This window comes from Acetobacter sp. AN02, assembly GCF_029759835.1.
Lineage (GTDB): Bacteria > Pseudomonadota > Alphaproteobacteria > Acetobacterales > Acetobacteraceae > Acetobacter.
In genome coordinates this window covers 1-46411 of sequence record NZ_JAJJND010000007.1, presented here as the reverse complement: position 1 = coordinate 46411, position 46411 = coordinate 1, and the positions used below count along the sequence as shown (strand labels likewise).

Sequence of the window (46411 nt, the reverse complement as noted above, 5' to 3'; positions counted from 1 at the left end):
AAACAGTCAGCACAGGGCGACAGAAAGTACAACCCTCACGGCACATGCTCAGTGCTTAACTGACGACACGCCGTAAGAACGAAAAGGAAAATTTTTAACTCCTTCACAGGATCAGCACTGTTCCTGCTATCCCTCCTGTACATCGCCCTGGTCGTTTCTTTATATCTCTTCTGATCTGCCGCCGGAACAAACCGGACCGGACCGGCAGAACGCCGGACCAGCCCCTCTCTCTCAGATCATCTCAAGCGGAACGCGCCGGGACGGCGGCGGAAACGCCTTATCCAGAACAGCAAGATCATCATCCGAAAGACGGATCTCCACAGCCGCCGCATTCTGGCGCAGATGCGCCCCGGAAGACGCCTTGGGAATGGCAATCACACCAGGCCGACGCAGAACCCAGGCCAGCGCGATCTGAGCCGGCGTCGCATCCCCCGAAGACGTTTTATGACGCTTCGCCACAGTCGCCAGGGCCTCATGCCGCAGCAGATCACCCCCCTGCCCGATCGGCGAATACGCCATCGTCACAACCTGATTCTCCCGGTCCCGGTCCAGCAGGTCGAACTCGACCCCGCGATGCTCAAGACTGTAGAGAATCTGATTGGCAACACACTGATCCCCGCCCGCAGCACGCTCCAGTTCCGTCATGTCGCTGACATCGAAATTCGACACGCCCCACCGGCCGATCAGCCCTTCATCACGCAGCGTCTCAAACGCCTCAACCGTCTCGGAAAGCGGAACCGAACCGCGCCAGTGCAGCAGATACAGATCAATATGATCCGTCCCCAGACGACGCAGGGAGTCACGACACGCCCGCGCCACACCCTTGCGCGACGCATTGGACGGCAGAACCTTCGTCACAAGGAAAATCCGGTCCCGAAGCCCCGCAATCGCCTCCCCGACCAGACTCTCAGACCGGCCATTGCCATACATCTCAGCCGTATCAATCACACGCAGACCAAGCTCAATACCCGCCCTGAGGCTCGCAACCTCCTCAGCACGCCGGGCAGCACTGTCGCCCATATTCCACGTACCCATGCCCAGCGCAGGCACCTTGTCACCGTTTCTGAACGTCACATCTGCAGACATGATGAATCCTCCTGACATAAACAGCGCAACGACAGGAAAAACGTTCCATCACGGAAATCGTCCCGAAACCTCCGCCCCGACCGCATCCGCCCCGGAACACTCCCGGAAAGCCCCCCGCAGACCATCCGCATTTCCTTGAAAATAAACACTATTTCATGCCAGAAAAAAAACCGGAACACATAAAACGGCCCGCCCGCACACAGGGCAACGCCAATCCGGGAACAGATATGGACTACCGCATACAGGAAGCAGATTTCAGCCTCCCCGAAGGCAGCCTGGACCAGAGCCTGAACGTCCTGACCCTCATGCCGGAAAACGCCTCCCCCTTCAGCCTCACTATCTCAAGAAAACCGGCAACCCCGGGTCAGAATCTGGCAGAACACGTCGTCGCGAATATCATGACCGCAGAAGACCAGGACGACGGCTTCGATCTGCTGTGGAAACGTACGGTCGAACTGGACAGCCACCCGGCCATCATCCTCGCCACACGTATCGGCAACCACAGCCAACCCGTCAGCCTGCGCCGGATCTGCGTCCTGCACGGCCCCGTATTCCTGACCATCACCGCAAGCGTTCAGGGCGATTTCGCATCCCCGCAACTCGACGCGCTGAACAGCTTCAGACGCAGCTTCCGCTTCACAAAACGCCCCGCACCCGCCCCTCAACCCGAATCCAACCCGCAGACAGGCCAGTAAGCGGCAACCCGCAAACAAACCCGAACAACCGCCGCCATCCGCGCTATGATCCCCCCATGACAGCCCGAAGCACACCCCCCCTCATAGGCCTGACCCTCGATCATGAACCCGGGGGCGAAGGCCGGTACTCCCGCTTCCCCTGGCTGGCCATAAGAGAGAACTACCTCTCCGCCATCGAACGCGCCGGAGGCCTCGCCGCCGCCATCTCGCCTGCCCCGGACCTGGCACCCGCCCTGCTCTCAAGACTGGACGGGCTGATCGTCACGGGCGGCGCCTTCGACGTGGACCCCGCCCTCTACGGAGACCAGGACCGGCACGCCTCCGTCAGCCTCAAACCCGGCCGCACCGCCAGCGAACTCGCCCTGCTGCAGGGCGCGCTCGCATGCGGGATGCCGGTCCTCGGTATCTGCGGCGGCATGCAGCTCTTGGCCGTCGCTCTGGGCGGACGCCTGATCCAGCACATCCCCGACGAAATTCCCGACGTGCTTGCCCATGAACAGCCAGGCCCGCGCGATCAGCCCGGACACACCATCCGGCTCCTCCCCGGAACCCGCCTCGCTGCCCTCACCGGCAGCACGGTCATGCAGGTCAACTCATCCCACCACCAGGCCGTAAAATCCCCCGGATCCGCCCGCATCTCCGCCATCGCCCCCGACGGCGTGATTGAAGCGATCGAAACGGACGAAAAAACATCAGAAAATAACGATTTTTACCCGGGTAAATTCTGCATGGGCGTGCAATGGCATCCGGAATTCGCTATCGATCCGGGCGACGAGAAACTCTTCCAGGCATTCGTGGCAGCCGCGTCGGACTACGCCGCACAGAAGGAGATACCCCGGTGAACAAGCCCGCGCATGAACCGGACGCCACGGACCGGGGCGAACGCATCGCCAAATGGCTGGCCCGCGCAGGGGTCGCCAGCCGCCGCGACGCCGAACAGATGATCGAGGCCGGACGCATCGCCCTCAACGGCCGCAAGGTCACCCACCCGGCCACGTTCGTCACGGAAACGGATGTCGTCGCCGTGGACGGAAAACCGGCAGACAGCCCCGAACGCTCCCGCCTGTGGTGCTATCACAAACCGGTCGGCCGCGTGACAACCCACAAGGACCCGCAGAACCGCCCGACCGTTTTTGAGGCCATGCCCGAGGAGATGCCCCGCGTGATCAGCATCGGGCGGCTCGATATCAACAGTGAGGGACTCCTGCTGCTCACCAATGACGGCGGACTGGCACGTCGTCTGGAGCTGCCCTCCAACGGCTGGCTCCGCCGCTACCGCGTCCGCGTCTTCGGCGTGGTGGACGAATCCCGGCTGAGAGCGCTGGCAAAAGGCAGCGAGTTCGACGGCGTAAGATACGGACCGATCGAGGCCGGGCTGGACTCGGTCAAGGGCGACAACTCCTGGCTGACCGTCTCCCTGCGTGAGGGCAAGAACCGGGAAATCCGTAAGGTGATGATGGGGCTGAACCTTCATGTCAGCCGCCTGATCCGCCTGTCCTACGGCCCGTTCTCCCTGGGCGAGCTGCCCGCCGGCGCGCTGGAGGAAGTGCCCGCGAAGATGATGCGTGCCGTCCTCCCCCGCGATACGGAAGCCGCCTCCCCGAAGCGGAAGCCTGCACCGCGCTCATGAGAATCATCGGCGGTGAACGGCGCGGACGGCTCCTGACCGCGCCGCCGGGACAGACCACACGCCCCACAGCCGACCGCGTGCGCCAGGCCCTGTTCGATATGCTGCTGCACGCCCCCTGGGGCGGAAGGGATCTGCTGGACGGCGTACAGGTGCTCGACGCCTTCGCCGGAACCGGCGCGCTGGGTCTCGAATCCCTGTCCAGAGGTGCGGCTTTCTGCCGGTTTTTTGAAACTGATCGCAGCGCCCTGCACGCCCTGCGCAGCAATATTGCGGATTGCCGGATGGAAGAACGCAGCCGCGTCACCTCCGCCGATGTCACGAAAGCAGCGCGGACCGACACCCCAGCATCACTGATCTTTCTGGATCCGCCCTACAGACGCAACCTCCCGGCCCTCGCACTGACTGCGCTGCACCGGGGCGGATGGATCGCACCGGATGCGCTGATCGTGGCGGAAACAGCCGCCGATGAACCCTGCCCCGTCGATGAGCAGCGCCTGCTGGCCGGACGCCGCCACGGTGCCGCACATCTGTGGATCTGGCGGGAAAACTGACAATGGCGGAAACCCTCACCGCACGGGCAGAGCATGAGGTCGAGATCAGAAAAAGCCGCTTCCTCGCCCGTGCCGCTCCGGTCGGAGACGAGGACGCAGCCAGTGCGTTCATCCGGGAAGTCAGCGATCCGGATGCACGACACAATTGCTGGGCATGGAAAATCGGAGCCCGCTACCGCAGCGATGACGACGGAGAGCCTAGCGGAACCGCAGGCCGCCCGATCCTGCAGATGATCGAAGCCCGTGGGCTCGATCGCGTGGTCGTGGTCGTGACGCGCTGGTTCGGCGGCATCAAGCTCGGCGCGGGCGGACTGGTCCGGGCCTATGGCGGAACGGCAGCCGAATGCCTCCGGCTCGCCCCGCGCATGGAACTGATCCCGCAGACGATCCTGGCATTTCACTGCCCGTTTTCAGATCACGCAATGATGCATGCCCGGCTCGGAGACATGCAGACAGAGATCGTGTCCGAAGATTTCGACGCGACCGGCGCACGGATGAATATACGTGTCCCCGAAGCGGATGCACAGACCATCACTCTGCGGATCACGGATCTGACACGGGGCCACGCACAGCCACGCCAGCCGGAAACCCAGCAGGAAAGCAACATACGGCCATGATATCTGCGGCAATACGTGCGGGCGAATACCATACGAAAGGGGATGCCATGCAAAAGGAAAGACTTCTTTCCACCCGCGGCTCATGGCAAAGTCGCGCCGTCCATGGACCGGAGAGAAAGACCAGGCTGATGAACGGAACCGATCGCAGACGCACGCTCTTCCTGTGCGCAGCCGTGCTGTCCCTCTCCGGGCTTGCAGCCTGCGCGCCGGAAATGGGACGACGCATTACCGACACGGACATCTCATGTCTTCGCGCGCAGACAGGCAGCTCCGTCGGGCTGAGCTTCCCCCTCGCCGCAAATATGTGCCAGCGCACCACCGCCCATAACTACATGTTCGGCGAGCAGAACGCGAAGCCCATCCCGCTGGACCTCAAAGGCGCACCGGACCTGCAGAAACAGGCCGATGAATACGGCTACAGCTACACCCGCTGAGCCGACTCAGGTCTCAAGCTCGGTGTCCCAGTACAGATAGTCACGCCAGCTTTCATGCAGGTGATTGGGCGGAAAGGCCCGGCCGTTCTCCTGCAGCAGACGGCTGGACGGCTGCGAGGGTTTTCGCCGCGGAAACATGCGGATCTCGTGAGGCAGACGCGATCCCTTGAGCAGGTTGCATGAACTGCACGCCGTGACGATATTTTCCCAGGTCGTCCGCCCGCCCCGGCTGCGCGGAACCACATGATCAAACGTCAGATCCTGCGCCGGAAGCCGGTCATCGCAGTACTGACAGGAAAAATTATCACGAAGGAACAGATTGAACCGCGTGAAGGCCGGTTTCCGCGCGGCAGGAACATATTCCTTCAGGGCAATCACGCTCGGAAGCCTGATGGAACAGCTCGGTGAGCGGACCTCGTGGTCATACTCACTCAGCACGGACACCCGGTCGAGACAGACAGCACGGACGCTGTCCTGCCAGGACCACAGAGAGAGCGGAAAATAGGACAGAGGCCGGAAATCGGCATTCAGGACGAGAGCCGGATAATGCGGAACAGCCTGATGAGTGCAGACAGCGGTCAAGGCGCTTTCCTTCCCTGAAGGACGCGACGACCGGACCTGGCGTCATCTTAACTCTTTGAACCTGAACGCCGTGCGGATCGTGCGCCTGTCGAGAGTGGTTTTGCGAACTATAAGCCCTGTTCACGCCAGGTGACAAGAAGACCTGGCCGGAGCCGCACGGTCTCCGGCCTCATCGCCATCTGAAATTTTTATGAAAAGACCGTCAGTGTCCACTCCGCTTCCCCCTGAACCGGCGGAACCGCCGTCAGCGGTACGGCATTGGGCAGACGGACATTGGGCACAAGCCCCATAGCAGACCGTATGGCACGAAACAGCGCCCCGTGCGCCACGATCAGAACGGTCCCCTCCCCCTGCGTGGCCCGGTTGACAGCAGCCACGGCCCGGGCACGAAGCTCCGCGAAATTCTCAGCTCCCGGCGGCGTGAATGTCCCGGCAACCCAGTCATCATACCAGTCCCCCATCGGCTGGCCTTCCTGCTCACCGAAACAGACCTCCTCCAGATCTTTATCCGTCGTAATGACAGGAGCCCTGCCATCCGTCTGCAGGTAAGACGCTGCGATTTCAGCCGTCCGCAGGGCCCTGCTCAGCGGAGAGGACACGATCCGCGCCACAGGCAGCACACCCGGAGACTCTTTGTGCAGAACGCTTCCGGCTGCATGGGCCTGGGCAATACCGGTTTCATTCAGCGGAATATCCGTGCGCCCCTGGGACAGCCCCTGCCTGTTCCAGGCCGTTTCTCCGTGACGAAGATACCAGAAACTCTTTCTGTCCAGCAAAACGCCGCTCCTTCCCCTTCATTACAGCGGGGCAGATACCCCTTCAGCAGGACGCAGCATAAACCTGGTCAGGGCTGATGTGCCACACCCCCCTCAGGTAAGGCATGATCCGACCCGACACGGCCATGACGTTTCGCGGCTCTCTCACCCGTACCGGCCCCGATCCCCAGGATCGTATCATGCAGCCGGTCCAGCACATCATGCATGCTGTCATGAAGCAGATGACCGTCCCGACCGACCACTGTCACGGTTGCCGTCATACCCGCCGAAAGCTGTACACCCGGCGGAATGTCATCAATCTGCACGCGCACGGGAATACGCTGGGCCAGCCTCACCCAAGTGTAGACCGGATCGACATCCGGCAGACCCTGCACGCTGTTCTGCGCATTAGCCGTGGCAATACCGCGCGTGATGCTCAGCACATGCCCGCTGATCGGCGTCCTGTATCCCATCAGGTCAAGACGCACCCGGTCCCCCACGCGGATCGACGCAACCTTCGTCTCCTCGAAATACCCGTCCACCCACCAGGACGTGCTGTCCAGCACCGTGATGTTGGTCTGCCCGGCTGTCGCGAAATCACCGATCCGCATCGTCAGATTATTGACGTAACCCGTCACGGAACTGCGGACATGCGTCCGTTCCAGGTTGATCTTCGCCTGAGCCAGCCGTGCCACGGCCTCCGCATAAAGCGCCTGCGCCACCTCTGCCGAAGCCGCAAAGACCTGCTTTTCCTCCTGAGAGGCCGCAGCCTCGCTCAGCTGCGCGCGCCTGGTATTCTGCGAAAGCTTGATATCAAGCTCCGCCTTTCGCTGCCCGACCAGAGCCTGCGCCGTCGCGATCGCAAGCTGAAAATCATAGGGATCGATATCGTACAGAACATCACCCGCACGGACGAACTGATTATCCCTCACATGAATCCCGACAATCGGGCCCGAGATACGCGGAGCGATATTCGCCACCTGCACGCGCACCTGCCCGTTCCGCGTCCACGGCGCGGCAGTGTAGTAATCCCACAGGACAAACACGACGATCGCCGCAATCCCGAGGATCACCAGCGTAATCGTGATCTGAATCGTGCGACGCAGTTTCTCAAACACGAAAGGAACCCTTTTTCCGCAGACGGCGCATATCAGAGAACGGCAAGAAACACTCCTGTCAGGATCAAGAAAATACCGAATTCAGCAAGCGGCATATTCCATACGAATCTGGACAGCCCGATCCTGGCAAACAGAGGACGGAGTATCAGCAGCACCGTAAAGGCCAGAAGAACATGAACGGCAAAACCGGAAACCAGCAGTCCCCCGACATCGTAGACCAGCTTCATCTCACCCACCATCGCGTCGCCCGGAACCAGTCCGTCTCCTCCGGAATGATCCGGTAGTGCCGCAGCGCGGACGCATTCGACTCCAGCAGCAGAACTGCCGCGCACATTCCTGAAACGGCCCTCAGAGCCGTCGTCATCTGCCCGCGGGGAAGAGGCCCCGAAGCCCGCAGAAAATCCTCAGCTGTCCTACGCAGACGCGCCGCAGGACAGTGCGGATCGCTGATCAGCAGAGCGGCACGGGCCTCCCGCGCAGCCTCACCCAGTCCCGGAATGGCTGCCGCACGATCCAGATGCCTCCGGGCACGGGCCAGAGCTCCGTTCAGAGCCGCAAATGCAACGAAGCGCTCCAGAACACGAGTCCGGGATTTCGTCTCAGGCAGATAGCTGCTCCAGTTCATGAAATGCCCCGCCCGATCATAGCTTCTGGAAATAAGCCAGGACGCCGCCTGATGTCCGCCCTCGCGCATCTGCGCCTTCAGCTCCAGAGCAATTCCCATCGCAACACGCATCCGGCGTGCTCTGGCCTTCGGCGGAAGCAGCAGGACAAGGGAGATGAAGATCATCACGCCGGAAAAAATATACTGCATGTTCCGGTCCACGAATGAGACCGGATCATAGGTTTCCGTATTGCTGACCCCCATCGTCGCGAAATAGAACACGCCGAAAATAAACCCGGCACTCTTCGTCTTCGCGTTCATCATCAGAATACAGCTGAGGAAAACCGGGAAGATCGTCACCAGAGCAAGCCACTCCACTCCTTCCCCCAGCGGATAGAGATAATACCGGAAAATCCCGCCGATGATGACCGACATCACCGTCCCGATCACATTCCCCGCGCCGAAACCGATCACGTCATAGGTTGTCGCCGCAAGGGTCAGGATCACGCAGAGCTGGGAAAGCGCCATAAAGCTTTCGGGAATACCGGACCAGATACAGAGCCATGCCATCATGCTGTAGCCGATCAGCAGCCGCCCCCCGTTCAGCAGCGCCAGAACAACATCCTCATGCACCGCGACAGGAAAAACCGGCGGCGTCACACCCGCCCCGCGCCCTGAGCGCACTGCGGAAATTCCGTCCGAAGTCCAGCGTTCATGCGCAAGAAGCATCATCGCCTGCTCGATAAACCACGCCGATTCCAGAGTAAGCCCGTCACCGGGCGCATCCCGGGCAATGGCCTCCAGCCTGTCCATCGCCGCACGGGAGTCTGCCTCTTCCGCATATCCGGCAAAGACCTCACGCACGGCCTCCACGACGGGTGTCGCCACCAGCCCGCGCTCCAGCGCCCGCGCAACCGATCTGCTGCTCGTCAGAATCTCCAGCATCGACACCATCGCTGACCGCGCACCCGCCAGCCTTATGCGCGCATCCTGCAGCTCGGTCTGGGCATAGGACAGCTCGGTCGTCAGGGCGATGACCGACCGTGAAATCCCCACCGTTGTCGTGGCGTCCGGAGTGGAGCGCCCTGCAAGCGCATTCGCCGCAACCTTATGCACCCGGTCTGCAAGCGCACTGAGCAGCTCCGTCAGCCGTCCCGCCGCCGTCGGAGAGCTGAAAGCAATGCTGAGCGCCGCGGTAACGGCTATTCCAAGCGCGATCGCCGATACACGGTTGATCGTCACGTCAAAGATCCGCGCCGGAGCGTCAATGCCACCGATGGAAATGATCGCCACGGTATATCCCGCCAGCAGCGCGCCATAAGCCCGGAAATCGCGATTGACAGAGCCGACGACGCTACAGCCCGCCAGCCACAGACCGATGGCCCCGAGCAGAACCGACCGGTCCTGGCTGAAAAGAGATGTCAGGAGGATCGCTACAACCGCGCCGACCAGCGTTCCCAGAAGACGATACAGGGATTTCGAAAGAATCTGCCCCCGCAGCGGCTGCGCCAGGATCATCACGGTCACGGCCGCTGTCCCGGGAGAGGAAAACTGCAGCCAGAAAGCCAGGACCAGAGCCAGAATGACAGACAGCCAGATCCGCAGGCAGAACAGAAACCAGCCCGGCGTAAACCAGCCACGTGGCAGCCGCGGTATCCACATCAGGGACTGAACCACGTCCCCCGGCTGCCGCAGGTACTGCCACCAGCCCCCCTGCCGTGCGGCCCCTTTTCCGGCTGCGGAGTCCGCTGCTGACTGCCCGGCAGTTACGGTCACGTCATCCCCTCCGATCTTCCGGCCACAGGACCGGGTCACCCTCCGTTCAGGCTCTAGCTGCCCGGACGGAAAAGAGGGATAACAAAATATGTTTTCCCATGCATGACGGGGAACCGTGTCATGCGGAGATCATACGCGGGATCAGTTCCCGCCCGTCAGCATTTTCTCATAAACCCGATGACGCTTGGACGGCTCAGGCACGATACGCTCAATCAGACCGCGCATGGGCGTGTTGGTCTCAAGCACCCAGCCCAGCTCGATCCGGCGATAGGGCAGCGTCCGGCCGCGCTTCATCAGCTCGGAAATCATCAGCGCCGGCAGCATCGCCCCCAGCGCCGTGCCCGTCACCTCCCTGCTGACCCCCAGAAGAATGACACGGGCCGAGGTGAATTTATGCCGCAGCAGCCTCCAGCCCAGCTTCAGCCAGCCCGCAGGAGACGGCGCGCCGCCAAGATCTCCCGCCACGTCAAACAGGTTGGGCAGCACCAGCGCAATGGCCACCGGCACGCCTGCCTTCTCCACAAGAACCAGAAGCTCGTCCCGCAGGAACGGTCTGATATCCCGGATCAGCCCGCGGATTTCTTCCTTCGTGATGGGGACAAATCCCCAGGTGTTCTCCCACGACTCGTTATACAGCCGCCGGAGAATCTCCCCGTCTTCCTCAATATTCTTCCGGTTCAGCTGCCGGACGCTCAGATCTCCCAGACGTCCCTCACCCGGGGTCAGACCGCGCGGCAGCCGATGCGCCGCCTCTGCATCCGGACCGGTCTCCATAATGTAGGACAGCAGATCCATGGCCTGACGAAATCCGGCGGCCTCAACTGCTCCGGCCAGCCAGACGGGATGCCAGGGCATGGCCAGCATGGGCGGCACCATCTGCCCTTCCGTCATCAGGCCATACTCACCATTGGTGTTCAGGGCACACGGACCGAGCATCCGCTCCATCCCCTGATCCCGCAGCCACTGTTCGGCCGCATCAAGCAGTGCAGCGACGATCTCCGGCTCAGCCGCATCAAGCGCGCCGAAATATCCGGTTTTCTGACCACCCCGGGCAAGCTGCAGCTCATCAACCTGCGCGGAAATCCGTCCGACCGGACGCTCCCCCTGCCAGGCAAGAAAATACTGCGCGCGACCGTGCAGAAAAAAAGGATTATACTTGGGGCTGAACACGTCGCGCTGCTGCATGTCCAGCGGCGACACCCATCCGGGCAGACCTGCATAGAGACGGCGGGGGAGCGTGATGAAGGTCTTCATCTGCGCCGGACCCGAAACCGGTGCAATCAGGAACCTGTTCGGATCTGTCATCTGTGCTCCCGAGCTCTGCGCTCATCCGGCTTCCGGATGTTCCGTCCGCCCCCTGGCGCACGAAAATCTTTCCGATCTGTCATTAATCCGCAGGGCAATAATACGGAAACGATCCGCTGTCATGTCTTTCGCGACAGAAACGTACAAAACTGCTATCAGAACGGCCCGATGAACGCTCTCCTCTTTCCTGCCGCTGCTCTCGCCGAAATAGCAGGCTGTTTTGCCTTCTGGGCAGTACTGCGCGAAGGGAAGCCCCCGTTGTGGCTGGCCGGAGGAAGCCTGTCCCTGCTGCTGTTCGCCTTTCTTCTGACACTCTCTCCCGCGAATACGGCGGGACGCAGCTATGCCGCATATGGCGGGGTCTATATCCTCACCGCTCTGTTATGGTTATGGGCAGTCGAAGGCGTCCGGCCGGATGCCCGGGACATGACCGGCGTACTTCTCTGTCTTGCCGGAGCAGCCCTGATCCTGTTCGGCCCGCATAAAAACTGAAGCCCCCTCTTCTCAAGGTCCGGTCTCAATGAAACACTCCGCGAAACCCGCACCACGTCCGTTCAGAACCATCCTCATCACCGGAGCCTCCGGCGGGATCGGTTCCGAACTGGCAAAATACTACGCCGCACCGGGGAAAACCCTGATCCTCTGGGGACGCAACAGCGAGCGCCTCGAAGAAGCAGCCGCTCCCTGCCGCGCTGCCGGAGCCGAAGTGATCGTCCGTTCACTCGATCTGGCCGATCCCCGTGCCGCCATCGCCGCACTGCGCGAGGATGATGAGGCCCATCCGATCGATCTCATGATCTGCAATGCCGGGCGTTCCGATATCCGCCGCAGCGGCGATATCGTGGAGCCGGCGGAAAGCGTGATGGCTCTGGGTCTTATCAACTATACGACCCCGGCCTCCATGACGATGGCGGCAGCAGAGCGGATGCAGAAGCGCGGAGGCGGCTCCATTGTCCTCATCGGCTCTGCGGCAGGCTTCCACGACCTGCCCTTCGCCGCGGGATATTGCGGTTCCAAGGGAGGGCTGTTCCGTTTCTCGCAGGCCGCACGTCTCGGGCTTGAGCCCGTCAACGTCCGTCTGACCTATGTGGCCCCCGGCTTCGTGGATACCGACATGTGCCGCCGCCTGACAGGCCCCTACCCCTGGCTGGTATCGGTGCAGGAAGCCGTAAGAAATATCACCCAGGCCGCACGGAACGGGGAGGCCGAGTGCATTTTCCCCAAACAGTTCCGCTTCCTGCGCCTGCTCCCCGGACTTCTGCCCCGCAGGCTGCAGGACCTCATCATGAAGCGTATTGAATCCGATCAGAAACCTCGCAGCGACGAGATGTGAACGAACGGTCCTGATCTGCGTTCATCCCTCTGCAGCCCGCAAAGGCTGCATCCGGAACTGCGGAGGGATGGCTTGTGGATCAGATTGCCTGCGCCGATATCGGCGGGACGAACGCCCGGTTCACGCTGGCCCGTATCCATGACGGACGTGTCGAGGATCTTGATGCACCGCTGATCCTGCCTGTCCGCGATTTCCCGGATATCAGCAGTGTGTGGAATGCGTTTATTGACCACATAGGCGGCAGGCCGCCGGAGCGGCTCTCTCTGGCCCTGCCCGCTCCTGTGGATCAGGCGGAAATCACCATGGCCAATAATCCATGGACGATCGTCCCGTCACAGCTTGCCGGCATGCTGGGCCTGCGGGAATGCCTTCTCCTCAATGATTTTGAAGCCATCGCCTGGGCGGTCGATGCCTTCGAACCCTGGCATCTCCCCCGGCTTTGCGGTCCTGACAGCGGATTACCTGACGACGGCGTCATCATCGTGATCGGGCCGGGGACAGGTCTCGGCACCGCTGCCATCGTGCGCCGGGACGGCACCAGCCTCATCTGCGGGGCGGAAGGCGGCCATATCGGATTCGCCCCGTCCAGCCCGTTTGAGGACCGCCTCCTCAGTCATCTGAGATCGCGCTACGGCCGTGTCTCGGCCGAACGCGTGATCTCCGGCCCCGGCATCATTCCCATCTGCGAGGTTCTGAGCGCCGACAGAGGTCTCTCCTTTCACGCAGAGGAAGATAAAGATGTCTGGCTCCGTGCATTATCCGGTGAGGATGCGATGGCGGAAGAGGCAATGTCACTGTTTTGTGAAGTTCTGGGAGCGTTTGCCGGTGATATAGTCTTAGCGTGGCGTGCATCCGCTGTCGTCATTGCCGGGGGACTCGGGAAGAGACTGACCTCCGTACTTCCCTCTTCCGGTTTTACAGAGCGCTTTGCAGCCAAAGGGCGCTTCGAATCCATGCTGCGGCAGGTTCCGGTCCGGCTGGTCCGTCATCCGGAACCGGGACTTTACGGCGCAGCAGCAGCCCTGGCGGCCCGTCCCGAGAGGTCCTGAGTCAGCAAACGGGAAGCCCGCGTAACGGTAGTGACAACAATAATCCGCACCGTTTTAATCCTGAAGAATGATTTTTTCTGATCCATTTACCGGGCGTTAATTATTCTCGCCTGAAATGAGGACATCTCAGCAGATGGAGAAAAGAAATGTCCCATATTCACACTATCGATGATCTCATCCGTGAACACGGCGAGGCTGCACCCCACGTTGCCGCAAGCCAGGCAGAATGGGCCATCATGCGTCGTGATGAAGCAAGAACCAGAAAATGGCTTGACCTCTTTTCCGAGGCGACCAGCAGAACACGCAATCTGAAATCTGCCTCTATCTGAAACCCTTTCTGCAATGGCGGCTTTTCCTCCAGTTCAGCGCCGCCATTGCCTCCTCTCTCCCCAAGGACTTTGGTCCTGCGGATGATCAGTCGCTCCGAATAGCCTGAGTTTCCTATCACTTTCCGTGACTACGCGATGACAACACTCTCTGATCTGCAGTTTCACGCAGTATCGGGACTGGTCACAAATATTTCCTGAAGCGCAAGCAGGAACGAACTCAGGGTGCCAGCATCATTCGTCAGGAAAAATATTCAGCACATTCTTCGCACTGATATCTCTGCTGGGTAGAACAACTCTGCAGACCATCCCCTTCTCTTTCCTCTCTGTCTGCGATGATCACAAGCCCAGATCCCTGTATCCGGCAGAGCCACACTATGGCTTGCCGGATACAATCAGAAGCAGATCAGAATCAGGTGGAAGACCCGTCTGCGCCTGTCTCGTCCTTCTCATCCTGAGACGGCTGAATCCCGGTTGCGGAAGCAATCACGCCTTCATCACGCAGAGCCTTCCAGAGCATGAGGCGCGCGGTATTCTGTACGCCACCCACATCTCTCGGAGAATCAGTCTTTCCGCTGGCGGTGAAGGTCACATAATCCTTGCCGACATCGGAAATCGTAACGGACGGCTCAGGCTGGGACAGCAGGCCCGGTATCTCCTTCAGGGTCGCGTTCAGAACCTTGAAGGCAAGGCGCGTATCGATGGTAAACGGCAGGCTGAGGTCAATGGAGGCCGCCCCCATCGGATGCCCCTGCGTCACGTTCTTCACTGCCGAGGTGATGAACTGAGAGTTCGGCACGATCATCGTCGAACCATCCGCCAGACGCAGATCCGTGGACCTCACGCTGATTCGCCGGATATCACCCCGGGCTCCGCCGATCTCTACAAGATCGCCGATCGTCACCGGCCTTTCCGCCAGCATGATGATGCCCGAGACGAAGTTCTGAACGATGGACTGCAGACCGAAGCCGATACCGACGGACAGCGCACTGACCACCCAGGTCATGCTCTGCACAGTGATTCCCAGTGAGGACAACGTCGCAAGCCCGACCAGAATCCATGCGGCATAGGAAATGATCGCCGTAATGGATGTCTGCGCGCCCACATCAAGCTGTGTCGTGGGAAAGAGCCTCCTGTTCATCCATTTCTTGAAGATTCTGATCAGATATCCTCCGATCACCGGAATGGCGATCGTCCTGAGAACCACGCCATAGGACAGGCTCACCTGACCGATCTTCTGACCGAACAGAAGACTGCTGATATTGGCCTGCAGGGTGACAGGATCGAAACTGCCGCTCGATTCCGCTACAGCGACAACCATCAGAACAAGGAAAACTGACAGTATGCCACTGAGGATAACCGCCCCCTGATCGAGAAGGCGCGGGGGAAGACCAAGTCTGACCAGCTGACGTCCCAGCGGGCCGGAGGAAATCAGCAGAACATTACAGATATCCTGAATAACGACCCACAGCAGGGATGCAGTCAGAAGTGTGATACCCATAGAGCTGAGCCAGGACAGCGTAAGATAGCTCGCCGGAATGAAGCCGATCACGGCACCTGCAATACACAGTACGGCAACGAGCGTCGCGATGGTCCGGGCAATCTGACCAAGATTCCCCATGCGCTCCGCAACCGGATAACGCGCAAGCGCACGCGGAACGGAGATCAGAAGAGGTCCGGCCCAGAAAACAAAGAACACATCAGCAAGCTGCACGGTAAACGCGCCGAAATCTCCGGAAATATCAACATAACGCGTCAGACCACGCAGAAGGAGAAGCATGGAGAACCAGAAAGGAAACAGACTCAGGGCCTTCGCCGCCTCGTCCGTAACCGGCACGACCCGCCACTCCTTCATTCCCGGAGAAAGAAGACCGTTACCGAGCGCAAAGGCAAAAACACTGATCGGAATCTGAGAAGACAGCACGTCCAGAAATCTCAGCGCGCTGTTATCCGACATCGCATGCCCGGCATTCAGCCCGCTCAGCAGAACATGCACGGCCGCCGCTGCCAGAAGCGCCGTCAGCAGGGCATGTGTCGCTCTGGCGACGGTCACACGGATACGCCCCTCCGGAACGAAACGGACGGCCAGCAGAACCGCAGCCCGGCGGCTGAACAGGGAGGCCACAAGAAGTATGATAAACAGGGCCGTGGTGCCCAGCGACAGGAAGATATGGTCCGGTGACGTTGCGAACGCCATCAGATCCTTCGCATCCTGCCAGTAGCTTTTTATGGCCGCGACGGTGCCCGGCCATTCCCGGCTAATACCGACCCAGAATGCGGGTGCCGGCAGAGGCGGGAATTTCTGGAACATCACCTCCTGCTGAACGACGTCGCCCTTCCTGCTCAGAAACGCGACCAGCTGTTCAGCCTCGACAGAATACAGACGCGCACGGACCAGACGGTTTTTCAGGTCCGTCTGGGCATTCGTGATTCTCTGCCTCTGAAGGGTGATCTGCTGCGTCTCCCCTTCCGTCGGTTTGCCGATCACATCCAGAAGAGACTGAAAAACCTTTTCATATTCCTCCAGCCGGGCAACGATCTTCTTCGTGTCATTATCAACCTGGGTAGCTTCACGGATGGCCGTCGTCACCTGTCCGGAACTGCCGGGGGAATCAGGGTCGATCTTCATCCGGACGATCTTGCCGAGCGTCTCCTCATAACCGGCCAGCATCGCATCCGGTGCCAGCGTTGAAGGCCCGACAACCAGTTTTGTCCGCTCATCATCCGCAAACCCGGAACGCAGCGGAATGAAGGCAGACAGGCAGAACACAGAAAGACAGAACAGGACACGAAGCAGACGGTGCGACATATTTCTTCCTTACAGACCAGGCACACACCTCACCCGGAGATTTACCCGATGTTCGGGAACCGTGTCCTATACTAAAGTCGTGCAGCCCAGAATGTTCCCGACCCACCTGCACACCGGATGACATATGCCCCGAAGTAAAGAGCTGACGTTCCGCGGACTCGTTCTCGGGGCTCTGATCACGCTGATATTTACTGCCGCAAATATCTACCTTGCCCTGAAAATCGGCCTGACCTTCGCCTCCTCCATTCCGGCTGCCGTCATCTCCATGGCCGTACTGCGTATGCTCGGCGGCAGCAGTATTCTTGAAAACAATATGGTCCAGAGCCAGGCCTCTGCTGCCGGTACGCTCTCCTGCGTTTTCGCCACTTTCCCCGCCCTGATCCTGCTCGGCTACTGGTCATCCTTCCCCTGGCTGCTCGTTGCCGGAATTTCTGCAGCCGGTGGTATTGCGGGAGTGCTGTTCACCATTCCCCTGCGTCATGCCCTCGTTAACGGCTCTTCCCTTGTCTATCCGGAAGGCGTGGCTGCGGCTGAAATCCTCCGTGCCGGAGAAAGTCATGAAGGATCGGAAGGTGCCGCCAGACGCCTTATACTCCTTCTCCGGGGAGCCGCTCTTTCAGGCGGTATGGCTCTCGCGTCCGGCGGCCTGAGGATCATCTCCGACAGCGCAGGATGTGTTCTGACTGCCGGACAGGCTGTATTTCGCTTCTCCACCGGATTTTCCCTTGCCCTGGTCGGCGCGGGGTACCTCGTCGGTCTTGCAGGCGGTCTGGCGATGCTGCTCGGTTTCGTGCTGGCATGGGGCATTGCCGTCCCATGGCTGACTGCCGTAATGGATAATCCCGGACACCTTGCTCCCTCCGCTTTTGCCATGTCCGTCTGGACCGGCAAGGTACGTTTTATCGGAGCCGGCACCATCGCCGTTGCGGCACTGTGGACTCTGGGGGAACTCGCCCTGCCCGTGGCCCGCGGAGTCCGCACGGCTCTCTCCCGCACGCTGTCCGGTCCTGCCGATACGGATCGCGATCTGCCACCCTGGCTGATCGTGACGACCGGGGGGCTGATCTCCGCCGCGCTTTTCGCGCTGTTCTGTCTGTTCCTCGCCCCGGCCACATCCTCAGTCATACTCGCGGCACTGACCGGAACACTGTTCTTCCTCGTGTTCGGCTTTCTTACCGCCGCTGCCTGCGGCTATATGGCAGGGCTGGTCGGCTCCTCCTCCTCTCCCATTTCCGGGATCGGTCTGATCGCCAACGTCCTGATTTCCTCACTGCTGCTGCTTTTCAACAGCACCGGCCTTCTCGCGCCGGTTTTCTCTGCTGATCACTATCATCTCGCCATCGCCTTCACGATCGCAATCCTCTCTGCCATCACGGCAGCCTCCGCTATTTCCAACGATAATCTGCAGGATCTGAAAACAGGGCAGCTCGTCGGTGCTTCCCCGTGGAAACAGGAGGCCGTCCTCATCATCGGCTGCCTGACAGGTGCCGTCATCATTCCTCCGGTACTGAACCTTCTCTATCAGACCTACGGATTCACAGGTGCCCTGCCGCGTCCTGACATGGATCCGACGCGCGCGCTCTCCGCCCCCCAGCCTGCGCTGATGGCCATGATCGCAAACGGTATCTTCAACCGCTCCCTGGACTGGACGATGCTGACGATCGGAGCCGGGCTCGGCGGATGCCTGATTCTGGCCAACACGCTGCTGCGCCGGAAAAAAATGAGCCTCCCACCTCTGGCAGCCGGAATCGGCCTCTATCTTCCGCCTCAGGTCTCGCTCACCCTCGCCATCGGTGCCGGTATCGGGTGGCTGGTGCATCGCAGGCACCGGCAGGGAGAAGCCGGACCGGGGACTATGATTGCCTCAGGACTGATCGTCGGAGAAAGCCTGACCGGCGTCCTGCTCGCCGCGGTCGCAGCTGCGACAGGGCGGGACGATACTCTTTCATTGCAGGAATACATCCCGCCGCTCGGAGCACAGATTGCGGGAGGCATCATCTTTATCGCCGCCTGTATCTGGTTTGCGCGAAATATGAACGACAAGCGGAAAACAAAGTCTTAAATTTCGCCTCGGAATTTCATCTGTTAATTATTCCGAAACTATTTACCGCCAGGCTTGGCTCCGGAAGACAAAGGATCCATGCCATGCGCGTTCTGGAGGCTGCCCGCCTTGTCTCGACAGGAAAACTCGATCCGGAGATCCTGTGGGAAATGACAACCCTGCCTGAGCGCGTTGCTATCTCTCTGCTACTCGGACGTCCGGAACTGCTGCCACGAGAGACAAACACTCCGACACTCGCGAGGAAGACCCTATCCGCCCGTTACAGAGATCTGGTCATGCGTCGTGCACCGGTCCACGTTCGCCGACGCCTGCCCGGATTTACGGCGTAAGAGTAGTCCTACTGCCCGGTATAGCCCAGCAGACCAATATCCAGGTGACGTCCGTTGGAATAGTTAATCCCCTGAACGCGGCCAAATTCCACCGGATGAATACCGGATGAAGCAAGTGCCTCTCTCAGAGCGTCCTCATCACGGCGATCTGCCAACACAAGTGTGCAGGATCGGTCTGATTTCATGATATCTGCCGCTTCCGGCACACCGCGCAGCAGAACATCCCCGTGCATCAGAAACACGAGACTGGGTTCGGAAAAGGACACCGATACTACTTTCGTTTCCGTACATGGACGATATTCATCCACCAGTTCCGCCAGACGCGGTGCCATCCAGATGGTTTTCAGTCCGGGGATCACTGAAAAGAACAGCCCGACATAGACGATCACGGCCATACCCATGGCAGACACAGCACCCTGCCACAGGCGCCCCTGCAGCACAGAGCGAAGCGTCAGAACCAGCAGCGGCAGGCTGCCAGCCGCCATGATCCACGCCTCCGGCGGAACATGGTGCTCCAGTACCTGCGACAAAACCGCTCCGCTGCAGCACAACGCAATGCTGACAATCGTCCAGAGAACCCCATAGACGGAAAAAAGGATCCGCCAGCCCATGGGCCAGGGCAGTCGCAGCCCGCGTTTTTCCGAATCCGTCAGAGCCGCTGCGACCAGCAGTGCCAGCGCAGGCCAGACCGGCAGCACATAATGCGGCAGCTTCGTTGCGATCAGTTCGAAAACCAGCCAGTGCGGGACAATCCAGCAAAGCAGAAATCTTACCTGCAAGCTCCGACGCTCCGAAAGTATCCAGGGCAGAGTCCGCACGGCAAAAAAGGATCCGGGCCAGAACGTGATCAGAAAAACCAGAATATGATAACCCGGCGGCAGTCCATGAGCTTCCTGCCCGCTGCCGATTTTTCCCAGTAGGTTATGTCCTATGGCAAGCCGGAAAAACTCACCATGCGTCATCACTCCGATCGCAACGCACCAGGGCAGTACCACCGCCAGCATCACAAGCCAGCCCCATCGGGGCCGTAATCGCCCCCACCAGCTCCGGTCTCTTTCCACAGCCCAGAGCATCAGGACCGTACCAAAAAGAGGAATCAGAACTACAGGCCCTTTGAGCATCAGGCCGCACCCTGCCGCCAGCCACCAGCCAGCGGCTGTAAACGTTGATGTCGCCCGACCACTCTCCCTGTCCTGCAGCACTTTCATGAGAAGATACTGTGCTGCAACAACAGTCAGCAGCAGCATGCTGTCGATGGTGGCCATACGGCCCTCCGCCATCACAAGCACGGAAGTTGCGAAGATACCGGCAGCAAGCAGCCCCGCCCTACGGGAAAACAGTATGCCACCCGCCAGAGCCGTCAGCATCGTGACAATGCTCATCGCCAAGAGAGACGGCACGCGGTAAGGCCACACCTTATATCGATTCTCTCTGCCCGCAGCAGCCACACTCAGAGACTCAAGCCAGTAAATCCCGGCGGGCTGGAGATAGCGCGGCTTATCCTGGAAGCGCACGTCCACAAAATTTCCGCTCTTAAGCATCTGCGACGTCGCCTCCATATAGCGGGGCTCATCGCGATCAAACGGAGGAATACCGGCACGGCCTGGCAGGAGCAGGAAAAAGGCGGCAAGCCCTGCAAGCAGAACCCTGGCGGTCCAGTCGCGCCGACCGGGCGAAAAAGGAGAATTGTGACGTGAAAGGAAACGTTCCGGACGCTTCAGCATTCTCGGACGGACCCGGGAAGACGTGTGCGGTTCCGCAACCACATCACACCCAGCAGATCCCTGATACCAACAACGGCCCGGCCGAAATTTGTGTATTTAGACTGACCATAAAGCCGGGAGCGATGATGAACCGGCCGGCAGAGAAGCGGCACGCCATATGCACCGAGCAGCGCCGGAAGAAACCGGTGGAGCCCCTCAAACTGAGGCAGTCTCAGGAAATCCTCTCTGAGAAACAGCTTCATCGGTGCGCCGGTATCCGGGCAACGGTCATTAAGAATCTGCTGTCTCAGACCATTGGCAAACCGTGTAGCAAATCGCCTGGACCACGTATCACTCCGGCGAGGGCGCGTCCCGACAACCAGAGGTTCCCGTCCCTTCGTCTCGAGAGCAAGTGCCAGAAGAGAAGGAATTTCAGCGGGATCGTCCTGACCATCCCCGTCCATCGTTGCGATCCAGCGCCCTTTTGCGGCTGCTATCCCAGTCCGCAGCGCGGCAGATTTTCCACAACGACGATCATGACGCAGGATACGAAGTTCACGCATGGCCGGATGAGGCGCGGCAGACCGGACAGAGGACAGAGCCTCGGCTGTTCCATCCGTGCTGCCATCATCTACAAACAGAATTTCTGTTTCAGGAAGGGCTGAAAGCGCGGCCTCAAGCTCCGCGCAGACCGCGGGAATGTTCCTGACCTCGTCAAGAACGGTAATGACAACAGTAAGAAGAGGCGAATACATCGCCTCCGTGGAGTCAGACTCCGAAAAAGGACCTGACTGCTCGCTCAAGACGAAAACCCGCTCATGCCGCCCTGCCGGACAGCGCGACCGGAAGAGCTGTCATCGCCTCATCAATAAGTCTCTCATCAGTACCGCCGGCAACGGAGTCAGACATGACCCTGCGAGCCGCATCAAAAGCAGCCTCAAGAGCCGCCGCCCGAACATCCTCGAGAGCCGCCCGCTCAGCCGCAGCGATACGATCTTTTGCCTGCTGCTCACGGCGACTCAGCAGTTCTTCTGCCTCGGAACGGGCCTTCCAAGCCAGATCCGCAGCATGCTTACGTGCCTGCTCAATCGTCGCCTGTGCCTCTGCAAGAGCGTGCTCGCGATCACGGGTGGCATCCTCAAGCATCTGCTCTGCTTCCCGACGGAGGCGTGCTGCCTCATCAAGATCCTGCCGCACCCGGTTCGCATGACTGTCAAGCATGGCAGCGAGCGGAGTCCAGACCTTCTTTCCGAACAGAACGAAGAACAGAACGAAGGAAACAGCGAACCAGAAACCCGCTTCATGAAAAAGGCTGGACACGGGACTTCCCTCTCAGTCACCAAGCCGGATCACGGGCAGTACCCGCTTCTCCGCTCTCTACCGTTAAATTCTGTTATACCCGCATGCAACAGACATACGGGTTATTTTCTTCAGGAAATATGCGCAGGAAGTGCCCGCCCAACCGCATCCTGATCCGGCTGGGCACCCGTCAGGCGCCCTACAATTTCAGCAGCAGCCTCAGCGGCAATCGGACGCAGGGATGACAGAGCACGACTCCGCTCCTGTGCCACGGCAGCCTCCGCTGCGCCGATTTCCTCTTCCAGCCGAGCATTCATCTCGGCCAGACGACGGGCGGCTTCATCACGCTCGGCCCCGACCACCTTTTCAAGATGTGCCTGTGCCTCTGCATGGGCATCCCGACGCGCCTGCAGCAGTTCGTGAACCGCACGGTCTGCTTCCGCCTTTGCATTCCGCGCCAGATCAAGATCTCCCGATATCCGGTCGTCACGGCTCTTCAGAACCGTCTCAACCTTCGGGAGAGCCCATCCGCGCAGAGCCAGGAAGAAGAGAAGAAAGATAACACCACCCCAGAAAACCTGACCGAGTGTCAGCGGGTTGGCGAAATCAAGCTGCGGCATTCCCGATGCATACGCCCGCGGCGCTTCTGCAACCAGAAGAACCGCACCGGACAGCACAGCCGGGACAATACCGGTAAGGGCAGCCTTCATTGTACGCACGGGGAACACTCCGACCTCAGACGAAGAGGATAAGGAAGGCGATCAGCAGAGCGAACAGAGCAACAGCTTCCGTCAGAGCAAAGCCCAGCATACCCAGACCGAAAACATGCGGACGGGCGGCCGGATTACGGGCAATGCTGGCCACCAGCGTGGAGAAGATATTTCCCAGACCGATGCCGACACCGGCGAGAGCGATCACAGCGATACCGGCGCCGATTTCACGGGCTGCAGCGATGTCCATTTGTCTTGTTCCTTAATCTGAAAAGCTTGAGTGGTGGTGGAGGCAGATCCGGGGCAGCCGGCTCAGTGAGCAACGGCCTCCCTCAGATAGATGCAGGTGAGGATGGCGAACACATACGCCTGCAGCGCCCCCACCAGCAATTCCAGACCCATCAGCGCGATATTGATCACGAGGGGGCCAACCGCAAGTACATCACCGACAAACCCGAGACTGGCGAGCATGATGATGAAGCTTGCAAAGATATCGAACATGACGTGTCCGGCAACCATGTTTGCAAACAGTCGGATCGAGAGACTGACAGGACGCGACAGGAAGGAAAGGATCTCAATCGGGATCAGCAGCGGCGCCAGCCAGACAGGAGCACCGGCAGGCATGAAATGCGCAAAGAAATGCAGTCCCTGCACCTTGAGCGAAACGATCACCGAGAGAAGAAACACCATCAGAGCCAGCGCCAGCGTAACGGCAATATGACTGGTGAAGGTGAATGAAAACGGAATCAGACCGAGATAGTTACCGGCCATGATGAAGAAGAAAAGAGCGAAGATGAACGGAAAGAAGGCCGCGCCTTCAGGTCCGATCGTATCAACCGCCATATTATGAATGAATTTGTAGCTCAGCTCTGCAGCAGCCTGCAGACGACCCGGCACAACAGCGGCGGGCTTCATCCCGAAATAGAGAAAAACGAGAACGAGACAGGCAGCAACCGCCATATATACAGGCGACTGGCTGAGACGCAGGGCGCTGCCCAGACCACCCATAATGGGATGCAGCTCAAATTGCCCGAGCACGTCGATAGAAGATTCGCCCGCCAACTCTCAATTCTCCTACGCGCGCACGACTCTTACTTCTCGCACGACAGTCACGATCACCCGGTGTCGTCCGGCACCTTTACAAGACGCCAGACATTCAGAACCCCTGACGCACCCCCAAGCAGCGCGAATATAATAAGAAACAGAGCCCTGAAGCCGGTCAGCCGATCCAGCCACCAGCCCAGAGCACAGCCTATGACAAGCGCGGCAACCATCTCGGTTCCCGCCCGTAGGGCCAGACTGACCAGAGACTTGTCGTCTCGATCAGGCTCAGGCTCTTTCCTGCCGACACCCTGGCGGATTTCCGCCGCCTTCAGGCGTTCGTCAAAAGAGCCGCGTTCCTCATTCATCCGCACCTCCATTCAGGTGCAAGCGCTTGCTAACGATCTGGTCATTTTCTGTCAAGCAAACCGCTATGTTTTCCGCAGTAAAGTGCATGGTTTTTTCACCGTCAGAAACCGCAGGCTGACGCAGCAAGGCAGAGCAGCAGCCCGAGAACCGCAATCAGGGTCTCTATGACCGACCATGAGCGCATCGTCTGTGTGACGCTCATGCCCATATATTCCCTGATCTGCCAGAACCCTGCATCATTCAGGGGACCAAACGCCACTGAACCGGCTCCCGTTGCAATCACAAGCAGTTCAGGCGACACGCCATGCGTCTGCGCCAGAACCGGACCGGCAATACCTGCCGTCGTTGTCGTCGCCACCGTTGCGGATCCCGTCGCCAGACGTACGGTCGCGGCAAGACACCAGGCCATGACCAGAAGGGGAGCCTGCGTCCTGACCGCAAGATCAGTGATCACGCCGGAAATCCCGCTCTGCGTCAGCACATGGCCGAATCCGCCACCCGCCGCGACGACCATGAGCACCACAGCCGTCGGCGCCAGACATTCCTCCGAAAACTTCAGAATCGTTTTCGAGGAATATCCCCTCATCGTTCCGAAAACCACAAAGGACGCCAGTGTTGCGATAAGCAGGGCAATGTCAGCATTACCGATACCATGCAGGATCGTATTCGGAACCGAGCCTTTCCGGGAAATCAGATCCGCAACAGATCCCGCCATCATCATCACGACCGGAGAAAAAACCGTCAGCGCTGTCAGAAAAAACGGCGGCATGTCCTTCGGTTCCGAGCGCGATGTGAACTGCTCGGCCAGCTGACCATCTCCTTCGATCTTCAGTCGCGGAACGATAAACGCCGTATAGACCGGACCCGCGAGCAGCGCGACAGGTGTGCCGATCAGGACACCCCACATGATCGTCCGGCCAATATCCCCGTGATAGGCCGCCAGCGCAATCAGGGTCGCCGGATGCGGCGGAATCATCGCATGTGTCACGGAAAGCGCCGTCGCCATCGGCAGACCAAGCGAGACCATCTTCATATCCAGCCGCTTCGCCATCACAGCCGTCAGCGGAATCATAAGAACCAGGCCGACCTCAAAAAACAGGGGCAGACCGACCAGAAGCCCGACCACCATCATCGCAAGCGGCGCATGTTTCCGGCCGGCAAGCCCTCCGATCGTCATGGCTATACGGTCGGCACCGCCGGATTCTGCCAGCATCTTTCCCAGAATCGTGCCAAGCGCGATAACCGGCGCGACATGCCCCAGCACATGCCCCGCCCCGGCTTCAAAAGCCGTTACCGCAGCCTGAGGAGGCATCCCGGCAATCAGTCCCGTACACAGGGAAACAGCGAACAGCGCGATGAAGGCACTGATATGCACCCGCGTGATCAGTATCACGACCGTCAGAATCGCTCCCGTCGCGAGCAGGACAGCCCATAGAGGAGAGGTCATATCCGGTTTTTCCTTTCTTTCAGCGCGCCGCCACCCGGACACTGAGGCATCAGACGATCCGGTTCAGCAGATCCCTGCCCTCATCCAGCCGGGTCAGATTTTCCCGAAGGATATCGGCGACACGATGCTCATAAAGCTCACTTTCTCCGGCCTGATGCGGTGTCACGACCACATTCGGCAGGCTCCACAGAGGTGAGGACTCAGGCAGCGGCTCATCGGCGAATGTATCGAGTCCCGCCGCTGCAATCTGACCCGATAGCAGGGCTGAAACCAGATCCTCCTCCACGACGAGCCCGCCTCGTGCGACATTAATGACAGCCGCATGAGGCTGCATTCCGGCCAGGACACGGGCATTGAGCATACCCCGGTTCTGCTCTGTCAGCGGGCAGGCCAGCACGACATAATCCACAAGCGCGGCCAGCGAAGCAAACCTGTCCACCTCTGCGAAGTCGATACCGTCACGATGCGACTCCGGCACGTGCCTGCGCACAACCGTCACCCGTATCCCCAGTGCCCGGCACAGTCCGGCCAGATGCGCACCGATCGCACCATACCCGACAATCACGACATGGGAAGACGCAAGCTCCCGCCGGCGTCGGCCCGCCGTCAGAGGTCGCCAGAATTTCCGCGCCTGGTCATCACGTGCTTCCGGCAGAAACCGTGCAATGCTGAAAATCAGTGCCAGAGCATGCTCCGCTACAGCCACGGCGTTGGCGCCGCGCGCATTACACAGCGGCACTCCTCTCGATTTCAGGGCCTGAATATCGAACTGCTCGACACCGGAGGTAATGCTCTGAACCAGACGCAGATCCGGAGCTTTTTCCAGAAAATCATTCTGCCAGACCATGGTGACAAGCACATCCGTATCGCCAAGACAGGCCATCGCTTCTGCGCGCTTTCTCACCTGATGGCAGCGGACAGGCCGCGTCCATCCGCCGGTGATCGACAGAAAATCGAAGATCGGATGAATGACAAGAATACGTAAGGGCGATACGGCGTGCTCTGTCATGACCGGCACCTTCCAGGAAATATCCTTGTGTGACGAAAGATTTCGTCAGATCAGGATAATTACTGACGCCCAAGCCAGCAGGAAGCAAGCCGTGCGAACTCGGTCACGCTAAGAGTCTCTGCCCGGCGCGTGCCGTCGATACCTGCATCTGAAAGCAGATTCTCGCCGCCAAGCCCTTTCAGGGCGCTTCGCAGCATCTTGCGCCGCTGTCCGAACGCCGCTGCCGTTACGGTCTCCATCGCTCTGAACAGCGCCGGGTCCGGCTGCTCCGCATGAGGGCGGATCACAACGACAGCCGACCAGACCTTTGGCGGGGGCGAAAACGCTCCGGGCGGCAGCCGCATAACCATCGCGCACTCCGCACACCACTGTGAAATAACCGCCAGCCGCCCGTAATCCGGGGTATCCGGCGCGGCACAGATGCGATCAGTCACCTCAAGCTGGAACATCAGCGTCAGCCGCTCCCACTGAGCCGCCTGACGCAGCCAGCCGATCAGCAGCGGCGTGCCGACATTATACGGCAGATTCGCCACGATCTGACGCGGTGCAGGTCCAAGCGTCGTCAGATCCAGCCGGGTTGCATCCCCCTCGATGATCTGCAGACGACCCGGGCGCTCCGCTCCGAGTTCCTCCATCACGGCAATGGCACGGGAATCCAGTTCCACCACCGTTACCTGATCGGCCTCGCTGTCCAGAAGCGCACGGGTCAGACCACCCGGCCCCGGGCCAACCTCAATCACATGCCGTCCGGCAAGCGGCTCCGCAAAACCTGCAATTCTGGAGGTTATGCCGGGATCAAGCAGAAAATGCTGGCCCAGCGAGCGCCGTGCCGCAAGACCATGACGTTCAATGACGTCCGCCAGAGGCTCCCGGTGCGGAGGAGGTAAAGCAGTCAGCAGAAGATCCTCAGAGCTTGCTGATATCGGCACGAAGCGTAATTACCGCCCGGCGGTGCAGATCGCGGTCAAGCTGCCGTGCCGTCTGCTCCACACGCTCATTCAGAAGCTGATCGGCGATTTCATTCGGTGCACGGTTCGCGAAATTCTTCGTCTTTCTGCCGCAGACCATCAGAAGGTCGATCCCCTCCGTGGAAACCAGGGGACGCGATACCTTCCCTTCCGGCAGAGAGCCGAGAATCTGCCGCATCTGCTCATTCAGGCGCTCAAGCTGCAACTCACCGGGGTCAGACGGCCTGACCTCACCAAGTTTCTTATTCTCCGCCTCGATTTCCTCACAGGAATGCACGGACTGAGAAATATGCAGAGCTCTCTGCAGCGCATCGCGCTGCTGCTGGGTCGGCTGCTGTGGATTGAGCGGAGCCGTGAACGGCACGAAAGCCTGCCGGACAGACAGCAGCGTGCCAGGCTCGTTTCCGACCTTACGGCGCGACTCAACTGTCGCGATGACATAGCCGCCGGCAACCCGGATCGGATTGGAAATCGCCCCGATCGGCATCTGCCTGACAATGCTTACGACCTCAGGATCAAGGTGATCTTCCTGAACCCATCCCATGGAGCCGCCTTCAAGAGCGCTCTGCGCCTGGGAGAACTGAGCCGCCACGATCGGGAACGGAGCGCCGCGCCGCAGTTCCTGAATAATGGTCTCGGTGAATTTCAGCTCGGTTTCCGTATGCCGGGGATCCTCAACCGGCACGAAAATCTCGCTCATGAAATATTCGCTGCGTCCCTGCTCACGCTGGAGCGCTTCCGTACGCTGGGCAATTTCCTGCGCCGTGATACGCGCACGGCCGCCCATCTCCTGGCGAAGCACCTGAGACCAGCCGAGCTGCACGCGGATCTGATTGATCAGTGTCGTCAGCGAGACGCCGTCCTGGGCAAGGTGCTCACGCAGAGCACCTTGCGGCATGCCATTGCGCTGCTCGATACCGGCAATCGATTTCGCGATCTGATCTGTCGAGATGATGATATGCCGGTTGAGGATTTCCTGGGTCCTCAGACGCTCATCAATCAGCTGCCTGATGATCTGCGGGCGCAGGCGCTGCATCACCTCAGAACTGATCCCAAGGCCAGTGGAGAGCGCAAACAGCTTGCCACGATTATCAACCTCACGCCGCGTCAGCGGTACGCCGTTGATAACACCGAGAATATCATCCTGAACAACCCCCTTGTCTCCGGGAGCAAGACTGGCATCCGTGTGTGCGGCAGGTGCAGCCGCATGATGATGCGGCTGTGCGGCCACAGCCCCGGACACGGCCAGAAGCATCGTGAGCACGGCAGATGATCCGGACGAAAAAAGGCTCCGACGCATGTCTGACTTTCCGCAACGGGGTGAGTGGCGCTCCGTTCTAGCGGACACGGCATCTCTTTTGAAGCGCACGAGCCTCATTTGACGCCGAACGAGCCGATACTCTTGAGCGTGAAGGTCACGAGGAAGCTGGAATTACGGCTCTGACCACCGATCATGGTGTACTGCTTGATATACATGAAATCGAGGCCGAAGCAGTCATTCTGGAACCCGACAGAGCCGCCAAGGGAGACAAATTCCTTGCGGGACAGGGATCGCCGGGCGAAGCCGGACGCGTGCCAGTTACGCCAGTAGGTTGAGGCACCGCCCGTAATTTCGTTCGTCTTCTCATAATAGGCCACAGGCGGCCCGCTGTTGCGGTAATTCTGGTTACGCCCGTATTCGGCGTAGTAGTAGTAAGGCGTCGTCGGGCCATAGACATAGCCACCGTTGATACGAAAATGGGAAACACCGGCGCTGAATAGCGCGTCTCCGAAGTTGAACTTGCCTGTATAGGGAGAGATCCGTCCGCGTGCTGTAAACTGGAAAAACCGGTTCGGCACGGCGCGAATCCGCCCGACAACATCCGAAATGCGATGGTTGAGTCCCGAATACGGTACCATATTCCGCTGGATATGCTGCTGATAGCTCTGGCCTACCAGCACATCCACCTCATGCCCGTTCCACACCCATGATCCGTGAACACCGACATTCGCACGCAGACCGCTGTCCAGACGATCCGTTCCCTGCCAGCGATTGAGCGAGAAGAGCGTGGAATCCGTAAATTCGTAGGAAAAACTGTCTTCATTCGGAAGAAGACTGTTCGCGCTGTTACCCGTATTCGGACTGTAGATGATCTGTGCGATCGGCTCGAAAATCTGCGATCCGTGCCCTTTTGCAAAGCTGCGCAGGAACGGCCAGTTCATCTTTATGCCAATGGTCGGCTGAACCTGCCCCTGCACGGCAGATCCCTGATGACCATAATAATTCGGCTGCTCGTTAAGATTTTTCGCGTGATAGAGCATGGAGTCCACACGCAGCTGCAGCAGGAATTTCTGCCCCAGGCTGTTCCGGAACGGCCTGTCCCAGTGCAGGGCCAGTTCCCCGCGCTGATCCGTCGCTCCGTCCGGACGATAGACGTAGAAATCATGCGTATCGAGACCGAATCGTCCGCCCCACGCATCCGGCTGCCCGAGGAAGCTGTACTGATAGTACGGCAGCGCGAAAGGCAGTTCACTGTCATGAATGACGCCGCGGTTCAGACCCTGATACATCTGCGTCTCAACCCGGGAATAGGCACCCGTGCCGAAGCCTTCAAGAAATACTCTGGAATTCAGCGTGTCATTACCATAACCGCTGATCCGGTAGTCACGCATGTAATCCGCTGAGGAAGCAAGTTTGATGCTCGCACCCGCACGCCAGCTCTTCGTCAGCGTCATGCTCCAGTCAAGGAACCCGTATCCCTGAATGCCATGGTCGCTCGAATGGCCTACATTCTGGCCGAGCACATTGGTGTAGGCATTGTTCTTGTTCCGGTCATCCGCAACAGCGCCACGGAATCTCAATGTCCCGAAATTGAACTCCTTGCGATACTGGACGCCGATCTGCGGGCCGGTTTTCGTCGGGATCAGAAGCTGAGCGGTCAGATCGGAGCTGTCATCGATCACCCAGTAGTAGGGGATCGTGAAATAGGTCCCCATATACCGGTCGTGCGGAGTAATTCCGGGAATGAGAAAGCCGCTCTTACGCTTCTGGGAGGGATCCGGCATGGAGAAGAACGGCATGTAGATGACCGGAACTCCGAAGAATTCCAGCCAGGCATCCTGAAAATCAATACGCCCGTGTTCCGTGTCCTGCGTCGCATTCCAGGCGCGGAACTGCCAGAACGGCGGACGTGAAGGGTCCTTCTCACAGACCGGACAGGCCGTATAGACGGCCCGGCTCATGTCATTGATCTTTCCGCCAGTTCTGCGCATACCATTAGCTGCCATGCGGGCATCCTCGGCCATCAGGGTGCTGACCTTCGTCATAATGCCGTCACGCATGTTGCCGGTCACCTCGGCATAGGACGAGAAAACAACCGTCCCGTCCGGCTGTACCATGGCCACATGCCCGCGTGCCGCCAGAACCCCGGTATTGCGGTCATAGGTCATCATGTCAGCACGCATCACGCGCTGGCCCTGCCAGACCTGCACATTACCGGTCCACGTCACGCGACCGGCAGGATCGTCATAATCCACCTTGTCGGACTGAAAGGTGACGGGATCATCATTCCTCGTCGGCGTCACCGTCACGAGGTGCGAATGCGCCGGCCTGAACTGCGCGTGAGCATCAGGCGCGATTCCAAGACCGAGAGCCGTCACGCCGCTCCACGCCGTGCCGGCACAGAACGCCCGGCGATGACGGATCACACCACGCAGAACAACGGACAGAACCGCTTTCCGGCACGCCGCACGAACCTGACGGGCAAAATCACCGACGCTCAAAATCACCCGTCCTCCAGATGCAGCAGCAGAGCGACAGCACAGCACAGCCCCGCCCCTGTAGGTGCCCAAGCCGCCAGAAGCGGGGGCAATGCGCCAGAGTTACCAAACTGTTCAGCGACTTTCGAGACCGTAAACAGAAGAAACCCCGAACCAACCCCGGAAAAGATCATTTTTGCCACACCTCCGCGCCGGGCGGGCCGCATGGAGAACCCGGCCGAGACCAGCGTCATGGTCCCGGCCAGCACCGGAAGCGCGAGAAGAGACTGAAAATGCAGCCTGTGCCGTATCGAGGAAAACCCCGACCGGTCCAGAAGGGCAATGAAGCCGGGCAGCGTCCAGACGGACAGGGCATCCGGAGAAGCGAAGCTTTCCTGAACACGGGTGATCGTCAGATCCGTCGGCAGAAACATCGTCACCGGCGGCTCGGCCTGCTCGTAGGGACGCATCTGAGACGCCTGCGCCAGATGCCACTGCCCCTGCTCCAGCCAGCCTTCCGGAGCCTCAACCCGGACGATCAGACGATCCAGGCCGCTGATCCGGAAAATACTCACATGGCGAATATGGAGCTCACCATCCGTCAGACGCGTCTCGCGCGCATGGAGGATGGCCACCCCCTTCGGATCATAGGCATGATCAGTCTGCCGCAGCCACAGATCCCCGCCATTAAGCGCCAGCGGGCCACCGCCCGTCCTAAGATACTGATCATCCAGCGCCTCGGCTCTGGCATACATCGCAGAAGAGACCGGCGAGATCACCGCTGTCGCGAACGCTCCCATCGCCAGCGCGCAGGCCAGCGGCGCTGCAAGAAACTGCCAGGCGGAAATTCCCGCCGCCCTGGCCACCACCAGCTCGGAAGATCGTGTCAGACGCCAGAAGCACAGCGTCCCGCCCAGCAGGACACCGAACGGCATGATCTGCATCATGGAATACGGAATATGCAGCGCCGCGATCTTGGACACGAGGCTGGTGGGAACGTCCGGCTTGGTCGCCACACGGCGCAGCAGATCGATAAAGTCAAAAAGACAGACAATACCCGTCAGAGACGCCGTCATGGCCAGAACGGATAAAACGAACTGGCGGGCGATGTAGAACGAGAATGTAACCGATACGAACACTGACAGACCCTGCCTTTCAGCTGTCACGCCGGAATGGCGGCGCCCGGCCGCTGTCGGGCCGGAACAGAATCACCGCCGCAATCAGGCCCGGCAGAACGGCCACCACCATGACGAGCGGGATCAGGGACATGTTCCGGCTGGCAAAATTCTGCAGCATCAGACTGAGCGCGAGAAGCCCGACCACTGTCAGAATGGCGGACAGAGGCCGGAGAATATTGCCATGCCGGGAAAATACACCACGCAGAATCGCAACCAGCGCGATCATTGCGTAGGAAAACGCCGTAAACGGTGAAGACAGACGACGCCAGCCCTCAACGGCCAGCTTTCCCCGATCCCGTTCGAAAATACTGCCCGGAGCGGGAGAGAGAAGCTCTCCAAGAGACATCTCCGCCGCATCGGGATACCGCACCTGATCCGATTTGCGTGAAGTGAGATCCAGCGTGTTCTGCGTGAACAGAAGAACCGTCAGGCGTCCTGTCTGTCGGTCAATCGCCTCACGCGATCCGTCATAGAGCACGACACGCGGCTCATCATTGACCACAACCATCGCCCCGCGCTCCGCCAGAATCGTCGCACGGCTCGCCGGATCACGATCATCCTCCACCATGATCCCGCGCAGCTCTCCCGTATGGGTCCGCTCACGCACATAGACCGTCATGGTGTCGGAAATCCGCGTAAAGACGCCCTCCTGCAGCATGAAGGCCGCAATCCGGTTGCGTATCTGGAACTCAAACTGACGGAAATGACGATAGGATACGGGAACCAGCCAGAGATTGAGCACGAGCGTCAGAGCTGTCGCGAAACTCGCACAGATCACTCCCGGACGGCCCAGCGCCCAGGGTGAAAGCCCGGCCGCGCGCATGACCGTAAGCTCCCGGTCTCCCGCCAGCCGCTGATAGACGAACAGCACCACCACAAAAGTCGTGATCGGAAGTACGACCGCCACGAAGGACGGCATCATCATGCTGGTGAGTTCAAGGAACACGCGCAGCGACAGACCACGATCAACCACCAGCGAGACGAAACGCAGCGACTGCGTCAGCCAGATCAGGGCCGTCAGTCCGCCCGTCGTTGCCAGAAGGGCAAAGAGAAGCTGGTGAAGCACATAACGATCAAGTGTTGGCAGTCCGAACGTAAAACGCGAACGGACAGAGCGCTGAGGCACGGAACCGGGCATAGCATGCCTTCTACTCCCTCTTCCCCGTCCTGCGAAAGTGATGTTTTTTTCAGACTGTTACCCCGTGCGTGACCATATCCGACTCCGCAGCATGGAATGGAGGGCGGTAATGCCGCCACAATATTGCCCGAAAGAGGCGGTTCCCTGCACTCCCCTTGACCATATCTGCCCCGGGGCCTGCTCTAGGTCCGCTCCGGATTCCGTTCCGGACGCCGCACAGGATCCGGAGAACCGGAATGATGACCATAAGGCCGCCAGCTTCTTCCGCCGCTCCCGTCCAGGATGCCTCTGCCCGCAGATCCCGAAGCAGCCGGACACTCTCCGCCTCCGGATGGCTGGCCTCATGGTCTTTCTCCCTGGCACGCAGGCATACGCGTCCTGCCACAGCCCTCATCATGCTGCTCGGTCTGGCTGCCTGCGGAAACAGCCAGCCGGGCGGAACCCGCTCCGAGTGGGGCCATGGCAGCTACGCTCCGCCCGGCTCGGCAAGTGACCCCTGGGGACCCTATATCCAGGAAGCCTCAAACCGTTTTTCCTTCCCGCAGAGCTGGATCCGCGCCGTGATTCACCAGGAATCCGGCGGGCATCAGTATATCAACGGTCATCTCACCACCTCGGGCGCAGGCGCTATGGGCCTGATGCAGCTCATGCCCGCCACCTGGTATGAACTTGCCGAGCGGTTCAGCCTTGGAGACGACCCTTACGATCCGCACGATAACATCATCGCCGGAACCGGCTATCTCCGGCAGCTCTACGAACAGTTCGGATCACCGGGCTTCCTTGCTGCCTACAATGCCGGGCCCGGCCGCGTAGAACAGTACATGGAGGGGCTCAGCACTCTCCCCGACGAAACCGTCAACTACGTCGCCTCTATTGAACCCAATCTCGGTCCCGAGCAGCCCGGAGCTTCCGACAGCTCGTCCTCGCCCGTCATGATGGCCTCCTCCGGCAGCCGGCAGACACGCAGCGCGGCAGCCGCCGCCGCTGTCAGTGCGCCCGTCGCCCTGGCTTCCGCGTCTTCCCTCACACGCACGGGAGACGGATGCCTGCGGAATGCGGACGCTGCCTACGATCCCTCCACTCCCTGCCTGATGGACCGGGACACCCCGCATGAGGACCCTGGAGATGGTATGCCCCAGACGCAGATCGCCAGCCGGACCTCCGGCAGCGACACGCTTCCGCCTGAACTCGCCTCCTATGTGGCACCCGCGCCTCAGAGCACATCGGCACGACCTGTCGTCCCCTATCGCGGTCGTGGCACGGTCGTAGCCTCCGCCACTCCTGCGGCCACCTACCGTCCGGCAGCCTATACCGTCCCCACTGCCGCAGCTGCTGCAAGACCGCGCTATACCCAGCCTTCGCCGGGCGGAAGCTGGGCCATTCAGATCGGTGCGTTCAACTCGGGGGCAGTGGCCCGTCATCAGCTCGCTTCGGCACATTCCGTATTGCGGGTCCTGACAGGTCCGGACGCCATCATCCCCGTCCCGGCCCCCTCCGGAAGTCTCTACCGCGCCCGGATGACCGGCCTGTCCGCCTCTGCGGCAAACAGCGCCTGCCAGCAGCTTCGCCAGCACTCCTTTGCCTGCTTTACAGTCCCCTCAGCCCGGACCTGATCTTCCGTCTTCGGTCGGGATGCGCTAGACCCCGCGCCTCGCTCCTACGCAACGACCGGGAAAGAAAGCAGGATATATGGCGCGTAACCGTGTCCGGAAGGGACTCCCCCTCGATGGCTGGCTGGTCATCGACAAGCCGACAGGGCCGACCTCTACCGGGGTCCTGGCGCAGGTTAAACGCGCCTTCAACGCCAGCAAGGCCGGGCATGGCGGCACACTGGATCCGCTTGCAACCGGGCTGCTTCCCATCGCCTTCGGTGCGGCAACAAAAACCGTTCCGTACGTGATGGACGGAACCAAGATCTACCGTTTCACTCTCCGTATCGGAGAGGCCCGCGACAGCGACGATGCCGACGGAGAGCTCACTGCCACCTCGGACGTCCGCCCGTCTGACGGGCAGTTCCACGAGGCGCTGGAGGCGTTCCGGGGCAATATCATGCAGGTTCCTCCCGTCTTCTCCGCACTGAAAGTGGCCGGAGAACGCGCCTATGATATGGCTCGTGACGGTCGTCCTCCGGAACTGCCCCCCCGCCCGGCACGGGTGGACCGCTTCGAGCTGATCGAACGCCCTGATGCGGATCACGCCATCTTCGAGGTCGAGTCAGGCAAGGGCGTCTATATGCGCTCCCTTGCCCGCGATATCGCGCTCGCCTGCGGAACGGTCGGACATATCGCCGCCCTTCGCCGTCTTCGCGTCGGTCCTTTTTTCGAGTCCGACGCGATTTCGCTGGACAAACTGCTCGCGAGCGCGCAGGAAACGCCCGCTTCACCGGAACTGCTGCGTCCGGTCGCGACCGCGCTGGCCGACATCCCGGCGCTGGCCCTGACTGAGGACGAAGCGGGTTCCCTCCGGCACGGACAGGCGCTCTGCCTGGCTGGTTTTACAGGACGTATTCCTCAGACCGGCCCGGATGACGTGGTCCGTGCGATGGAAGGTGAGGAAGTACTCGGTCTGTGCCGCCTGGAAGACGGGTGGCTGAAGCCGGTGCGTCTGCTCTGAACCGCAAAATACGGAGAAAACGATGTCGATCACAGCTGAACGCCGCACGGCGGTCATTGAAGAATACAAGACGAAGGCCGGAGATACCGGGTCGCCGGAAGTCCAGGTCGCGATCCTGACCGAGCGTATCAACAACCTGACAGAGCATCTCAAGACCCACGCGAAGGACTTCCACTCCCGTCGCGGTCTGCTCATCATGGTTGGCAAGCGTCGCGGCCTTCTGGACTATCTCAAGGGTAAAAGCCACGATCGCTATGCAACGCTGATCGGTCGCCTCGGCCTGCGTCGCTGATTCCATATCCGGGATCATTCCCGGGTTACGGCTCAGGAGGCTGCCTCAGGAGAGGTCGGCCCGCCGGGACAGAGACCGGATGAAAAGAACTTCATCCGGTCTGCATTCCCATAAAGCCCTCTCTCCTGTATGTCTCACCCGGGATCGCCTCTGAACAGGCGGTACCGGGTTTTTATCTTTTGCCTGGCGCGGTTACTCCGCGACGGGTGTTAACCGGACCGTAAACCGGCTGTGTGTTTTTCCACAGGCGTATTGCGGCGTTTCAGACCACATGGCGCTCTGGCGGACTCCGTCAGCCACCATGCCGTCCGAGACGCTGTCCGCCACGGAAAGCTCCGCCGGGAGCGGTTGAGTCGCGCTGTAAGGAACAGAATGTTCAACTACTTCCGCAAGGAAATCGAATGGGGCGGTCGCCCTCTCGTCCTCGAAACCGGCAAGATCGCCCGTCAGGCTGACGGTGCCGTCGTCGTATCCTACGGGGATACCATCGTGCTCTGCACGGCTGTCGGCGCAAAGACCGTCAAGCCGGGTCAGGATTTCTTCCCGCTGACCGTCAACTACCAGGAAAAAGCCTACGCAGCCGGTAAGATTCCCGGCGGCTTCTTCAAGCGCGAAGGCCGTCCCGGTGAGAACGAGACCCTGAACTCCCGCCTGATCGACCGGCCGATCCGTCCGCTCTTCCCGGAAAACTTCCGTAACGAAGTGCAGGTTATCGCAACCGTTCTCAGCCACGATCTTGAAAACGATCCGGCCATCCCGGCTCTGATCGGCTGCTCCGCCGCACTGACCCTCTCGGGCATCCCGTTCTTCGGGCCGGTCGGCGGCTGCCGCGTCGGATATATCGACGGACAGTACATCCTCAATCCGACCATCTCCCAGATATCGGAGTCCGGGCTTGACCTCGTCGTTGCCGGAACCGCCGATGGTGTGCTGATGGTCGAGTCCGAGGCATCCGAACTGTCTGAAGAGACGATGCTCGGTGCCGTCACCTTCGGCCATGAAGCCTTCCAGCCGGTGCTCGACGCGATCATCTCCCTCGCGGAGCACGCCGCAAAAGCTCCGTGGGATCTGCCTGAGGAAACAAAGGAAGAGATCGCTCTCCGCAAGAAGGTCGATACCGCCGGGCGCAAGCTGATCGCCGCAGCCTACAAGGAAAAGGCCAAGCAGGCACGCTACGAGAAACTGGCTGCAGCCAAAACCGCCATCATCGGCAAGCTGGGCGACGATGCCGATGCCGCCGAAAAGGCGAAAGGCATGATCAAGAGTCTTGAAGCCGATGTCGTCCGCGGCTCGATCCTCAAGACCGGCATGCGGATCGATGGCCGTGATCTGAAGACCGTCCGCCCGATCGTCTCCGAAGTCGGTATCCTGCCGCGCGCCCACGGCTCCGCCCTCTTCACGCGCGGAGAGACGCAGGCGCTGGTCGTCGCCACGCTGGGCACGGCCCAGGATGAGCAGATCATCGACGCGCTCGAAGGCGAATACCGCACGAATTTCATGCTGCATTACAATTTCCCGCCCTTCTCGGTGGGTGAATGCGGCCGCACCGGCTCTCCGGGCCGCCGCGAGATCGGTCACGGCAAGCTTGCATGGCGTGCTATACGTCCGCTGCTCCCGACGAAAGCGGAATTCCCCTACACGATGCGTGTGGTTTCCGAGATCACGGAAAGCAACGGCTCGTCCTCCATGGCGACCGTCTGCGGTTCCTCCCTGTCCCTGATGGATGCCGGCGTGCCGCTCAAGCGCCCGGTTGCAGGCATCGCAATGGGACTGATCAAGGAAGGCGAGGATTTCGCCGTCCTGACAGATATTCTCGGTGATGAGGATCATCTCGGCGATATGGATTTCAAGGTTGCCGGAACGGAGCAGGGCATCACCGCGCTGCAGATGGATATCAAGATCACGTCCATCACTCCGGAAATCATGAAAATCGCGCTTGATCAGGCACGTGAGGGCAGGATGCATATCCTCGGAGAGATGTCACGTGCTCTCACCGAAGGTCGCTCCGACGTCTCCTCGACGGCTCCGCGCATCACCACGATGAGCGTGCCTAAGGAAAAGATCCGCGACATCATCGGCTCCGGTGGCAAGACAATCCGTGAGATCGTCGAATATTCAGGCGCCAAGATCGATATCGGCGATGACGGTACCGTCACCATTGCCTCCACGGCCGAGGAGCAGACGAAAAAAGCTCTCGAGCGCATCAATGGTATTGTTGTCGAGCCTGAAATCGGGAAAATTTACGACGGCAAGGTCGTAAAAACGGCTGATTTCGGTGCTTTCGTAAACTTCCTCGGCGCGAGGGATGGTCTGGTCCATATCTCGGAACTGACACAGGGCCGCGTGAACCGCACTACCGATGTCGTCAAACAGGGTGATACCGTCAAGGTAAAGGTCATCGGCTTTGATGACCGCGGTAAGGTAAAACTGTCCATGAGGGTTGTGGATCAGGCCACGGGTGCCGATATCACATCAGAAGTGGGCGAAAAGCCTGCCCGGGCACCGCGCCGCGAGGACTGAAATTCTGACGGAGGGGTTTTACCGACCCCTCCGCCGGACAGTCCCGGGACAGTCTGAAACAGTAGCAGGACCTCTATGAAGGCGATCAACGCAATCCGCATGGGAGCACGTGAGATCCTTCCGCTCGTCGAGGGCGGAAAGGGTGTCTCCGTCTCCACCGGCGCCTCTGCCGGTGCCTGGGCCGCAGCCGGTGGCGCAGGCACGATTTCCATCGTCAATGCAGACAGCTACGATGAAAACGGTCGCCCGGTTCCCCAGACCTATCACGGCCGCACGCGCCGGGAACGTCATGAGGAACTGATTGACTACGCCATCCGCGGCGGAATCGCCCAGGCAAGGATCGCTCACGAGACCTCGGGCGGGCAGGGCCGTATCCATGCCAACATCCTGTGGGAGATGGGCGGTGCGGAGCGCGTGATTAACGGCGTTCTGGAAGGTGCAAAAGGCCTGATCCACGGCCTGACCTGCGGTGCGGGCATGCCCTACCGGCTTGCGGATATCGCCGCAAAATTTAATATCTTCTACTATCCGATCGTCTCCTCCGCCCGCGCCTTCAATGCGCTGTGGAAGCGCTCATACAGCAGAACAGCCAGCCTGCTCGGCGGGGTTGTGTACGAAGATCCCTGGCGGGCAGGCGGTCATAACGGCCTGTCCAACACGGAAGATCCGCTGAAACCGGAGGATCCCTATCCTCGCGTCGCGGCTCTGCGAAAGCTGATGCGCAGCTTCGGCCTGGATAATGTGCCGATCATCATGGCAGGCGGTGTCTGGTGGCTGGAAGAGTGGCAGGACTGGATTGATAATCCTGAGCTTGGCCCTGTCGTGTTCCAGTTCGGTACACGTCCTCTGCTGACGAAGGAAAGCCCGATCCCGGATGCGTGGAAACAGCGTCTTCTTACACTGAAGAAGGGAGACGTGTATCTCAACCGCTTCTCCCCCACAGGTTTTTATTCCTCAGCGGTTAATAACAGCTTCCTGCAGGAACTTCGCGCCCGTTCGGAGCGCCAGGTGGCTTACTCCGCAGAAGCCGTCGGCGAACATACTGCTTCCTACGGTGTCGGTGCCCGCAAGCGCGAAGTGTTCGTGACCGGAGCCGACCTGCTGCGTATCCGTGGATGGGAGTCAGAAGGTTTCACTGAAGCCATGCGCACCGGTGACTCCACCCTGATTTTCGTCACACCTGAGAAGATGCACGAAATCGTGGAAGATCAGGTGGCCTGCATGGGCTGCCTGTCTGAATGTCGTTTCTCAAACTGGAGCCAGAAAGGCCCGGATTATACGAACGGACATAAGGCTGATCCCCGCTCTTTCTGCATTCAGAAAACGCTGCAGGCCATCTCCCACGCACATGGCCCTGAGGAAGAGAAGATCGCGGATCATAATCTGATGTTCGGCGGAACAACGGCCTGGCGTTTCGCGACAGATCCGTTCTACTCGAATGGTTTTGTCCCGACTGTAAAACAGCTGGTGGATCGCATCCTTACAGGCCGCTGAACTACCGGAAATCGTTGCCGGAGAAGATCAGTCAGACTCTTCTCCGGCTGGCATATCAGCCAGTCCGTCAACAATCACTCCGTCTGTCGTGACACGGGCGCACACACCCCAGAGTGCAGAAAGGCTGTCACGGGTGATGACATCTTCGGGTACCCCCTCCCCGAAAACCCGCCCGCCCTTAAGCAGAACCACATGATCCGTGTGACGAAGCGCCATTGTCAGGTCATGAAGCACGATAATCGTCACCATGCCGCGCATCCGCGTTTCACGCGCCACGATCTCCATCACCCGCAGCTGATGTCGCAGATCGAGTGCACTTAGCGGTTCATCCAGAAGCAGGATCCGTGGCTCCCTGATCAGGGCCAGAGCCAGGGCCACAAGCTGCCTCTGCCCGCCGGATAATGCCCCGACCGGCCTCCTGGCAAAATTCTCCAGCCCCAGCCTTCCGAGCAGATCGGCCACACGTGCGGCAGGAACACCAGCTACACGTGCTGCAGCCTCCAGCATCTCCCCCACCCCCAGCATCAGCTGCGGCAGAGGAGCCTGAGGCATATACGCGCAGAACACCCCCCTCCGGGCTGCGCTCAGACCGGAAAGATCCAGACCATCAAGTTCAGCCCGCCCCGCGGCAGGCAGGAGCCCCGCAACCATGCGCAGTAGCGTGGATTTTCCGCTGCCATTCGGTCCGAGGAGCCCGGCCACCTCTCCCGGACGCAGCGGGCCGCACCGCACTTCATCAAGCACGACCTTCCGCCCGCGTCGTACCGTCACCGGCCCGATTGTGAGCCCCTCCTGCCCGCTGGCCACGGAATCCGTCAGCATCCTGGTTGGCACGGCTTCACTCTCCCCGATCACCGCGCCGACGCAGGACGACAGCGATAAAGAACGGAACACCAGCCAGAGCCGTCACGATCCCAACCGGTAAAACCTGCCCCGGGACCGTATTTTTTGCCGTAACCGACGCCGCAGACATGATCAGAGCCCCGGCCAGAGCACCACCGGGCAGATACCAGCGATGATCTTCGCCAAAGAGATGTCGCGAGATATGCGGAGCGACAAGTCCGACAAAACCGATCGTTCCTGAAAACGCTACAGCCAGAGATGCCAGTACGCTGACCCGCAGCAGGGCACCGAACCGTACCCTGCGTGCATCGATCCCGAGCCCTGCCGCACGATCATCGCCCAGACGCAGCATTGTCAGCGCAGGAGCTGCCCGGAACGACAGAATCCCTGTTATCAGGCAGGCCAGACCGAGACAGATTACACGCGGCCAGGTCGCCCGCGTTACGCTGCCCATGGTCCAGAATACCAGATCCTGCAGCGTATCCTCTGAAGCCACGAACTGCAGCAGTGCTACACAGGCCTGAAACGTAAAGACCAGCGCGATCCCGAACAGGACCACCCCCTCCCCTTCGCGTGACCGGCTGACCACATTGAGCAGGAGCGCACTGCCCACGGCAAACACAAACGCATTCGCCGGAACCGCAGCCGCAGATGAAATCCCCGGAAGGTGCCAGCCCAGAATCAGAGCCAGCGATGCCCCGAACGCCGCAGCAGCGGATACACCCAGCGTAAAAGGGCTTGCGAGCGGATTATTCAGGATCGTCTGCATCTCACTGCCCGACAGACCCAGCGCAAAACCGGTCAGAATTGCAAGACAGGCCCCCGGAAGGCGTATCTGCCAGATCGCCATATGCACCTGATCAGGCACACTCCCGAAGACAGCTGTAGCGATACGGGAAAAAGAAAGATGCAAGGGACCAAAACTAAGATCCGACACGAAAAAGACTGCCAGAAGGCAGATCAGACCCGCCAGAATTCCTGCTCGTATACGTGTCACGATCACGTCCGCTTGGCGCGTCTTAGTCGCACCCGGACAGCCCCGCGGTTTGCCGCATGGGGATAGGCCGCGGAGTGAACCACGCGCCGGAGTTCCGGATGCTCCAGCCACAAAGGCAGCTCACGCCGGAGAATACCGCCCTCAACACCGGACCCGAGGCCGGTGATGATTTCCACACAGCGCACACCTTCCTGATGCGCACCCACAAGGAATCCATACAGGCGGATAAAGGCCGCCTGTGCCACCATCCCATGCAGATCCAGCCTGCGCTCTGGTCGCAATGCACCGGACTCGACAGGAAATTCCAGAGGCTGACTTCTGCTTTTTCCTGCTTTGCTCTGAAAATAACGCCGGAGCGCCGTCTCCCCCCTGGAAAGGTCCTCCCGGGCAGGAATCATGTATGTGGCTGCGGGCCTCTCCTGTTGCTGCAATGCCGGAGACGGGGGCAGAAATTCAGTCTCCCGCTGCTGCAGAGATGGTCTGACTGACGCTTCCGAAGGGCGACATACAGGCGAATGCAAGGGGCGGACATCGCGCATGGCCAGACGCCACAGATCCCGCTCCCCCTCTCCTGTCACCCGGCGCGCCATAGGCCCTGTATCCCCTGATCCGTCCCGCCCGGACCACAACCGGGACATCTGCAATAAAGAGGCGTCGCCTCGCTCATGTGCTGCGCGGGCAGCACGCTGATTTTCCGGAATGTAACCTACTCTGCACTCCCGGCGCGCTGCAATCTCTGTCTCCGCACAGCGGGTGCATACGTTCCTGCAATCGACAGACAGATCACTGCGGCTTTTCGGCAACAGAGTCCGAGGATGTATCACAACGTAAAGAATCTATCCGCATTTCGGATTGTTTTCATCCATAGAATTATATCATCTGAAACGAGAATATAAACGCATAACTCTGGTTATAACTATGGAAAATAGTGTATCATTCCGTCTGCTTCTGACAACCTTATCAGCCATCCTGCTCGCGGGGCCCGCCGCTGCCAGAACCACACCCGAGCGGCATCCGGTAAGACAGCATCTTCAACCGGCAGCTACGCACGGCAAAAGTCAGGAGCAGGTCGCAAAGACGAGTATCACGGCACCCCCGGATTCGGGAGAAACCGTGATCGTGACCGGCACCCGTGCCGCCGGAAAGAAAGCTCAGGACAGTATCTCTCCGCTCGATATCGTATCGGCCCGCCAGCTCGCGGAAACAGGTATGCCCGACCTGCGTGAGGCCCTGACACAGCTCCTTCCCTCGCTCACGATCCCCACAGGCGGTTTCGACACAGGTGCGATGACGGACTCCTTCAGTCTGCGCGGTCTCAGCCCGAATGAAACACTCGTTCTTGTGGACGGGAAACGACGCCATACCACGGCTAATCTCTACGCCAACGGTGGTCCACAGCAGGGATCGACACCGGTAGATATCGATATGATCCCGATGGCCGCCATCGATCATGTCGAGATCCTGCGTGATGGCGCCTCCGCGCAATACGGATCAGATGCCGTCGCAGGCGTCGTGAACATTATCCTAAAAAATCAGGATCATGGCTTTCATGCACAGTCTCTTTCCGGAATCACGGCGGCCGGGGACGGCTTCGAGCAGGGCATCTATCTTGATGGCGGAGCGGCTCTCGGTTCACGCGGATACATCCATGTCAGTGGAGATTTCATCCATCAGGATCATACATTCCGCAGCGCGCCCGATCTCAGAACCGGAACAAAAGTCAATCAGCTCCTCGGGCAGCCCGAGCAGACACGTGAGAGTGTTTCCGTAAAATCCGGATATCATATCACCGAAGATATCGAAGCCTATGCCACTGCAACCTACGCCCACCGCTACGCGGAATCCTATCAGAACTACCGCACGGCCGACTCCCTGAACGGATATCCCGGATATCAGGCCATGTATCCCTGGGGATACTCGCCGCTTGAAACCCTCAATGAAAATGACTGGGAAGTCACTGCAGGTCTGCGCGGTACATTCAGAAAATGGCGCTGGGATCTGTCCACCGTCTATGGCCGGGATTACGACGATATCGGCCTCAGGCAGTCCGCAAATCTCCAGCTTGAGAAGGATACGGGGCGGACGCCTTCAAAATTCGATGTCCAGGGTTTCAACAATCAGCAGTGGACCAGTGCCTTCGATCTGAGCCGCGCCTTTCATCTCAGAAACTGGCCGCATGCAATCAACGTCGCAGGCGGCGCGGCCTATCGTTTCGAAAGCTTTGCGATCGGCACGGGATCGCCTGATTCCACCTATGGCAGCGGTGCCCAGGCACTGGCGGGAACAACTGCAGGAAATGCCGGTAAATTCTACAGAGATGTAGTCTCAGGCTATCTTGATGTGGAGACACATCTGACGAAAAACCTGCAGATCGATCTGGCCGGGCGATATGAGCATTATACGGATGCGGGAAACACAGAGACAGGAAAAGCAGCTTTACGCTACGATCCGTGGAAATGGCTCGGCTTTCGCGCGACAATCTCAAACGGATTTCATGCTCCCACTCTGGCGCAGGAATTCTACAGTTCGGTCTCCCTCTCCCCTACAGCAGCCCGGGGCCTGATCGGTCCGAATTCTCCGGGTGCTCTGGCCAACGGTTCCAGCCGCCTGAAACCGGAGCGTTCAACAAACGTCACGGGTGGTATTATCCTCGAACCGATAAAGAAACTTCACATCACGGCAGATATCTATCAGATCAATCTGCGCGATCAGATCCTTCCGGGCGGCAACATCTCCGGGACGCAGGCTATCAGCGCGCTGCAGACAAATGGCTTCACGCTGCCCCCGGAGGCGCCATCCTGGGCCGCATCCTCTGTCTCCACCAACTGGTTCGCCAACGTTGCAAGCACACGCACCCAGGGGCTGGACATCACAGCTTCCTATCCCACCAGAATTCCCAACCTCGGGCAGATCAACTGGGATGCTGCCATCAACATCAACCGCACGCGCCTGTCTCATATGGGAACGAATGCCGCCGGGCAGCCACTGCTTTCAGCACAGGGCGTCGCCTATATCACGAGCGCCTATCCCCGGAGCAAGATGATCTGGGGAGGCCGCTTCACCAGTCCTGACGGCAAATGGGCCGTCGGCCTGCATGAAATCCGCTGGGGCCAGACGATCTCGCAGCTCACATACTATACAGGTGCGACGAACTCCGGTGCCCTGTCCAACACGGATTTTCTTCACTTTCGGAATACGCCCAAATTTGTCACCAATCTCGACATCACATACCGCGTCATGCCACAGCTTTCCTTCACGCTCGGCGGTAATAACATCTTTGATGCGCGCCCGAGCCGCGTTCCCGATGGCAACCGCTATCTCGGTGTGCCGCAATACTACATGAGCACGTCACAGCTCGGCATGAATGGCGGATTTTATTATCTCAAGGCCAATATCACGCTCTGAACCGGACCTTCAGAAAAAAGGAAAACACAGTGCAGAACACGCAGTATCGGACACTGGATGCAACCGGACTGCGTGAATATCTTGTCTCTCACTCCGGGATGAGCCGTCGCCTCGGCGGCCCGGCAGATACCTGGTCCGTGCAGGAAGTCAGCGACGGCAATCTCAATATGGTATGGCTGGTGCACGGGCCGGACGGCGCACTCTGCGCCAAGCAGTCTCTGCCTCACGTGCGCGTGGACCCTTCGTGGAAAATGCCGACGGAAAGAACGTTTTTCGAAGCCGCGTGGCTCCGTGAAATCAGCCAAATTGCCGGAAACGGCATACCGGAGCTGCTGCATTTCGATCCCGATCTCTTCCTCCTCGTCATGCAATGTCTGGACCATCACACCACTCTGAACATCGCCTTGTCAGATATGACATATGATCCCTCCGAAGCCGTCTCCGCCATCGCACGCTTCGTCGCCCGGACGGCTTGGAGCACATCCTGTCTGAGCGAAACATTCGAGGAAAACTACGGCGTGTCGTCAGTTAAGGAGGATGATGACTGAGGCAAACTGCACGGCTGCGAGGAACGTTGATTTCAGTT

The 46411-nt window shown here is 59.8% G+C and carries 45 protein-coding genes; 19 read left to right on the top strand and 26 right to left on the bottom strand.

Annotated elements, in window-relative coordinates; all coding sequences use genetic code 11:
- Window positions 1-231 precede the first annotated feature (231 nt).
- The gene (locus LOC54_RS01760) at window positions 232-1086 is read right to left on the bottom strand and encodes an aldo/keto reductase (RefSeq protein ID WP_279312101.1); all 855 of its coding nucleotides are present in this window, start codon (window positions 1084-1086) and stop codon (window positions 232-234) included.
- Between the two features lie 227 nt (window positions 1087-1313).
- On the opposite strand from LOC54_RS01760, the gene LOC54_RS01755 reads away from it, so the two are divergent.
- The 6 genes from LOC54_RS01755 to LOC54_RS01730 all read left to right on the top strand — a co-directional run bounded on the left by LOC54_RS01755 (window position 1314) and on the right by LOC54_RS01730 (window position 5013).
- Window positions 1314-1781: a DcrB-related protein gene (locus tag LOC54_RS01755; RefSeq protein ID WP_279312100.1), complete on the top strand. Its 468-nt coding sequence runs from the start codon at window positions 1314-1316 to the stop codon at window positions 1779-1781.
- A gap of 56 nt (window positions 1782-1837) precedes the next feature.
- Window positions 1838-2623 carry a gamma-glutamyl-gamma-aminobutyrate hydrolase family protein gene (locus LOC54_RS01750; protein WP_279312099.1) on the top strand — a complete coding sequence of 262 codons (786 nt, stop codon included), beginning with the start codon at window positions 1838-1840 and terminating at the stop codon, window positions 2621-2623.
- Complete coding sequence (locus LOC54_RS01745; RefSeq protein ID WP_279312098.1) at window positions 2620-3411, top strand: pseudouridine synthase; 792 nt, start codon at window positions 2620-2622, stop codon at window positions 3409-3411. Before LOC54_RS01750 ends, LOC54_RS01745 begins: the two co-directional genes overlap by 4 nt.
- Entirely contained in the window at window positions 3408-3962 is a 555-nt protein-coding gene (gene rsmD, locus LOC54_RS01740) for a 16S rRNA (guanine(966)-N(2))-methyltransferase RsmD (protein WP_279312097.1), read from the top strand. The genes LOC54_RS01745 and rsmD overlap by 4 nt, the downstream gene beginning before the upstream one ends.
- A 2-nt stretch (window positions 3963-3964) precedes the next feature.
- The gene (locus tag LOC54_RS01735; RefSeq protein WP_279312096.1) at window positions 3965-4579 is read left to right on the top strand and encodes an IMPACT family protein; all 615 of its coding nucleotides are present in this window, start codon (window positions 3965-3967) and stop codon (window positions 4577-4579) included.
- 128 nt (window positions 4580-4707) lie between these two features.
- Window positions 4708-5013 carry a hypothetical protein gene (locus LOC54_RS01730; RefSeq protein ID WP_279312094.1) on the top strand — a complete coding sequence of 102 codons (306 nt, stop codon included), beginning with the start codon at window positions 4708-4710 and terminating at the stop codon, window positions 5011-5013.
- A gap of 6 nt (window positions 5014-5019) precedes the next feature.
- Here the strand turns inward: LOC54_RS01730 and LOC54_RS01725 are convergent, their stop codons facing one another.
- The 6 genes from LOC54_RS01725 to LOC54_RS01700 all read right to left on the bottom strand — a co-directional run bounded on the left by LOC54_RS01725 (window position 5020) and on the right by LOC54_RS01700 (window position 11153).
- A complete protein-coding gene (locus LOC54_RS01725; RefSeq protein ID WP_279312093.1) occupies window positions 5020-5595 on the bottom strand; it encodes an HNH endonuclease in 576 nt (191 codons plus the stop codon).
- A gap of 188 nt (window positions 5596-5783) precedes the next feature.
- Window positions 5784-6371 carry a histidine phosphatase family protein gene (locus LOC54_RS01720; protein ID WP_279312092.1) on the bottom strand — a complete coding sequence of 196 codons (588 nt, stop codon included), beginning with the start codon at window positions 6369-6371 and terminating at the stop codon, window positions 5784-5786.
- Window positions 6372-6439: 68 nt separating this feature from the next.
- The gene (locus LOC54_RS01715) at window positions 6440-7468 is read right to left on the bottom strand and encodes an HlyD family secretion protein (RefSeq protein WP_279312091.1); all 1029 of its coding nucleotides are present in this window, start codon (window positions 7466-7468) and stop codon (window positions 6440-6442) included.
- 32 nt (window positions 7469-7500) lie between these two features.
- Entirely contained in the window at window positions 7501-7707 is a 207-nt protein-coding gene (locus LOC54_RS01710) for a DUF1656 domain-containing protein (RefSeq protein ID WP_279312090.1), read from the bottom strand.
- The gene (locus LOC54_RS01705) at window positions 7692-9848 is read right to left on the bottom strand and encodes an FUSC family protein (protein WP_279312089.1); all 2157 of its coding nucleotides are present in this window, start codon (window positions 9846-9848) and stop codon (window positions 7692-7694) included. Before LOC54_RS01705 ends, LOC54_RS01710 begins: the two co-directional genes overlap by 16 nt.
- A gap of 141 nt (window positions 9849-9989) precedes the next feature.
- Complete coding sequence (locus LOC54_RS01700; protein WP_279312088.1) at window positions 9990-11153, bottom strand: hypothetical protein; 1164 nt, start codon at window positions 11151-11153, stop codon at window positions 9990-9992.
- A gap of 168 nt (window positions 11154-11321) precedes the next feature.
- Here LOC54_RS01700 and LOC54_RS01695 point away from each other — a divergent pair, with 168 nt between their 5' ends.
- The 4 genes from LOC54_RS01695 (at window position 11322) to LOC54_RS01680 (ending at window position 13864) form a co-directional block, all read left to right on the top strand.
- Entirely contained in the window at window positions 11322-11645 is a 324-nt protein-coding gene (locus tag LOC54_RS01695) for a YnfA family protein (RefSeq protein WP_279312087.1), read from the top strand.
- 28 nt (window positions 11646-11673) lie between these two features.
- On the top strand, window positions 11674-12486 hold the full coding sequence (locus LOC54_RS01690; protein ID WP_279312086.1) for an SDR family oxidoreductase: 813 nt from the start codon (window positions 11674-11676) through the stop codon (window positions 12484-12486).
- Window positions 12487-12560: 74 nt separating this feature from the next.
- Window positions 12561-13535, top strand: coding sequence for a glucokinase (locus LOC54_RS01685; protein WP_279312085.1), 975 nt, complete (start codon window positions 12561-12563; stop codon window positions 13533-13535).
- Between the two features lie 146 nt (window positions 13536-13681).
- Window positions 13682-13864, top strand: coding sequence for a hypothetical protein (locus LOC54_RS01680; RefSeq protein WP_279312084.1), 183 nt, complete (start codon window positions 13682-13684; stop codon window positions 13862-13864).
- A gap of 409 nt (window positions 13865-14273) precedes the next feature.
- Here the strand turns inward: LOC54_RS01680 and LOC54_RS01675 are convergent, their stop codons facing one another.
- Window positions 14274-16670 (bottom strand): mechanosensitive ion channel family protein, encoded by a 2397-nt coding sequence (locus LOC54_RS01675; RefSeq protein ID WP_279312083.1) that lies wholly within the window; start codon window positions 16668-16670, stop codon window positions 14274-14276.
- Window positions 16671-16794: 124 nt separating this feature from the next.
- Between LOC54_RS01675 and LOC54_RS01670 the strand changes: the two genes are divergently transcribed.
- A complete protein-coding gene (locus LOC54_RS01670; protein ID WP_279312082.1) occupies window positions 16795-18732 on the top strand; it encodes an OPT family oligopeptide transporter in 1938 nt (645 codons plus the stop codon).
- Window positions 18733-18815: 83 nt separating this feature from the next.
- Window positions 18816-19061, top strand: coding sequence for a hypothetical protein (locus tag LOC54_RS01665; RefSeq protein ID WP_279312081.1), 246 nt, complete (start codon window positions 18816-18818; stop codon window positions 19059-19061).
- 8 nt (window positions 19062-19069) lie between these two features.
- Here the strand turns inward: LOC54_RS01665 and LOC54_RS01660 are convergent, their stop codons facing one another.
- The 14 genes from LOC54_RS01660 to lptF form a co-directional block, all read right to left on the bottom strand.
- The gene (locus LOC54_RS01660; protein WP_279312080.1) at window positions 19070-20785 is read right to left on the bottom strand and encodes a glycosyltransferase family 39 protein; all 1716 of its coding nucleotides are present in this window, start codon (window positions 20783-20785) and stop codon (window positions 19070-19072) included.
- The gene (locus tag LOC54_RS01655; RefSeq protein ID WP_279312105.1) at window positions 20779-21519 is read right to left on the bottom strand and encodes a glycosyltransferase family 2 protein; all 741 of its coding nucleotides are present in this window, start codon (window positions 21517-21519) and stop codon (window positions 20779-20781) included. The genes LOC54_RS01660 and LOC54_RS01655 overlap by 7 nt, the downstream gene beginning before the upstream one ends.
- Window positions 21520-21580: 61 nt before the next feature.
- Complete coding sequence (locus LOC54_RS01650) at window positions 21581-22084, bottom strand: ATP synthase F0 subunit B (RefSeq protein WP_279312079.1); 504 nt, start codon at window positions 22082-22084, stop codon at window positions 21581-21583.
- A gap of 110 nt (window positions 22085-22194) precedes the next feature.
- Window positions 22195-22773, bottom strand: coding sequence for a hypothetical protein (locus LOC54_RS01645; protein WP_279312104.1), 579 nt, complete (start codon window positions 22771-22773; stop codon window positions 22195-22197).
- A 25-nt stretch (window positions 22774-22798) separates the two neighbouring features.
- Entirely contained in the window at window positions 22799-23023 is a 225-nt protein-coding gene (locus tag LOC54_RS01640) for an ATP synthase subunit C family protein (protein ID WP_279312078.1), read from the bottom strand.
- Between the two features lie 62 nt (window positions 23024-23085).
- A complete protein-coding gene (locus LOC54_RS01635; RefSeq protein ID WP_279312077.1) occupies window positions 23086-23835 on the bottom strand; it encodes a F0F1 ATP synthase subunit A in 750 nt (249 codons plus the stop codon).
- Window positions 23836-23888: 53 nt separating this feature from the next.
- Window positions 23889-24182: an AtpZ/AtpI family protein gene (locus tag LOC54_RS01630; RefSeq protein WP_279312076.1), complete on the bottom strand. Its 294-nt coding sequence runs from the start codon at window positions 24180-24182 to the stop codon at window positions 23889-23891.
- Window positions 24183-24283: 101 nt separating this feature from the next.
- Window positions 24284-25630: a gluconate:H+ symporter gene (locus LOC54_RS01625; RefSeq protein WP_279312075.1), complete on the bottom strand. Its 1347-nt coding sequence runs from the start codon at window positions 25628-25630 to the stop codon at window positions 24284-24286.
- 49 nt (window positions 25631-25679) lie between these two features.
- Window positions 25680-26639: a D-2-hydroxyacid dehydrogenase gene (locus tag LOC54_RS01620; RefSeq protein WP_279312074.1), complete on the bottom strand. Its 960-nt coding sequence runs from the start codon at window positions 26637-26639 to the stop codon at window positions 25680-25682.
- 59 nt (window positions 26640-26698) lie between these two features.
- Complete coding sequence (gene rsmA, locus LOC54_RS01615) at window positions 26699-27562, bottom strand: 16S rRNA (adenine(1518)-N(6)/adenine(1519)-N(6))-dimethyltransferase RsmA (RefSeq protein ID WP_279312103.1); 864 nt, start codon at window positions 27560-27562, stop codon at window positions 26699-26701.
- Window positions 27546-28907 carry a peptidylprolyl isomerase gene (locus LOC54_RS01610; RefSeq protein WP_279312073.1) on the bottom strand — a complete coding sequence of 454 codons (1362 nt, stop codon included), beginning with the start codon at window positions 28905-28907 and terminating at the stop codon, window positions 27546-27548. Before LOC54_RS01610 ends, rsmA begins: the two co-directional genes overlap by 17 nt.
- A 74-nt stretch (window positions 28908-28981) precedes the next feature.
- Window positions 28982-31294: an LPS-assembly protein LptD gene (locus LOC54_RS01605; RefSeq protein ID WP_408740274.1), complete on the bottom strand. Its 2313-nt coding sequence runs from the start codon at window positions 31292-31294 to the stop codon at window positions 28982-28984.
- Window positions 31295-31371: 77 nt separating this feature from the next.
- Window positions 31372-32484 carry an LPS export ABC transporter permease LptG gene (lptG, locus tag LOC54_RS01600; protein ID WP_279312072.1) on the bottom strand — a complete coding sequence of 371 codons (1113 nt, stop codon included), beginning with the start codon at window positions 32482-32484 and terminating at the stop codon, window positions 31372-31374.
- A 16-nt stretch (window positions 32485-32500) separates the two neighbouring features.
- The gene (gene lptF / locus LOC54_RS01595) at window positions 32501-33661 is read right to left on the bottom strand and encodes an LPS export ABC transporter permease LptF (protein WP_279312071.1); all 1161 of its coding nucleotides are present in this window, start codon (window positions 33659-33661) and stop codon (window positions 32501-32503) included.
- 236 nt (window positions 33662-33897) lie between these two features.
- On the opposite strand from lptF, the gene LOC54_RS01590 reads away from it, so the two are divergent.
- The 3 genes from LOC54_RS01590 to rpsO all read left to right on the top strand — a co-directional run bounded on the left by LOC54_RS01590 (window position 33898) and on the right by rpsO (window position 36566).
- The gene (locus tag LOC54_RS01590; RefSeq protein ID WP_279312070.1) at window positions 33898-35274 is read left to right on the top strand and encodes a lytic transglycosylase domain-containing protein; all 1377 of its coding nucleotides are present in this window, start codon (window positions 33898-33900) and stop codon (window positions 35272-35274) included.
- Between the two features lie 76 nt (window positions 35275-35350).
- On the top strand, window positions 35351-36274 hold the full coding sequence (gene truB, locus LOC54_RS01585) for a tRNA pseudouridine(55) synthase TruB (protein ID WP_279312069.1): 924 nt from the start codon (window positions 35351-35353) through the stop codon (window positions 36272-36274).
- 22 nt (window positions 36275-36296) lie between these two features.
- Window positions 36297-36566 carry a 30S ribosomal protein S15 gene (rpsO, locus tag LOC54_RS01580; protein WP_279312068.1) on the top strand — a complete coding sequence of 90 codons (270 nt, stop codon included), beginning with the start codon at window positions 36297-36299 and terminating at the stop codon, window positions 36564-36566.
- A 192-nt stretch (window positions 36567-36758) separates the two neighbouring features.
- On the opposite strand, the gene LOC54_RS01575 is transcribed toward rpsO, so the two are convergent.
- Window positions 36759-36893, bottom strand: a complete 135-nt coding sequence (locus tag LOC54_RS01575; RefSeq protein WP_279312067.1) for a hypothetical protein — start codon at window positions 36891-36893, stop codon at window positions 36759-36761.
- A 45-nt stretch (window positions 36894-36938) separates the two neighbouring features.
- On the opposite strand from LOC54_RS01575, the gene pnp reads away from it, so the two are divergent.
- Together pnp and LOC54_RS01565 are read left to right on the top strand one after the other, a co-directional pair.
- Window positions 36939-39086, top strand: a complete 2148-nt coding sequence (gene pnp / locus LOC54_RS01570; RefSeq protein ID WP_279312066.1) for a polyribonucleotide nucleotidyltransferase — start codon at window positions 36939-36941, stop codon at window positions 39084-39086.
- A gap of 75 nt (window positions 39087-39161) precedes the next feature.
- The gene (locus tag LOC54_RS01565; RefSeq protein WP_279312065.1) at window positions 39162-40580 is read left to right on the top strand and encodes a nitronate monooxygenase family protein; all 1419 of its coding nucleotides are present in this window, start codon (window positions 39162-39164) and stop codon (window positions 40578-40580) included.
- Window positions 40581-40607: 27 nt separating this feature from the next.
- On the opposite strand, the gene LOC54_RS01560 is transcribed toward LOC54_RS01565, so the two are convergent.
- From LOC54_RS01560 to LOC54_RS01550, 3 genes are read right to left on the bottom strand one after another with little or no spacing between them, the layout of a single operon-like run.
- Window positions 40608-41414, bottom strand: coding sequence for an ABC transporter ATP-binding protein (locus tag LOC54_RS01560; RefSeq protein ID WP_279312064.1), 807 nt, complete (start codon window positions 41412-41414; stop codon window positions 40608-40610).
- 4 nt (window positions 41415-41418) lie between these two features.
- Window positions 41419-42420: an iron ABC transporter permease gene (locus LOC54_RS01555; protein WP_279312063.1), complete on the bottom strand. Its 1002-nt coding sequence runs from the start codon at window positions 42418-42420 to the stop codon at window positions 41419-41421.
- 2 nt (window positions 42421-42422) lie between these two features.
- Window positions 42423-43010, bottom strand: coding sequence for a Smr/MutS family protein (locus LOC54_RS01550; protein ID WP_279312062.1), 588 nt, complete (start codon window positions 43008-43010; stop codon window positions 42423-42425).
- A 529-nt stretch (window positions 43011-43539) separates the two neighbouring features.
- On the opposite strand from LOC54_RS01550, the gene LOC54_RS01545 reads away from it, so the two are divergent.
- Together LOC54_RS01545 and LOC54_RS01540 are read left to right on the top strand one after the other, a co-directional pair.
- A complete protein-coding gene (locus LOC54_RS01545; RefSeq protein ID WP_408740273.1) occupies window positions 43540-45825 on the top strand; it encodes a TonB-dependent receptor plug domain-containing protein in 2286 nt (761 codons plus the stop codon).
- A gap of 29 nt (window positions 45826-45854) precedes the next feature.
- Window positions 45855-46373 carry a hypothetical protein gene (locus LOC54_RS01540; RefSeq protein WP_279312060.1) on the top strand — a complete coding sequence of 173 codons (519 nt, stop codon included), beginning with the start codon at window positions 45855-45857 and terminating at the stop codon, window positions 46371-46373.
- Window positions 46374-46411 lie beyond the last annotated feature (38 nt).

Excerpts from the sequence above, each read along its gene's own strand:
- LOC54_RS01665 (WP_279312081.1), top strand. The coding sequence starts at position 18,816 with ATGCGCGTTCTGGAGGCTGCCCGCCTTGTCTCGACAGGAAAACTCGAT.
- LOC54_RS01700 (WP_279312088.1), bottom strand. The coding sequence starts at position 11,153 with ATGACAGATCCGAACAGGTTCCTGATTGCACCGGTTTCGGGTCCGGCG.
- LOC54_RS01640 (WP_279312078.1), bottom strand. The coding sequence starts at position 23,023 with ATGGACATCGCTGCAGCCCGTGAAATCGGCGCCGGTATCGCTGTGATC.
- rsmD (WP_279312097.1), top strand. The coding sequence starts at position 3,408 with ATGAGAATCATCGGCGGTGAACGGCGCGGACGGCTCCTGACCGCGCCG.
- LOC54_RS01695 (WP_279312087.1), top strand. The coding sequence starts at position 11,322 with ATGAACGCTCTCCTCTTTCCTGCCGCTGCTCTCGCCGAAATAGCAGGC.
- LOC54_RS01690 (WP_279312086.1), top strand. The coding sequence starts at position 11,674 with ATGAAACACTCCGCGAAACCCGCACCACGTCCGTTCAGAACCATCCTC.
- pnp (WP_279312066.1), top strand. The coding sequence starts at position 36,939 with ATGTTCAACTACTTCCGCAAGGAAATCGAATGGGGCGGTCGCCCTCTC.
- LOC54_RS01625 (WP_279312075.1), bottom strand. The coding sequence starts at position 25,630 with ATGACCTCTCCTCTATGGGCTGTCCTGCTCGCGACGGGAGCGATTCTG.
- LOC54_RS01645 (WP_279312104.1), bottom strand. The coding sequence starts at position 22,773 with ATGAAGGCTGCCCTTACCGGTATTGTCCCGGCTGTGCTGTCCGGTGCG.
- LOC54_RS01620 (WP_279312074.1), bottom strand. The coding sequence starts at position 26,639 with ATGACAGAGCACGCCGTATCGCCCTTACGTATTCTTGTCATTCATCCG.
- LOC54_RS01675 (WP_279312083.1), bottom strand. The coding sequence starts at position 16,670 with ATGTCGCACCGTCTGCTTCGTGTCCTGTTCTGTCTTTCTGTGTTCTGC.
- LOC54_RS01630 (WP_279312076.1), bottom strand. The coding sequence starts at position 24,182 with ATGAATGAGGAACGCGGCTCTTTTGACGAACGCCTGAAGGCGGCGGAA.
- LOC54_RS01750 (WP_279312099.1), top strand. The coding sequence starts at position 1,838 with ATGACAGCCCGAAGCACACCCCCCCTCATAGGCCTGACCCTCGATCAT.
- LOC54_RS01735 (WP_279312096.1), top strand. The coding sequence starts at position 3,965 with ATGGCGGAAACCCTCACCGCACGGGCAGAGCATGAGGTCGAGATCAGA.
- lptF (WP_279312071.1), bottom strand. The coding sequence starts at position 33,661 with ATGCCCGGTTCCGTGCCTCAGCGCTCTGTCCGTTCGCGTTTTACGTTC.
- LOC54_RS01590 (WP_279312070.1), top strand. The coding sequence starts at position 33,898 with ATGATGACCATAAGGCCGCCAGCTTCTTCCGCCGCTCCCGTCCAGGAT.
- LOC54_RS01655 (WP_279312105.1), bottom strand. The coding sequence starts at position 21,519 with ATGTATTCGCCTCTTCTTACTGTTGTCATTACCGTTCTTGACGAGGTC.
- LOC54_RS01710 (WP_279312090.1), bottom strand. The coding sequence starts at position 7,707 with ATGGTGGGTGAGATGAAGCTGGTCTACGATGTCGGGGGACTGCTGGTT.
- LOC54_RS01670 (WP_279312082.1), top strand. The coding sequence starts at position 16,795 with ATGCCCCGAAGTAAAGAGCTGACGTTCCGCGGACTCGTTCTCGGGGCT.
- truB (WP_279312069.1), top strand. The coding sequence starts at position 35,351 with ATGGCGCGTAACCGTGTCCGGAAGGGACTCCCCCTCGATGGCTGGCTG.
- LOC54_RS01565 (WP_279312065.1), top strand. The coding sequence starts at position 39,162 with ATGAAGGCGATCAACGCAATCCGCATGGGAGCACGTGAGATCCTTCCG.
- LOC54_RS01755 (WP_279312100.1), top strand. The coding sequence starts at position 1,314 with ATGGACTACCGCATACAGGAAGCAGATTTCAGCCTCCCCGAAGGCAGC.
- LOC54_RS01760 (WP_279312101.1), bottom strand. The coding sequence starts at position 1,086 with ATGTCTGCAGATGTGACGTTCAGAAACGGTGACAAGGTGCCTGCGCTG.
- rpsO (WP_279312068.1), top strand. The coding sequence starts at position 36,297 with ATGTCGATCACAGCTGAACGCCGCACGGCGGTCATTGAAGAATACAAG.
- LOC54_RS01730 (WP_279312094.1), top strand. The coding sequence starts at position 4,708 with ATGAACGGAACCGATCGCAGACGCACGCTCTTCCTGTGCGCAGCCGTG.
- LOC54_RS01680 (WP_279312084.1), top strand. The coding sequence starts at position 13,682 with ATGTCCCATATTCACACTATCGATGATCTCATCCGTGAACACGGCGAG.
- LOC54_RS01660 (WP_279312080.1), bottom strand. The coding sequence starts at position 20,785 with ATGCTGAAGCGTCCGGAACGTTTCCTTTCACGTCACAATTCTCCTTTT.
- LOC54_RS01610 (WP_279312073.1), bottom strand. The coding sequence starts at position 28,907 with ATGCGTCGGAGCCTTTTTTCGTCCGGATCATCTGCCGTGCTCACGATG.
- LOC54_RS01550 (WP_279312062.1), bottom strand. The coding sequence starts at position 43,010 with ATGGCGCGCCGGGTGACAGGAGAGGGGGAGCGGGATCTGTGGCGTCTG.